Origin of the sequence: Reyranella sp., from assembly GCF_965279465.1 — a bacterium.
Taxonomy (GTDB): domain Bacteria; phylum Pseudomonadota; class Alphaproteobacteria; order Reyranellales; family Reyranellaceae; genus Reyranella.
This window is the reverse complement of sequence record NZ_OZ257242.1, coordinates 7991072-8046593: the sequence shown is the minus strand read 5'-3', so window position 1 is coordinate 8046593 and position 55522 is coordinate 7991072. Positions and strand designations below refer to the sequence as shown.

The 55522-nt window shown below is 65.4% G+C and carries 58 protein-coding genes, 1 tRNA gene and 1 other RNA gene (2 of these 60 cut by a window edge); 34 read left to right on the top strand and 26 right to left on the bottom strand.

Annotation, left to right across the window (positions count from 1 at the left end; translation table 11 throughout):
• Together ACQY8M_RS39255 and ACQY8M_RS39250 are read left to right on the top strand one after the other, a co-directional pair.
• Positions 1–802: the final stretch of an AsmA family protein gene (locus tag ACQY8M_RS39255; RefSeq protein WP_428668187.1), read on the top strand. 2441 nt of this gene lie to the left of the window's left edge; 802 of the gene's 3243 nt are visible here — the last part of the coding sequence; the start codon falls outside the window, past its left edge; it ends in the stop codon at positions 800–802.
• Positions 802–1647: a nitroreductase family protein gene (locus tag ACQY8M_RS39250; RefSeq protein WP_428668185.1), complete on the top strand. Its 846-nt coding sequence runs from the start codon at positions 802–804 to the stop codon at positions 1645–1647. The genes ACQY8M_RS39255 and ACQY8M_RS39250 overlap by 1 nt, the downstream gene beginning before the upstream one ends.
• On the opposite strand, the gene ACQY8M_RS39245 is transcribed toward ACQY8M_RS39250, so the two are convergent.
• A complete protein-coding gene (locus tag ACQY8M_RS39245) occupies positions 1634–1864 on the bottom strand; it encodes a ribbon-helix-helix domain-containing protein (protein WP_428668183.1) in 231 nt (76 codons plus the stop codon). The genes ACQY8M_RS39250 and ACQY8M_RS39245 overlap by 14 nt on opposite strands.
• A 102-nt stretch (positions 1865–1966) precedes the next feature.
• On the opposite strand from ACQY8M_RS39245, the gene typA reads away from it, so the two are divergent.
• Entirely contained in the window at positions 1967–3799 is a 1833-nt protein-coding gene (gene typA, locus ACQY8M_RS39240; protein ID WP_428668181.1) for a translational GTPase TypA, read from the top strand.
• 16 nt (positions 3800–3815) lie between these two features.
• On the top strand, positions 3816–4244 hold the full coding sequence (locus tag ACQY8M_RS39235; RefSeq protein ID WP_428668179.1) for a DUF6481 family protein: 429 nt from the start codon (positions 3816–3818) through the stop codon (positions 4242–4244).
• A 64-nt stretch (positions 4245–4308) separates the two neighbouring features.
• Here the strand turns inward: ACQY8M_RS39235 and ACQY8M_RS39230 are convergent, their stop codons facing one another.
• Positions 4309–4989 (bottom strand): VOC family protein, encoded by a 681-nt coding sequence (locus ACQY8M_RS39230; protein ID WP_428668177.1) that lies wholly within the window; start codon positions 4987–4989, stop codon positions 4309–4311.
• 122 nt (positions 4990–5111) lie between these two features.
• Entirely contained in the window at positions 5112–6077 is a 966-nt protein-coding gene (locus tag ACQY8M_RS39225; protein WP_428668175.1) for an aldo/keto reductase, read from the bottom strand.
• Positions 6078–6186: 109 nt separating this feature from the next.
• Here ACQY8M_RS39225 and ACQY8M_RS39220 point away from each other — a divergent pair, with 109 nt between their 5' ends.
• Both ACQY8M_RS39220 and ACQY8M_RS39215 read left to right on the top strand, forming a co-directional pair.
• Positions 6187–7575, top strand: a complete 1389-nt coding sequence (locus tag ACQY8M_RS39220; protein WP_428668173.1) for an aromatic ring-hydroxylating oxygenase subunit alpha — start codon at positions 6187–6189, stop codon at positions 7573–7575.
• Positions 7575–8093, top strand: coding sequence for an aromatic-ring-hydroxylating dioxygenase subunit beta (locus ACQY8M_RS39215; RefSeq protein WP_428668171.1), 519 nt, complete (start codon positions 7575–7577; stop codon positions 8091–8093). Before ACQY8M_RS39220 ends, ACQY8M_RS39215 begins: the two co-directional genes overlap by 1 nt.
• A gap of 53 nt (positions 8094–8146) precedes the next feature.
• On the opposite strand, the gene ACQY8M_RS39210 is transcribed toward ACQY8M_RS39215, so the two are convergent.
• The 3 genes from ACQY8M_RS39210 to ssrA form a co-directional block, all read right to left on the bottom strand.
• Positions 8147–9763, bottom strand: coding sequence for a fumarate hydratase (locus tag ACQY8M_RS39210; protein WP_428668169.1), 1617 nt, complete (start codon positions 9761–9763; stop codon positions 8147–8149).
• A gap of 67 nt (positions 9764–9830) precedes the next feature.
• Positions 9831–10388: an SspB family protein gene (locus tag ACQY8M_RS39205; protein WP_428668167.1), complete on the bottom strand. Its 558-nt coding sequence runs from the start codon at positions 10386–10388 to the stop codon at positions 9831–9833.
• 94 nt (positions 10389–10482) lie between these two features.
• Positions 10483–10805, bottom strand: a transfer-messenger RNA (tmRNA) gene (gene ssrA / locus ACQY8M_RS39200).
• 70 nt (positions 10806–10875) lie between these two features.
• Here ssrA and thyX point away from each other — a divergent pair.
• Together thyX and ACQY8M_RS39190 are read left to right on the top strand one after the other, a co-directional pair.
• Positions 10876–11811 carry an FAD-dependent thymidylate synthase gene (thyX, locus tag ACQY8M_RS39195; RefSeq protein WP_428668165.1) on the top strand — a complete coding sequence of 312 codons (936 nt, stop codon included), beginning with the start codon at positions 10876–10878 and terminating at the stop codon, positions 11809–11811.
• Positions 11812–11984: 173 nt separating this feature from the next.
• Positions 11985–12530 carry a GNAT family N-acetyltransferase gene (locus tag ACQY8M_RS39190; RefSeq protein ID WP_428668164.1) on the top strand — a complete coding sequence of 182 codons (546 nt, stop codon included), beginning with the start codon at positions 11985–11987 and terminating at the stop codon, positions 12528–12530.
• A 40-nt stretch (positions 12531–12570) separates the two neighbouring features.
• On the opposite strand, the gene apbC is transcribed toward ACQY8M_RS39190, so the two are convergent.
• Entirely contained in the window at positions 12571–13716 is a 1146-nt protein-coding gene (apbC, locus tag ACQY8M_RS39185) for an iron-sulfur cluster carrier protein ApbC (RefSeq protein WP_428668162.1), read from the bottom strand.
• Between the two features lie 97 nt (positions 13717–13813).
• On the opposite strand from apbC, the gene hflK reads away from it, so the two are divergent.
• The 3 genes from hflK to ACQY8M_RS39170 all read left to right on the top strand — a co-directional run bounded on the left by hflK (position 13814) and on the right by ACQY8M_RS39170 (position 17584).
• On the top strand, positions 13814–14998 hold the full coding sequence (hflK, locus tag ACQY8M_RS39180; RefSeq protein ID WP_428668160.1) for an FtsH protease activity modulator HflK: 1185 nt from the start codon (positions 13814–13816) through the stop codon (positions 14996–14998).
• Entirely contained in the window at positions 14995–15873 is an 879-nt protein-coding gene (gene hflC, locus ACQY8M_RS39175) for a protease modulator HflC (protein WP_428668158.1), read from the top strand. Before hflK ends, hflC begins: the two co-directional genes overlap by 4 nt.
• Before the next feature lie 268 nt (positions 15874–16141).
• On the top strand, positions 16142–17584 hold the full coding sequence (locus ACQY8M_RS39170; RefSeq protein ID WP_428668156.1) for a Do family serine endopeptidase: 1443 nt from the start codon (positions 16142–16144) through the stop codon (positions 17582–17584).
• 85 nt (positions 17585–17669) lie between these two features.
• On the opposite strand, the gene ACQY8M_RS39165 is transcribed toward ACQY8M_RS39170, so the two are convergent.
• Positions 17670–18674: an NADP-dependent oxidoreductase gene (locus tag ACQY8M_RS39165; protein ID WP_428668154.1), complete on the bottom strand. Its 1005-nt coding sequence runs from the start codon at positions 18672–18674 to the stop codon at positions 17670–17672.
• Positions 18671–19555: a phosphoserine phosphatase SerB gene (serB, locus tag ACQY8M_RS39160; protein WP_428668152.1), complete on the bottom strand. Its 885-nt coding sequence runs from the start codon at positions 19553–19555 to the stop codon at positions 18671–18673. The genes ACQY8M_RS39165 and serB overlap by 4 nt, the downstream gene beginning before the upstream one ends.
• A 28-nt stretch (positions 19556–19583) precedes the next feature.
• Between serB and miaA the strand changes: the two genes are divergently transcribed.
• The 4 genes from miaA (at position 19584) to ilvC (ending at position 24122) form a co-directional block, all read left to right on the top strand.
• Positions 19584–20498, top strand: coding sequence for a tRNA (adenosine(37)-N6)-dimethylallyltransferase MiaA (miaA, locus tag ACQY8M_RS39155; RefSeq protein ID WP_428668150.1), 915 nt, complete (start codon positions 19584–19586; stop codon positions 20496–20498).
• A 91-nt stretch (positions 20499–20589) separates the two neighbouring features.
• Positions 20590–22359: an acetolactate synthase 3 large subunit gene (locus tag ACQY8M_RS39150; protein ID WP_428668148.1), complete on the top strand. Its 1770-nt coding sequence runs from the start codon at positions 20590–20592 to the stop codon at positions 22357–22359.
• Positions 22356–22868, top strand: coding sequence for an acetolactate synthase small subunit (gene ilvN, locus ACQY8M_RS39145; protein ID WP_428668146.1), 513 nt, complete (start codon positions 22356–22358; stop codon positions 22866–22868). The genes ACQY8M_RS39150 and ilvN overlap by 4 nt, the downstream gene beginning before the upstream one ends.
• Positions 22869–23102: 234 nt before the next feature.
• Positions 23103–24122 (top strand): ketol-acid reductoisomerase, encoded by a 1020-nt coding sequence (gene ilvC / locus ACQY8M_RS39140; protein WP_428668144.1) that lies wholly within the window; start codon positions 23103–23105, stop codon positions 24120–24122.
• A gap of 72 nt (positions 24123–24194) precedes the next feature.
• Here ilvC and ACQY8M_RS39135 read toward each other — a convergent pair whose 3' ends face one another.
• The 5 genes from ACQY8M_RS39135 to ACQY8M_RS39115 form a co-directional block, all read right to left on the bottom strand.
• Positions 24195–24962, bottom strand: coding sequence for an SDR family oxidoreductase (locus ACQY8M_RS39135; RefSeq protein ID WP_428668142.1), 768 nt, complete (start codon positions 24960–24962; stop codon positions 24195–24197).
• Between the two features lie 582 nt (positions 24963–25544).
• Positions 25545–26300, bottom strand: a complete 756-nt coding sequence (locus tag ACQY8M_RS39130; protein WP_428668140.1) for an SDR family oxidoreductase — start codon at positions 26298–26300, stop codon at positions 25545–25547.
• Positions 26297–27088, bottom strand: a complete 792-nt coding sequence (locus ACQY8M_RS39125) for a carbohydrate ABC transporter permease (RefSeq protein ID WP_428668138.1) — start codon at positions 27086–27088, stop codon at positions 26297–26299. The genes ACQY8M_RS39130 and ACQY8M_RS39125 overlap by 4 nt, the downstream gene beginning before the upstream one ends.
• 22 nt (positions 27089–27110) lie before the next feature.
• Positions 27111–28016 carry a carbohydrate ABC transporter permease gene (locus tag ACQY8M_RS39120; protein WP_428668136.1) on the bottom strand — a complete coding sequence of 302 codons (906 nt, stop codon included), beginning with the start codon at positions 28014–28016 and terminating at the stop codon, positions 27111–27113.
• A complete protein-coding gene (locus ACQY8M_RS39115; RefSeq protein WP_428668134.1) occupies positions 28013–29362 on the bottom strand; it encodes an ABC transporter substrate-binding protein in 1350 nt (449 codons plus the stop codon). Before ACQY8M_RS39115 ends, ACQY8M_RS39120 begins: the two co-directional genes overlap by 4 nt.
• Positions 29363–29486: 124 nt before the next feature.
• Here ACQY8M_RS39115 and ACQY8M_RS39110 point away from each other — a divergent pair, with 124 nt between their 5' ends.
• From ACQY8M_RS39110 to ACQY8M_RS39100, 3 genes are all read left to right on the top strand, one after another.
• Positions 29487–30350, top strand: coding sequence for an ABC transporter substrate-binding protein (locus ACQY8M_RS39110; protein WP_428668132.1), 864 nt, complete (start codon positions 29487–29489; stop codon positions 30348–30350).
• A 10-nt stretch (positions 30351–30360) separates the two neighbouring features.
• Positions 30361–31926: an amino acid ABC transporter permease/ATP-binding protein gene (locus tag ACQY8M_RS39105; RefSeq protein WP_428668130.1), complete on the top strand. Its 1566-nt coding sequence runs from the start codon at positions 30361–30363 to the stop codon at positions 31924–31926.
• A 153-nt stretch (positions 31927–32079) separates the two neighbouring features.
• A complete protein-coding gene (locus ACQY8M_RS39100; RefSeq protein ID WP_428668128.1) occupies positions 32080–33180 on the top strand; it encodes a Zn-dependent alcohol dehydrogenase in 1101 nt (366 codons plus the stop codon).
• A 99-nt stretch (positions 33181–33279) separates the two neighbouring features.
• On the opposite strand, the gene ACQY8M_RS39095 is transcribed toward ACQY8M_RS39100, so the two are convergent.
• Together ACQY8M_RS39095 and ACQY8M_RS39090 are read right to left on the bottom strand one after the other, a co-directional pair.
• Entirely contained in the window at positions 33280–35640 is a 2361-nt protein-coding gene (locus ACQY8M_RS39095; protein ID WP_428668126.1) for a tetratricopeptide repeat protein, read from the bottom strand.
• 713 nt (positions 35641–36353) lie between these two features.
• Positions 36354–37172, bottom strand: a complete 819-nt coding sequence (locus ACQY8M_RS39090) for a hypothetical protein (protein WP_428668124.1) — start codon at positions 37170–37172, stop codon at positions 36354–36356.
• Positions 37173–37355: 183 nt separating this feature from the next.
• On the opposite strand from ACQY8M_RS39090, the gene ACQY8M_RS39085 reads away from it, so the two are divergent.
• From ACQY8M_RS39085 to ACQY8M_RS39045, 9 genes are all read left to right on the top strand, one after another.
• Entirely contained in the window at positions 37356–38504 is a 1149-nt protein-coding gene (locus ACQY8M_RS39085; RefSeq protein ID WP_428668122.1) for an acyl-CoA dehydrogenase family protein, read from the top strand.
• Between the two features lie 304 nt (positions 38505–38808).
• On the top strand, positions 38809–40116 hold the full coding sequence (locus tag ACQY8M_RS39080) for a porin (protein ID WP_428668120.1): 1308 nt from the start codon (positions 38809–38811) through the stop codon (positions 40114–40116).
• Positions 40117–40719: 603 nt separating this feature from the next.
• Positions 40720–41991, top strand: coding sequence for an MATE family efflux transporter (locus ACQY8M_RS39075; RefSeq protein WP_428668118.1), 1272 nt, complete (start codon positions 40720–40722; stop codon positions 41989–41991).
• A gap of 137 nt (positions 41992–42128) precedes the next feature.
• Positions 42129–43169: a rod shape-determining protein gene (locus ACQY8M_RS39070; RefSeq protein WP_428668115.1), complete on the top strand. Its 1041-nt coding sequence runs from the start codon at positions 42129–42131 to the stop codon at positions 43167–43169.
• A 42-nt stretch (positions 43170–43211) separates the two neighbouring features.
• Positions 43212–44108 (top strand): rod shape-determining protein MreC, encoded by an 897-nt coding sequence (gene mreC, locus ACQY8M_RS39065; protein ID WP_428668113.1) that lies wholly within the window; start codon positions 43212–43214, stop codon positions 44106–44108.
• A 1-nt stretch (position 44109) separates the two neighbouring features.
• The gene (locus ACQY8M_RS39060; RefSeq protein WP_428668111.1) at positions 44110–44682 is read left to right on the top strand and encodes a hypothetical protein; all 573 of its coding nucleotides are present in this window, start codon (positions 44110–44112) and stop codon (positions 44680–44682) included.
• On the top strand, positions 44679–46592 hold the full coding sequence (gene mrdA / locus ACQY8M_RS39055; protein ID WP_428668109.1) for a penicillin-binding protein 2: 1914 nt from the start codon (positions 44679–44681) through the stop codon (positions 46590–46592). The genes ACQY8M_RS39060 and mrdA overlap by 4 nt, the downstream gene beginning before the upstream one ends.
• A gap of 97 nt (positions 46593–46689) precedes the next feature.
• The gene (gene rodA, locus ACQY8M_RS39050) at positions 46690–47832 is read left to right on the top strand and encodes a rod shape-determining protein RodA (RefSeq protein ID WP_428668107.1); all 1143 of its coding nucleotides are present in this window, start codon (positions 46690–46692) and stop codon (positions 47830–47832) included.
• 98 nt (positions 47833–47930) lie between these two features.
• A tRNA-Lys gene (locus ACQY8M_RS39045) sits at positions 47931–48006 on the top strand.
• A gap of 82 nt (positions 48007–48088) precedes the next feature.
• Here the strand turns inward: ACQY8M_RS39045 and ACQY8M_RS39040 are convergent.
• The 10 genes from ACQY8M_RS39040 to ACQY8M_RS38995 all read right to left on the bottom strand — a co-directional run bounded on the left by ACQY8M_RS39040 (position 48089) and on the right by ACQY8M_RS38995 (position 52374).
• Positions 48089–48352, bottom strand: a complete 264-nt coding sequence (locus tag ACQY8M_RS39040) for a hypothetical protein (RefSeq protein ID WP_428668105.1) — start codon at positions 48350–48352, stop codon at positions 48089–48091.
• A gap of 50 nt (positions 48353–48402) precedes the next feature.
• The gene (locus ACQY8M_RS39035; protein WP_428668103.1) at positions 48403–48693 is read right to left on the bottom strand and encodes a hypothetical protein; all 291 of its coding nucleotides are present in this window, start codon (positions 48691–48693) and stop codon (positions 48403–48405) included.
• On the bottom strand, positions 48690–50009 hold the full coding sequence (locus ACQY8M_RS39030; protein WP_428668101.1) for a hypothetical protein: 1320 nt from the start codon (positions 50007–50009) through the stop codon (positions 48690–48692). Before ACQY8M_RS39030 ends, ACQY8M_RS39035 begins: the two co-directional genes overlap by 4 nt.
• Positions 50010–50019: 10 nt before the next feature.
• The gene (locus ACQY8M_RS39025; RefSeq protein ID WP_428668099.1) at positions 50020–50223 is read right to left on the bottom strand and encodes a DUF7706 family protein; all 204 of its coding nucleotides are present in this window, start codon (positions 50221–50223) and stop codon (positions 50020–50022) included.
• A 208-nt stretch (positions 50224–50431) separates the two neighbouring features.
• On the bottom strand, positions 50432–50767 hold the full coding sequence (locus ACQY8M_RS39020; RefSeq protein ID WP_428668097.1) for a hypothetical protein: 336 nt from the start codon (positions 50765–50767) through the stop codon (positions 50432–50434).
• 97 nt (positions 50768–50864) lie between these two features.
• Positions 50865–51068 (bottom strand): hypothetical protein, encoded by a 204-nt coding sequence (locus ACQY8M_RS39015; protein ID WP_428668095.1) that lies wholly within the window; start codon positions 51066–51068, stop codon positions 50865–50867.
• 20 nt (positions 51069–51088) lie between these two features.
• Entirely contained in the window at positions 51089–51370 is a 282-nt protein-coding gene (locus ACQY8M_RS39010; protein WP_428668093.1) for a hypothetical protein, read from the bottom strand.
• A 12-nt stretch (positions 51371–51382) separates the two neighbouring features.
• The gene (locus tag ACQY8M_RS39005) at positions 51383–51661 is read right to left on the bottom strand and encodes a hypothetical protein (RefSeq protein ID WP_428668091.1); all 279 of its coding nucleotides are present in this window, start codon (positions 51659–51661) and stop codon (positions 51383–51385) included.
• Entirely contained in the window at positions 51658–51864 is a 207-nt protein-coding gene (locus ACQY8M_RS39000; RefSeq protein ID WP_428668089.1) for a hypothetical protein, read from the bottom strand. Before ACQY8M_RS39000 ends, ACQY8M_RS39005 begins: the two co-directional genes overlap by 4 nt.
• Before the next feature lie 123 nt (positions 51865–51987).
• Positions 51988–52374 (bottom strand): helix-turn-helix domain-containing protein, encoded by a 387-nt coding sequence (locus tag ACQY8M_RS38995; RefSeq protein WP_428668087.1) that lies wholly within the window; start codon positions 52372–52374, stop codon positions 51988–51990.
• Positions 52375–52518: 144 nt separating this feature from the next.
• On the opposite strand from ACQY8M_RS38995, the gene ACQY8M_RS38990 reads away from it, so the two are divergent.
• The 7 genes in view from ACQY8M_RS38990 to ACQY8M_RS38960 are tightly spaced (at most 11 nt apart) and all read left to right on the top strand, a layout consistent with a single transcriptional unit that may run on beyond the window.
• Entirely contained in the window at positions 52519–52785 is a 267-nt protein-coding gene (locus ACQY8M_RS38990) for a hypothetical protein (RefSeq protein WP_428668085.1), read from the top strand.
• Entirely contained in the window at positions 52782–53078 is a 297-nt protein-coding gene (locus tag ACQY8M_RS38985; protein ID WP_428668083.1) for a hypothetical protein, read from the top strand. Before ACQY8M_RS38990 ends, ACQY8M_RS38985 begins: the two co-directional genes overlap by 4 nt.
• 11 nt (positions 53079–53089) lie before the next feature.
• Complete coding sequence (locus ACQY8M_RS38980) at positions 53090–53335, top strand: hypothetical protein (RefSeq protein ID WP_428668081.1); 246 nt, start codon at positions 53090–53092, stop codon at positions 53333–53335.
• A 4-nt stretch (positions 53336–53339) separates the two neighbouring features.
• On the top strand, positions 53340–53612 hold the full coding sequence (locus ACQY8M_RS38975; RefSeq protein WP_428668079.1) for a hypothetical protein: 273 nt from the start codon (positions 53340–53342) through the stop codon (positions 53610–53612).
• Complete coding sequence (locus ACQY8M_RS38970; RefSeq protein ID WP_428668077.1) at positions 53609–54763, top strand: DUF7146 domain-containing protein; 1155 nt, start codon at positions 53609–53611, stop codon at positions 54761–54763. The genes ACQY8M_RS38975 and ACQY8M_RS38970 overlap by 4 nt, the downstream gene beginning before the upstream one ends.
• Entirely contained in the window at positions 54760–55269 is a 510-nt protein-coding gene (locus ACQY8M_RS38965; RefSeq protein WP_428668075.1) for a hypothetical protein, read from the top strand. Before ACQY8M_RS38970 ends, ACQY8M_RS38965 begins: the two co-directional genes overlap by 4 nt.
• Before the next feature lie 4 nt (positions 55270–55273).
• Positions 55274–55522, top strand: the beginning of a protein-coding gene (locus tag ACQY8M_RS38960) for a hypothetical protein (RefSeq protein WP_428668073.1). Its footprint extends 381 nt past the window's final position; the window shows 249 of its 630 coding nt (coding positions 1–249); it begins with the start codon at positions 55274–55276; its stop codon lies beyond the right edge, outside the window.

The window sequence follows — 55522 nt, the reverse complement described above, 5'->3', positions numbered from 1 at the left end:
CAGCAAGCCCGCGCTCGCCTTCGACCTCAGGGGCGACGCCAGCAACATCTATCTCGGCGAGATGTTGCGCAGCCTGTCCGGCTCCAACCAGTACGGCGGCGCGGTGAGGGTCACGGTCGACGGAAAGCTGAGCGCCACCGGCATCGCCCTGCGCGGCGGTGGCACGACCGCGGAGCAGATCAAGGCTTCGGTGGCGGGCGGCGCCCAGCTCGGCGGCCACGTCTTCGTCGGTGCCGACAAGGCGCTGACGACACTCGGCACGGCGGCGGCCGGCGCCGTCGGCGGCGTGATCGACAACGCGCTGGGCAATGCGCTGGGCGTGACCGGGATGAAGGGCGGGATCGGAATCAGCAATCTGCTGACCGCAGTTTCCGTGGTGCTCAACCGCTTCGTCAATCGCGACAATCCGATTTCCGGTCACCTCGACATCGCGGGCGGCATGCTGTCCGACAAGAGCCTGATCGTATCGGGCAACCGCGCCACCGCCAATATCGTGACACGCACCAACCTCGCCGCCTCGACCACCGACACGACGGTCAACTTCATGATCGCCGAAGACGGGTCGGCGCCGTACATCATCGCCACCGCCCGCGGGCCGTTCTCGAAGCTGAGCTACAATGTCGTGCGCGGCAGCGCGAAGGACCCGCCGGGCATAGCCAACACGCCGACCACGACCGTCCCCAACGCAATTCCCAATATCATTCCAGGATTGGGCGGCGGCACGGGGGGCGGCAGCGGTGGCAGTGGCGGCGGCCAGCGGCCGCCGATCAACATCCCCATTCCCAACATTTTTGGACGCTGATGCTCGAACGATTGAAAGCCATCCTCAGGGCCCGGTTTGGAACCGCACCTGCTCTCGCAGAAACCCACCTGCCCAACGGGGCAAGGGGCGTCGAGGTGCTGGCCGACATGGCCAACCGCCGCGTGATTCGGCGCTACACCGACCGGCCGGTCGACGATGCGCTGCTCGAGACGCTCTGCGCCGTGGCGCTGTCGGCGCCGTCCAAGTCGGACCTCCAGCAGGCCGACATCGTGATCGTGTCCGACAAGGGCCAGCGCGAGAAGCTCGAGGCGCTTCTGCCGGACAATCCCTGGGTCAAGGCGGCGCCCTTCTTCCTGGTGTTCTGCGCCAACAACCGCCGGCACCGGCTGCTCTTCCAGTGGCGCGAGCGGCCGTTCGTGAACGACTATCTCGACCCCTTCTTCAACGCCTCGGTCGATGCCGGCATCGTGCTGGCGACCTTCGTGGCGGCGGCCGACCGGGTCGGGCTGGGAAGCTGCCCGATCAGCGCCATCCGCAACCATGCCCAGCAGGTGTCGGACATCCTGTCGCTGCCCGACCATGTCTTTCCTGTCGCAGCCCTGGGCGTCGGCTGGCCGTCCTTCGAGGGCGTGATGAGCCCGCGCCTTGGCCTCGACGTCACGATTCATCGCGACCGCTACGACGAGGATGGGCTGCGCGAAAAGATCGGCGCCTACGACAAGAGACGCGAGGCGGTGCAGCCGTACAAAGCCCAGCGCTACACCGATAAATTCGGCCAGAGTGCCGACTATGGCTGGTCGGAGGACAAGGCCCGGCAATATTCGGTGCCGGAGCGAGCCGATTTCGGTGCTTTCGTGCGCCGCAAAGGCTTCAAGCTCGACTGATCTTCCGCTTCAGCTGTTTCAGGACGTAGACCCGAAGCGTGCTGGAAAGGTTGGCGCCCCCGCCGGGCGGCGACGTCCGGACCTTGTCGATCTCCGTCACCAGGGCGTTGAGCGACAGCTCGCGGGCCCGGGCGAGCGCCGACAGCTCCTGCCAGAACTCGTCCTCCAGCGAGATGCTGGTCTGATGCCCATGGATCGTGATCGAGCGTTTGCGCATGCGTGAATTGTTGCAGCGGCAAGACGCGCGCTCAACCTGCCTTGCCGATGTCATGAGCCATGCGTATATACCGCCCCCATAACCCCCCTTACTGGACGATCAATGGACATCCGCAACGTCGCGATCATCGCGCACGTCGACCATGGCAAGACGACGCTGGTTGACTGCCTGCTCAAGCAGAGCGGCACCTTTCGCGACAACCAGCAGGTTGCGGAACGCGCCATGGATTCGAACGACCTCGAGCGTGAGCGGGGCATCACCATCCTCGCCAAGGCGACCTCGGTCGTCTGGAAGGGCACGCGCGTCAACATCGTCGACACGCCCGGCCACGCCGACTTCGGTGGTGAGGTAGAACGCATCCTGTCGATGGTCGACGGCGTGGTGCTGCTGGTCGATGCCGCCGAAGGGCCGCTGCCGCAGACCAAGTTCGTGCTCGGCAAGGCGCTGCGCCTCGGCCTGAAGCCGATCGTGCTGATCAACAAGGTGGACCGCTCCGACGCGCGCCCCCATGAGGTGCACGACGAAGTGTTCGACCTGTTCTCGGCGCTGGAGGCCAGCGACGAGCAGCTCGACTTCCCGACGCTGTTCGCGTCCGCCCGCCAGGGCTGGGCGGCGACATCGCTCGAAGCCGAGCACAAGGACATGGAGCCGCTGTTCGACCTGGTGCTGCGGCACGTGCCGCCGCCCAAGGTCGATCCCGATCCGGCGTTCCGCATGCTGGTGACGACGCTCGAGGCTGACAGCTTCCTGGGCCGCATCCTGACCGGCCGCATCCTGTCGGGCTCGATCAAGCCCAACACGACCATCAAGGCGCTGAGCCGCGACGGCAGGGAGCTGGAGCAGACCCGCATCACCCGCGTGCTGGCTTTCCGCGGCCTCGAGCGCGTGGCGCTCGAATCGGCCGAGGCGGGCGATATCGTCGCCGTCGCCGGCCTCAAGGTCGCCACCGTGGCCGACACCATCGGCGACCTGACGATCAGCGAGCCGATCGCCTCCCAGCCGGTCGATCCGCCGACGCTGGCCATGACCTTCATGGTCAACGACTCGCCGCTGGCCGGCCGCGAAGGCGACAAGGTCACCACGCGCATGATCCGCGCCCGCCTGATGCGCGAAGGCGAGGGCAACGTCGCGATCCGCGTCACCGACACGGAGAATGCCGACTCCTACGAGGTCGCCGGCCGCGGCGAATTGCAGCTCGGCGTGCTGATCGAGACGATGCGTCGCGAGGGCTTCGAACTCGCCGTCGGCCGCCCGCGCGTGCTGTTCCAGACCGACCCGAAGACGGGCCAGCGCCTGGAGCCGATCGAGGAGGTCGTGATCGATGTCGACGATGCCTATACCGGTCCCGTCGTCGAGCAGATCTCTCTGCGCAAGGGCGAGCTGCAGGACATGCGGCCGTCGGGCGCCGGCAAGACCCGGCTGGTGTTCTACGCCCCGTCGCGCGGCCTGATCGGCTATCACGGCGAGTTCCTGACCGATACCCGCGGCACCGGCGTGATGAACCGTCTGTTCCACGAATATGGTCCCTATCGCGGCCCGATCGCCGGACGGCGCAACGGCGCGCTGATCGCCAACGCCGAGGGCACCTCGGTCGCCTACGCGATGTGGAACCTCGAGGATCGTGGCCCGATGTTCATCGAGCCCGGCGTGCCCGTCTATCAGGGCATGGTGATCGGCGAGCACAGCCGCGGCAACGATCTCGAAGTCAACGTGCTGAAGGGCAAGCAGCTCACCAACATCCGGGCTGCCGGCAAGGACGAGGCCGTGCGCCTCACGCCGCCGCGCAAGATGAGCCTCGAACAGGCGATCGCCTATATCGAGGAAGACGAGCTGGTCGAAATCACGCCCAAGTCGATTCGGCTGCGCAAGCGTTTCCTCAATCCCGAGGACCGCAAGCGCGCCAAGAAGCAGGCCGCCGCTCAAGCGGCCGAATAGAGGACAGAGGACGACGTTGAAGAACAGAGGCGACACTTTCACTGACCGCCTGGAGACCCAGGCCAAGGCCCGGCAGACGTTGCTCGAGAAGGCACGCCAGAAGGATCCGACGAACGATCCGGAATTCGCTGCCCGCCAGCAGGCGCGCATCGAGGCTGCCAAGGTGCGCGAGGAGCGCGAGCTCGAGCGCCGCATCGCCAAGGAAGAAGAGCGCGAGCGGCAGCGCGCCGAGCGCGAGGCGGAGGCCGCGCGCAAGGCCGAGGAGGCGAGACTCGCCGCCGAGGAAGCTGCCAAGGAGGCCGAGCGCATCCGCCGTGGCGGCCGTCCGATCTCGAAGCTCGGCGACATCTCAACCAAGCCGCCAAAGCCCCAGCTCACGCCGGAAGAGCAGAAGGCCGCCCGCGACGCGCGCTACGCCGCGCGCAAGGCTCGCCTGAAGAGGTAGAAGGAGCTTACGCTCATTGGACCCCGCGCATCCTGCGCGCGGTCCAGTGATCATGATCCTTGGATCAGAGCCGGCCGCCCGTCAGGCTGGCCCGCTGGCTGATCTCGATGTGATTGCCGTCGGGATCGCATACGAACGCATAGCGCACTGTCTCGCCCAGGATGCGCACCTCGCCGCCCGACGTGCCGCCGCGGGCGAGGATGCCCTCGTACTCGGCAACGCAGTCCCAAACCTGCACCGTGGTGTAGCGGTAGCCCGGCCCGCGCCACGCCGTGCCGCGATGCTCCACCTTGCCCTGCTCGGCGATCACGACCAGCGAATCGCCGCAGCGATAGCGGCCTTCGCCGACCCTCTCGTACTGCATGGCGTGCGTCCAGAAGCGGTCATGCGCGACAGGGTCGGTCACCCGCAGCAGGATCGCGATGCCCTCGATGCCGTCCCGTCCCTTGGGCACCAGGGTCACCTTGTTGCCATCGGGATCGTCGAGCGTCTGCGGCGCCGACAACCCTTCGCGCGCGATCTGCAGGCCGATGATGCCGGAGGGCGCCATCGCTGGCAGGGGATCGCGCGAATGGTTCATCTTCAGGATCGAACCGTTCATGTGATGGCGGTGCTGCTGGATGCCGCCGCCGACCTTCCCCATGTGGTCATAGGGCAGGCCGACGGTCCCCTGCCAGAAAGCAAGCTGCTCGTCGCGCTTGGTGGAGAAGAGGCCGATATCGAGGTGCTGCTTGGCGAGATTCATGCGGGAGGATTCCACGAATGGCCGGCCCGCACCACACTTCCCCCGTCTCCCGCGTCCGGCCCGCTCCGCCAGCAAAGCGCCGGTTGAATCAGGGCGAAAACGCAATTCGTCGATGGCGGGCGCTACGGCCTGCCGATTTCGTCCAGAGCAGCCATGACGTCGGCCGAAAGGTCGAGATTGCTCGCGGAGGCGTTGGCTTCCAGCTCGGCGAGAGCCTCGGCCCCGACGATCGCGCTGGCCACAAAGGGCTGGGCCATCAGCCAGGCGAGCGCCAGGGTCGAGGGGGAATGACCGTGTCGCGCCGCGAGCCGCTCCAGTTCCTCGGCGAGCGCGATCTCGCGCGCGGTGAAGTCCGTGCCGCCCCACCGCCGCCGGCCCACGAATGACTCGCTGCGCTTTGACACGCCGGCAAGAAGGCCGCCGGCCAGCGGGCTGAAGACGGTCAGGCTAAGGCCGTAGGCCCGACAGATCGGCGCGATGTCGAGCTCCGGATCCCGGCGGGCAAGGCTGTATTGGATCTGCAGGCAGGCCGGCGCACTCGCCCTGAGCCTGTCCGCCTTCCATAGGGCCTCGACGACCTGCCACGCCGGATAGGTCGACAGCGCGTAGTAGCGGAGCTTGCCCTGTCGAATGAGATCGTCGAATGCCCGGATGGTTTCCTCGATCGGCACCGACGGATCGGGATGGTGGGCGTAGCAGACGTCGAGATGATCCGTGCCGAAGCGGCGCAGGCTCTGCTCGAGCTGCTCGACGATGTGCCGGCGGGACAGGCCGCGATCGTTTACGCCCTCGCCGACGGGCTCCATGACCTTCGAGCACAGGACGAGCGCATTGCGCCGGCCCTTGATCGCGCGACCGACGATCTCTTCGGCCGACCGCCTTTGCGTCCAGGCCGGTGCGCCGGGCCGATCGAACCGGGCCTGGTTGCCGTAGGAGTTGGCCACGTCGATCATGTTGATGCCGAGTTCCATCGCCCGGCCGATCAGCCGGTCGCACGCCGCTTCGAGCGGCGCGACGCCGAACGTGGCGGTGCCGAGCGACATTGCCGAAACCTTCACGCCGGTTCGACCGAGCTGCTTGTACCGCACGCCGCACCTCCGTTGCCGCGAGGAGGTCAGCACAGCATGCCGCCATGAGGCAACTGGCGGGCCCGCCAGGCCCGTGCCAGAGTTGCGGTGCCCCTCAGGGAGCCGGACCATGCCCGATCACGTTCAGCCCGATCCAGACGCAGATGGCGCGGCGGAGATTCGAATTCCCGACGTGTCCGACGGCCTGATCGATCGCTCGGTCTACACCGATCCCGCGCTCTATCGAGTGGAGCTTCAACGGATCTTCGCTCGTGCATGGAACTTCATGTGCCACGAGACGCAGATCCCGAACGCCGGAGACTACTTCATCAACTATATCGGCGAGGATCAGGTCATCGTCGTGCGCGGGGAGGACGGTACCGTCCACGTCCTGATGAACACCTGCCGTCATCGCGGCAATGCATTGTGCCGCGCGGAGCTCGGCAATACGAAAGCCTTCGTCTGCAGCTATCACGGCTGGACGTACGGTCTTGACGGGAAGCTGATCGGCATTCCGGGCAAGGCCGACTTCTATCGCGACCGGATCGACCAGGCCGACTGGGGGCTCGTGCCGGCCGCCAGGGTCGACCACTACAAGGGCTTCTACTTCGCCACCCTCGATCCTCAAGCACCCAGCCTGTTCGACTATCTGGGCGATGTCGGCCGCGTCGGCATGGAGAGCATGCTGGCCTACGGCGACGTTGTCGTGCTCGATGGCGTGCAGAAGAACGTCATCGACTGCAACTGGAAGATCGCTGTCGATAACCTGTTCGACTGGTATCACGTCAAGGTGAGCCACAACTCGGCCTCGCGCGTCGGCTTTCTGAACCAGGCTGCAATGATGCCCATGACGCAGATGGTCATGCTGGGCGAGCTGGGTCATGCCATCGGCGGCCCGATGGTGACGCGAGAGGAGCAGGCGAAAATCGATGCGTTGAGCGACGAGGAGCGTCTCGCCATCGACAGGTTGCCGGATGCCGAACGGCCGAAGGTGGCGCCGACCCTGCGCCGCCCCTTGCGGTCGACCGCGACGAAGGCAGCCATGGGGCCGGTCGGCGTGCGTGCGAGCGGCCATCCCAACATCTTTCCCAATCTGTGGATCTCGACGCGCGGCATGCAGATGAGCCTGCGCCTGCCGCGCGGTCCGGCGGCGACGGAGATCTGGTGGTTCACGGTGATGCCGAAGAGCTTCACGCCCGAGCAACGGCGCGCGGCGAAGAAGTTCATCATCCATTCGTTCGGACCGGCCGGGCTGCTGGAGCAGGATGACGGCGAAAACTGGAGCCAGAGCACGATGGCCGGCCGGGGTGTCGCGAGCCGCCGCTATCCGCACAACATGCAGATGGCGATGGGACAGGACGAGGTGATGGTCGATGCCACGGGACAGAAGGCGATCGAGACCCGGGTCAACGAGCATGCCCAGCGCTGGACCTATCGCTGCTGGGCGGAATGGCTGCGCGCGCGTGACTGGCCCGAGCTGATGCAAACGCGCTCGCCGTCGCCCACCGGGCGGGTGTGATGACGGGGCGCAAAGTCGGTCCGGAGCTGCAATACGAGGTGGAGCAGTTCCTGTATCGCGAAGCAGCACTGCTCGACGACCGCCGATTCGGCGAGTGGCTCGAGCTGATCGCGGACGATATCCATTACTGGATGCCGATTCGCCGGACCGTGACCGTCGAGAACCTGCGGCTCGAATACGCCGCGTCCGACGGCATGGCTTATTTCGACGACGATCGGAACGATTTGCGCATGCGCGTGGAGAAGCTGCAATCGAACTCTTCATGGTCCGAGAATCCGCCGTCGCGGACCCGGCACTTCGTGTCGAACGTGAGGATCCTGGAGGTCAAGGAGGACGAGATCGCGCTCGAAGCCGCGATCCATCTCCATCGCTCGCGCCTCAACGACAAGATCGACAGCTGGATCGGCAGGCGCCGCGATCGCCTGCGGCGCATCGGCGACGGCTTCCGGATCTTCGAGCGCCACATCTTCCTCGACCAGACCGTGGTGCTGTCGACCAACTTCAGCAGCATCTTCTAGGCTGGCTCGCCGGGAAGCACGGCCCTGAGAGCCGCGCTTCCCGGCCGAGCCCGTCAGATTCGCAGGTCGCTGAAGAAATCGTTGCCCTTGTCGTCGGTGATGATGAAGGCGGGGAAGTTCTCGACCTGGATGCGCCAGATCGCTTCCATGCCGAGCTCGGGATACTCAAGCACCTCGACCTTCTTGATGACGTCCTGGGCCAGGATCGCGGCCGGGCCGCCGATCGAGCCGAGGTAGAAGCCGCGGTGCTTCTTGCAGGCATCGACGACCTGCTTGCTGCGGTTGCCCTTGGCCAGCATGACCATCGAGCCGCCGTTGGCCTGGAACAGGTCGACATAGGAATCCATGCGGCCGGCCGTGGTCGGGCCGAACGAGCCTGAGGCCATGCCGGTCGGCGTCTTGGCAGGGCCGGCGTAGTAGACCGGGAACTGCTTGAAGTAGTCGGGCAGGCCTTCGCCGCGATCGAGCCGCTCCTTGAGCTTCGCATGTGCCGAATCGCGCGCCACGATCAGGGTGCCGGTGAGGTTCACCCGGGTCTTCACCGGATGCCTGGTCAGCACCGACAGCGTGTGCGCCATGCCCTTGTCGAGGTCGACCGAGACGACGTCGCCCGAGAGCTGTTGGGGCTCCACGTCGGGCAGGTAATGCGCCGGGTTGGTTTCGAGCGCCTCGAGGAAGATGCCGTCCTTTGTGATCTTGCCGACGGCCTGCCGGTCGGCCGAGCAGCTCACGCCGAGCCCGATCGGCACCGATGCGCCGTGGCGGGCGATGCGGATCACGCGCACGTCGTGGCAGAAATACTTGCCGCCGAACTGCGCGCCGATGCCCATCTGGCGGGTGAGCTCGAGCACCTTCTGCTCCATGCCGCGGTCGCGGATGGCGACGCCCTTGTCGTTGCCCTCGCTCGGCAAATCGTCGAGGTAGCGCGTCGAGGCAAGCTTCACCGTCTTGAGGTTGAGCTCGGCGGACGTGCCGCCGATCACGATGGCGAGATGATAGGGCGGGCAGGCCGCCGTGCCGAGGGTGCGAATCTGGGTGTCGAGGAACTTGAGCAGCGATGCTTCGTTCAGCACTGCCGGCGTCTGCTGGTAGAGATAGCTCTTGTTCGCCGATCCGCCGCCCTTGGCGACGAACAGGAACTTGTAGGCATCGCCGTCGGTCGCGAAGATGTCGATCTGCGCCGGCAGGTTGGTGCCGGTCTGCACTTCCTTGAACATCGAGATCGGCGAGACCTGGCTGTAGCGCAGGTTGGTTTCGGTGTAGGTCTTGTAGACCCCTTTGGCGATCGCAGCCTCGTCGCCGCCACCGGTCCACACCGACTGGCCCTTCTTGCCCATGACGATCGCGGTGCCGGTATCCTGGCACATCGGCAGAACGCCGCCGGCAGCGATGTTGGCGTTCTTCAGCAGCTCGAGCGCTACATACTTGTCGTTTGAGGAGGCCTCGCCGTCGTCGAGGATGTTGCGCAGCTGCTGGAGATGGCCCGGCCGCAGCAGATGGGAGATGTCCTTGAAGGCCTGGGCGGTGAGCAGGGTCAGCGCCTCCGGCTCTACGGTCAGTACCTCCTTGCCGTTGAACTTGGCTGTGCCGACGAAATCGGAGGAGAGCTTGCGGTAAGTCGTGCTGTCCTTACCGCTGGGGAACATCTCCTGGAACTGGAACTCGGGCATGGCTTCTCCTGACGGGAAGCGCCCTCAAACCGCAAAAAGCGCGGCCAGTCTACTCTTTTCGGAAGCCCTACTTCTTTCGGAAGCTGTCGAGTTTGACGACCTTGGAGGCCGGATCCTCGGGCTTCGCCTCGCCGTCAGTGGGCTTGGCGCCGGCTTCGGTCTTGGCGTCGGCGGCCGGAGGGGCGCCGAGAGACGGGCGCTTGTCCGGCGCGGGAAGCGGCGTCGGCGCCGCGGCTGTGCCGCCGGCCTTGTCGGGTGCCACGCCCGCCTTGTCCTTGCGGTCGAACTGCAGGCCGAAGCGAACCGAGGGATCGACGAAGGCCGACAGCGCGGCGTACGGCACCCTTATGCGCTCCTGCTGCTTGTTGAAGCTCACCGTCACCTCGAAGAACTCCTCGGTGAGGACGAGATCCCAATACTGGTGCTGGAGCACGATCGTCATCTCTTCCGGATATTTGGCGCGCAGATACTCGGGCAGCTGCACACCCGGATCGTTGCTCCGGAAGGAGATGTAGAAATGGTGCGACCCCGGCAGGCCCTTGTCCGCGACCTGGCGCAGCACGCGACGCACGACGCTGCGCAGCGCATCGTCGACGAGAGCGTCATAGTGAAAGCGGTCATTCATGGACAAGCAGAACCTTCACAAAAGCATCGGCCCGCGATGCAGGAGAGTCAACGCGGCAATAGCCGTGAATGCACCGAAAGGAAAGCGATGAAAGTGAGGGGGCTTCTGTTGCCCGGTGCCCCCCCGAACCGCGCTTACGTCCGCTGTTTAGGCGGCAGCAGCGAGTGTAACGGTGTTATCGTTAGCACTTGTGTGTGGCCCGTCACGGCGGAACCATACCGGGCAAAAACCGCGCCTTTACCACGCCCGTCGATCCTGGTTCGCCCCCATCGATCCCGCTCGCGAACGATTGGGTGAATGGTGGAGGCGCCGGGTACTGCCCCCGGGTCCGAAACGCTTATGTCACGCGGTGTTTATCGCCATAGTCGGTTGCCCGACACGACCTATATAGGCGCTCGCGCGGGCGATTTGAAGGCTCAGGATTTTCCCCATGGAAGGGGCAGCTTCCGGCCCATAGAGTCCGCAGCCAACCGAGGACAACGAGCGAATGCCCCTCACGACCGATCAGCAGGCTGAAATCGACCAGGCGCGGGACGGCGCGCAGATGACGTTGCGGCCGGTCGCGCCGGCGCTCGAGGAGATCCTCTATCAGGCCCTGCCGGTGCTCGATCACGGCTTTGTCCGCGTGGTCGACTACATGGGCGACGATGCCGCCGTGGTGCAGGCCGCGCGCGTGTCCTACGGCCGCGGCACCAAGAAGGTCAGTGAGGATCGCGGGCTGATCAACTATCTCATGCGGCATCGCCACACGACGCCGTTCGAGATGTGCGAGATCAAGTACCATGTGAAGCTGCCGATCTTCGTGGCGCGCCAGTGGATCCGCCATCGCACCGCGAACGTGAACGAATACTCGGCGCGCTATTCGATCCTCGACAACGAATTCTACCTGCCCAGGCCTGAGCAGCTTGCGGCCCAGAGCAAGGCCAACCGCCAGGGTCGCGACACGGTGATCACCGGCAAGGAGGCCGAGCGCGTCTTCTCGCTGCTCAAGAAGGACGCCGAGCTGGTCTACGAGCACTATATGGAGATGCTGAACGAGGGCGAGAACGGCGAGCCGCTCGATCCCGAACGTTCTGGCCTGGCACGCGAGCTCGCGCGCATGAATCTGTCGCTCGCCTTCTATACCCAGTGGTACTGGAAGACGAACCTCCACAACTTGATGCATTTCCTATCGCTGCGCGCCGATGCTCACGCACAGTATGAAATCCGCGTCTATGCCGACGTCATGATCGACACGCTGAAGCGCTGGTGTCCGATCTGCGCCGATGCGTTCCTCGAATACCGCATGGGTGGCGCGCATCTCTCCAGGACCGGCCTGGCCGCCGTGAAGCGCATGATCGCGGGCGAGAAGGTCGACCAGAGGTCGAGCGGCCTCAATCCGCGCGAATGGCGCGAGCTGTTGGCGGTGCTCGGTCCAGGGTGATTTCGACAGCATCGCCTGACCCGAGAGCCACACCCAGCGTCCGTCCGTCCAGATGAAGACGGAGAGCGCGTTGAAGCTCGCGCTGTCTTCCGGTCGTCTCCTCGATGATCATGCTCGTAGTCGGCGCCGCCGGCTGATTGAGCCCTTCGTCGCGCGCTGCCATAACTGGCGCCATGCAAAAATCCCCCGACCTGCTGCGGCTGCTGAAGGAGCGGCCGCGCGATGGTGACGCGATCGAGGAGATGACGGCCGCGGCCTTCGGTCCCGACCGCTTCCACAAGACCGTCTATCGCCTGCGCGAGGATGTGCCGCCGATCAAGGAGCTGTGCTTCGTCTGCCTCGACCAGAAGAACCGTTTGGTCGCCTCGATCCGCAACTGGCCGGTCCTGATCAACGAGAAGTGGCCGGCGGTAATGCTGGGGCCGCTGGCGATCTCACCCGAGCTCCGCGGGCTGGGCTACGGCAAGGCGCTGATGTGGCATTCGATGGCGCAGTCGCGTTTGCAGGGGCACAGCCGCATCATCCTGGTCGGCGACCCGGAGTACTACAACCAGTTCGGCTTTCGCCGCGACCTCGCGCTGCTCCTGCACCTGCCTGGCTGGGTCGAGGAGCGCCGCTTCCTGGCGCTCGAGCTGGTCGCCGGATCGATGATCGGGGTGCACGGCATGATCGGCAAACCGGTGGTGAAGAAGACGCGGCGGAAGAAGAAGCGTTCATAGCTGGGAGCGCGGCTCTGGAGAGCCGCGCTCCCAGCGAAGATCAACGCATCACGATCTTGGGCGGCGGACGGCCGCCACGCTGCGGTGCGGAAAGCTGCTTCCACACGCGGCCGGCGATGTTCTTGTAGGCTTGCGAATGGGCCGACCCGGGCTGGGCGACCACGATGGGATGGCCGCTGTCCGAGGTCGTGCGGATATCGAGATGCAGCGGGATTTCGCCGAGGAACGGCACGCCGAGCTTCCCGGCCTCCTCGCGCGCGCCGCCGTGGCCGAAGATCTCAGAGCGCTCGCCACACTTGGGGCAGAGGAAATAGCTCATGTTCTCGACGATGCCGAGCACCGGCACGGCGACCTTGCGGAACATGCTGAGGCCCTTTCGGGCATCGATCAGGGCGATGTCCTGCGGCGTCGAGACGATCACGGCGCCGGACAGTGCCACCCTTTGGGCGAGGGTGAGCTGGGCGTCGCCAGTACCCGGTGGCATGTCAACTACCAGCACGTCGAGTTCGCCCCATTGCACGTCCCGCAGCATCTGCTCGAGCGCGCTCGACACCATCGGGCCGCGCCAGATCATCGGCGTGTCCTCGGCCACGATGTAGCCGATCGACATGGTGCGCAGCCCGTAACGCTCGATCGGCTTCAGCATCTTGCCGTCGGCAGATTCGGGCTTCTCCTTCACCCCCAGCATGCGCGGCATCGAGGGACCGTAGATGTCGGCATCGAGCAAGCCGGTGCTGACGCCGTTGGCCACGAGCCCCAGCGCCAGGTTGACGGCCGTGGTCGATTTGCCGACGCCGCCCTTGCCGGATGCCACGGCGATGATGTGTTTTACCCCCGGGACGTCGATCCGCCCGCTGCCACCTGTCGTTTTGGCGGCGGGACCGTGGCTGTGGGCATGTCCATGGCTCTGAGCAGCGGGTTTGGCTGCGGCTGCGGCGCGTTCGGCCGTCATGACGGCGGTTGCCGACAGCACGCCAGCCATCGCCCGCACCGCCTGCTCGCAAGCCTGGCGCAGCGGTTCCAGGGCCGGACCGCGGGCCGGATCAACCTCTAGCGTGACTGCAACATGTCCACCGCGTGTGGCGACACCACTCACCATGCCCAGCGCAATGACATTCTTGCCGGTCAGGGGATCGATGACCGTTTCGAGAATGCTGCGAACGGCTGATTCCGTGATTTCCGCCATGTCGCTCGCTCGCCGCTTGATTGAAGGTACGCCCGTCGTCACATATATGCAGCGCGGCGCGAAAGCAAAGGTCCCGCAGGCGGCGTCGAGGTGATGAATGGCGTGGAATAATAATAGCGGCGGCCCATGGGGCGGCGGGGGAAACAACAGCGGCGGTGGCGGCGGCCCGTGGGGCGGCGGCGGCGGCAACCGCGGTGGCGGCGGCGGGCCGTTCGGCTCGCGCCGGCCGCCCGACATGGAAGATGTCATCCGCAAGGGCCAGGAACGGTTGCGCAATCTGATGCCGGGCGGTTTGGGGTCGTTCAAGGGCTTCCTGCTGATCGCGCTCGCCGCCGTCCTGATCTGGCTGGTCACCGGCTTCTTCCGGGTGCAGCCCAACCAGCAGGCGATCCAGCTGGTGTTCGGCAAGCCTTACGGCGGGCCGGTCGCGTCGGGCCTGCACTACAACCTGCCTGCCCCGGTCGGCAACGTGGTGGTCGTGAATGTGCAGGACCAGCGCCGCACGGTGCTCGGCTCGCGCGGCGCGGCCGAGCGCACCCCGTATGGCCGGGGAGCACGCCCGACCTCATCGGAGAACTTGATGCTCACCGGGGACGAGAACATCGTCGATATCGAGTTCGCGGTGCTGTGGCAGATCAAGGATGTGTTCGATTACGCTTTCAATGTGCGCAATGGCGAGGAGAACGTGCGTCAGGCTGCCGAGGCAGCGATGCGCGAGGTGATCGGCAAATCCAACCTGCAATATGCCCAGACCGAGGGTCGCACGCGCATCGAGCAGGATACCAAGGACCTGCTGCAGCGTATCCTCGACGAGTACGGGCTGGGCGTTCAGATCGCCCAGGTACAGCTGCTTCGGGTCGACCCGCCGCAGGAGGTGATCGGCGCCTTTCGCGACGTCCAGGCCGCGCGCGCCGACAAGGAGAAGAACATCAACGAGGCCAACACCTACCGCAACCAGGTGCTGCCGCGCGCCAAAGGCGAGGCGGAAAGCATCATTCAGAAGGCCGAGGGGTACAAGGCGCAGAAAGTGGCCAGTGCCAAGGGCGATATCCAGCGCTTCGATCAGGTCTACGACCAGTACGTCAAAGCCAAGGACATCACCTCGGAGCGTCTCTACATCGAGGCGATCGAAGAGGTGCTGCGCAACGTGAACAAGGTGCTGATCGACAAGAGCGGCTCGGGGGTCGTGCCTTATCTGCCGCTGCCTGAGCTGCGCTCCGGTCAGACGCCATCGCTGCCGGCCCGACCGGTGGCTCCTCCGGCTGTTGGAGCCACGCGATGAGCAATCGTTCGATCGTTCTGCTGGTTGTCGCGGCCATCGCGGTCTTCCTGCTGACCCAGACCTTCTTCACCGTCGACCCGACCAAGCAGGTGCTGGTCCGCCAGTTCGGCGCCATCGTCGGCCAGCCCAAGACCCAGCCTGGCCTCTATGCCAAGGTGCCGCTGATCCAGGATATCGTCCGTATCGACCGCCGCCTGCTCGACTACGAAGCCGAGGAGTTCGAGATCATCGCCGGCGACCAGAAGCGTCTCGTGGTCGACGCCTACGCCCGCTTCAGGATCGTCAATGCCCGTTCTTTCGTCGAGCGGGTACCTGGCGGCGAGCCGGCGTTGCGCGGGCTGCTCGATTCGCTGATCAACTCGGAGATTCGCGGCGTGTTGTCTTCGGTGCCTCTGCATGCAGTTTTGACCGAGCAGCGTGCGAGCCTGATGGACGACATCACGCGCCGGGTAAACGGCAAGACCAAGGACCTCGGTGTCGAGGTGATCGACGTCCGCATCAAGCGTGCCGACCTGCCGCAGGCCAACTCCCAGTCGGTCTACAATCGCATGAAGACCGACCGAGAGCGGGAGGCGGGTCAGCTCCGTGCCGAAGGCGACGAGGAGAACCAGCGCATCAAAGCCACGGCCGACCGCGAGGTCGCGGTGATCCGGGCCGATGCCGGGCTGAAGGCCCAGATCACCATGGGCGAGGCCGACGGCGAGGCGACGAAGATCTATGCCGACACTTTCAGCAAGGACAAGGACTTCTACGCCTTCTGGCGCCGGATGGAGGCCTACAAGCAGGCTTTCAGCCAGGGTGGGAGCATGGTCCTCAGCCCCGACAGCGACTTCTTTCGCTACTTCAACGACCCCTCCGGGGTGCTCAAGAAATAGGGTCAAGAAGCAGGCCGGGCGGATACGATCCGGCGGCTGTGGCAGCCTTGCCACGCCGCCGGGTTTTTTTTGCGAAAGTCCGGGAAACACTGAAATACACGGCAACATGACGCCCTCTTTATTTGCGCCACATTCGGTCGGCATGTAGACAGGAACGTGAACGCGGCGCCGGCCAAAACTGCTTGCCTGACCCACTTTTGGCCTTGAGCGCCGTTGGAGGTCGGCCGTGATTCTCTCCGGGTTTTCAGCGTTTTCGAGGGCTGTCGCTGTGGCGGCGGTGCTGGCGTTTGGTACGGTGCTGGCTCAGCCGGCAGTGGCGCGCGATGCGCCCGACAGCTTCGCCGATCTGGTCGACAAGCTGCTCCCCACGGTGGTCAACATTACCACCACCCAGAACGTACCCCAGCAGGGCCCGCGCCTGCGTGACATGCCGCAGCTCCCGCCGGGCTCGCCGTTCGAGGAGCTGTTCAAGGAGTTCTTCGACCGCAAGGGCGGCGAGCAGCAGCAGCGCCGTGGCACGTCGCTCGGCTCAGGCTTCATCATCGACGGCGACGGCTACATCATCACCAACAACCACGTCATCCAAGGCGCCGAAGACATCACGGTGATCCTGCGCGACGACACCCAGCTCAAGGCCAAGCTGATCGGCTCGGACAGCCGGGTCGACATCGCCGTGCTCAAGGTCGAGCCGCCCAACAAGAAGCCGCTGCCGGCCGCCAAGTTCGGCGATTCGGATAAGAGCCGGGTCGGCGACTGGGTAATCGCGATCGGCAATCCGTTCGGCCTCGGCCACTCGGTGACTGCCGGCATCATCTCGGCCCGTGGACGCGCACTGTCGGACTCGCTCGACGACTACCTGCAGACGGACGCCGCGATCAACAAGGGCAATTCGGGTGGCCCGCTGTTCAACGCCGACGGCGACGTGGTGGGCGTCAACACGGCGATCTACTCGCCGTCGGGCACCAATGCCGGCCTCGCCTTCTCGATCCCGTCCAACCTGGTCAAGCAGGTCGCCGAGCAGCTCCGCGAATTCGGCAAGGTGCGACGCGGCTGGATCGGTGTCAGCTACCAGAGCGTGACGGACGACATCGCCGATTCGTTCAGCCTCGATCGCACGCGCGGCGTGCTGGTGGCCAATGTCACCGCTGACGGCCCGGCCGCCAAGGCGGGCGTCAAGCGCAACGACATCATCCTGTCCTTTGCCGGCCAGGAAGTTCCCGACCTGCGCCGCTTTCCGCGCATCGTCGCCAATGCCCGTGTCGGCAGCACGGTCGACGTCCTAGTCTGGCGCGGCGGCAAGGAAGTACCGCTGAAGCTGCGGATCGGCGAGCAGGAAGAGCCCGAGAAGCAGAACGTCTCGGCGCAGGGATCGGGCAAGAAACCGCCCGAGCCGGACCAGGCCGTGACCTCGACCATCGAGCAGCTCGGCCTCACGCTCCAGAAGGTGAACGACCAGCTGCGCGAGAAGTTTGGGCTCAGCGACAACGTGAAGGGCGTGGTCGTCACCAAGGTGGTGCCCAACAGCCCGGCGGCCGAGAAGCAGCTCCAGGCCGGCGACGTCATCCTCGAGGTCGACCAGAAGCCGGTGACGACGCCGCAGGAGGTCACCGAAATCGTCGGCAAGCTGCAGGCGCAGAAGAAGCGCTCGGTCCTGCTGTTCGTCGAACGCCAGGGCGACCCGCGCTTCGCGGCGCTGAGGCTGACGAAGTAGGGCTGGGAGCGCGGTTCTCCAGAGCCGCTCTTCCCTTCTTCTTGTCGCGCCCCATGAGCGGCTCTGGAGAGCCGCGCTCCCAGCCCTACCCGACCTTCACCACGAGCTTGCCGAAGTTCTGGCCCTTGAGCAGGCCCATGAAGGCTTCGGGCGCCTTGCTCAGCCCGTCGACCACGGTCTCGCGGCTCTTGAGCTGGCCGGAGGGCAGGAGCGGGGCGACGTCGCTGATGAAGTCGCCCATCAGCGCGACATGGTCGGAGACGATGAAGCCCTGCAGGGTGAGCCGCTTTTGCACGATCGAGAACATCTTGGGCGGGCCGGCCATCGGGTCGGTGTCCTGGTACTCCGAGATCGCGCCGCAGAAGGCGACCCGGCCGAAGTTGTTCAGCCGCTCGAACACGGCGTGGAACAGCTTGCCGCCGACATTCTCGAAGTCGGCGTCGATGCCCTTTGGGCAGAGCTTGTCGAGCACCGCGCCGTAGTCGCGCTCCGTGCGATGGTTGAAGCAGGCATCATAGCCCGCCTCGCGCACCGCCCAGACGCACTTGTCCTCGTCGCCGGCGCAGCCCACGACCCGCGCTCCCGCAAGCTTGGCCAGCTGGCCCGCCACTTGGCCGACGGCTCCGGTAGCGGCCGACACGAACACCGTCTCGCCCGCCTTGGGCTTGCAGATGTGCTTTATGCCGTACCAGGCGGTGAAGGAGGGCATGCCCAGCACGCCGAGGTAGGCAGACAGCGGCACGCCGCCGGCATCGAGCTTGCGCAGGCCCTTGCCGTCATGGACCGTGTGTGTCGCCCAGTTCAGAAGGCCCATGATCAGGTCGCCCTTGGCGAACTTCGGGTTGCGCGAATCGACGACCTCGCCGACCGAGCCGCCGGTCAACGGCTGGTCGAGATTGAACGGGGGAACGTAGGAGCGCAGCTCGGTCATGCGCGGCCGCATGTAGGGATCGAGCGACAGGAAGAGCTGGCGCACGAGGATCTGACCGTCGGCGAGGGCCGGCAACGTCACCTTCTCCTGGCGGAAGCAATCGGCGGTAACGTCGCCCGTAGGGCGCTTGGCGAGGACGATCTGGACGGCATCGGTCATGACGGGTCGGGCCTTTCGATGAAATCGCTTTGACGGTAGCCCTGCAGATAGAGCAGGGCGGTGAGATCGCCATGGTCGATGCGCGCGGCGACTTCGGCCGCGACCACGGGCTTGGCGTGGAAGGCAACGCCCAGGCCCGCGGCCTTCAGCATCGGCAGGTCGTTGGCGCCGTCACCCACGGCGATAGTCTCGCCGGCATGCAGGTGACGCTCCTGGCAGAGCCGGCCGAGCATGGCGAGCTTGGCTTCCTTGCCCAAGATCGGCAGCTCGACCGCGCCGGCGAGGGTCGTGCCGTCGTGCTTCAGCACGTTGGCCGCCTCGAAGTCGAAACCCAGCGCCGTCTTCACCATGGCGGTGAAGTAGGTGAAGCCGCCCGAGACCAAGGCGCAGGTGGCGCCGTGCCGCTTCATCGTGGCGACCAGCGTGGCGCCGCCCGGCGTGTAGCGGATGCGTCTGGCCGCTTCGTCGAGCCTGGCGACCGGCAACCCGGCCAGCAACCCGACCCGCTCGTTCAGGGCGGCGGCGAAATCGAGTTCGCCGTTCATGGCGCGCGCCGTGATTCCGGCGATCTTCTCTCGAAGGCCGAGGAAGTCCGCCAACTCGTCCAGCATCTCGTTCTCGATCATGGTCGATTCCATGTCGGCCACCAGCAGGCGCTTGCGCCGATTGGCGCTCGCAACGACCACCGTGTCGATGCCGGGCAACGACGGTGCCGCCGCCTTGCCGTCGAACGGCAGGTCGCAGGCGACGCCGGGCGCGAGCCAGTCCGGCAGGCCGACCGACCCGCCGTTGCTCCACAGCAGTTCGGCGGCGCGCTGCACGATCTTGTCGTCGAGCAGGGGCTGCGCGCGATTGGAGATCAGGACAAGGGTGTTCTTCACCCTCAGGCTCTAGCAAACTGCCGCGCACATGGCCAAGCCGGACGTCATCGTCGTCACGGGACCGACAGCTTCCGGCAAGTCGGCGCTGGCGCTCGCCTTGGCTGAGGCACGCGGCGGCACGGTGATCAACGCCGATGCCATGCAAACCTACGATGCCTTCCCGATCCTGACCGCGCAGCCCTCGGCGGAGGAGCGGGCGCGGGCCCCGCACGCGCTCTATGGCATCCTGCCGCTGAGCGAGATCCTGTCGGCCGCGCGGTGGCGCGACCTGGCGTCGACCGAGATCGAGCGCAGCAAGGTGCCCATTCTCTGTGGCGGCTCGGGCCTCTACCTGCGGGCGCTGATGCAGGGCATTTCGGAGATTCCAGCGGTGCCCGCCGGCCTGCGCGATGTGGCAAGTGCCGAATGGGAGTCGATGGGCGCCGAGGCCTTTCGCGCACGGCTGGCCGAACGCGATCCGACGATCGTGGCGCGGCTGAAGCCGGGCGACCGCCAGCGCCATATCCGCGCCTGGGAGGTCGTCCAGGCCACCGGCTGGCCGCTCAGCCACTGGCAGGAGACCCGGGGCGAACCCGCCCCCTACCGCTTCGCGACCATCCTGCTGGCGCCGGATCGGGCCTGGCTGCGGGCTCGGATCGAAACCCGGTTCGACGCCATGCTGAACCAGGGCGTGCTGGCCGAAGCCCGAAGCGTGTTCGACCGCAAGCCCGATCCGACCGCGCCCTGCCTCAAGGCGCACGGCGCCCCGGAGCTCTTTGCCCATTTCCGCGGGCAGCTTGGACTGGATGAAGCGCGTCGAATCGCGATCGATCATACCCGCCAATATGCCAAGCGCCAGATGACGTGGTTCCGGCATCAGCTTACACCAGATCTGGTGGTTGACCCCTCTAATGAACAAAGTATGGAGGGGCCCGAGAAATATTTGGATAAAATCGGGGTCTGAAACTTTACTTTTAGTTCGACCACCCCTATGTTCCGCGCCGCCGCAAAACGCCCTGTTTTGCGGCGCATTTGTCATAGAGGAGAGCGTTGTCATGAAGCCCGAGGAGTCCGCCACGACCGGCGCCGATCTGTTGGTGAAAGCCCTGATCGACGAGGAAGTCGAGGTCGTCTTCGGCTATCCCGGCGGTGCTGTCCTTCCAATCTACGACTCCCTCTTCAAGCAGAACCGGCTGCGCCACATACTGGTGCGCCACGAGCAGGCGGCCGTTCATGCCGCGGAGGGCTACGCCCGCTCGACCGGCAAGGTCGGCGTTGTGCTGGTGACCTCCGGCCCGGGGGCAACCAATGCTGTCACCGGCCTGACCGACGCGCTGATGGATTCGATCCCGATCGTCTGCCTGACCGGCCAGGTGCCGACCCACCTGATCGGCAACGACGCCTTCCAGGAGGCCGACACCACAGGTATCACCCGACCCTGCACCAAGCACAACTACCTGGTGAAGGCTGTCGCCGACCTGCCGCGGACGGTCCATGAGGCTTTCTACGTGGCGCGCTCGGGCCGGCCCGGCCCCGTGGTGATCGACCTGCCCAAGGACGTGCTCATGAACAAGCACGACTATGTGGCGCCTACCAGGCCGGTGGAGCACAAGAGCTACAAGCCCAAGACCAAGCCCGATCGCGCGCTGCTGCATCAGGCGATCGAGTTGATGGTGAAGGCCAAGCGCCCAGTCTTCTACACCGGCGGCGGTGTGATCAATTCCGGCCCGGCCGCCAGCAGGCTGCTGGCGCAGTTCGTCCATATGACGGGCTTTCCCATCACCAATACCTTGATGGGCCTCGGCGCGTTCCCGGCATCCGATCCGCAGTTCGTTGGCATGCTGGGTATGCACGGCACCTACGAAGCCAATCTCGCCATGTACAATTGCGATGTGCTGATCAACATCGGCGCGCGTTTCGACGATCGCATCACCGGCAAGCTCGCCGAGTTCTCGCCGAACTCGAAGAAGATCCACATCGATATCGACCCGAGCTCGATCAACAAGAACGTGCGGGTCGACCTGCCGATCGTGGGTGACGCGCGCCGCGCGCTGAAGGGCCTGATCGATATCTGGCAGAAGAAGCAGCCGCGTACCGACCAGAAGGCGCTCAAGGCCTGGTGGAAGCAGATCGACGAATGGCGTGGGCGCAACTGCCTCGCGTACAAGCAGGACGCCGAGACGATCAAGCCGCAGTATGCGCTCGAGCGGCTCTATCACCACATCAAGGACCGCGATCACTACATCACCACCGAGGTGGGCCAGCACCAGATGTGGGCGGCGCAGTTCCTGAAGTTCGAGAAGCCCAACCGCTGGATGACCTCGGGCGGTCTCGGCACCATGGGCTATGGCTTGCCGGCGGCGATCGGCGTGCAGATCGCCTATCCCGACGCTCTCGTGATCGACGTGGCGGGCGAAGCCTCGATCATGATGAACATCCAGGAACTCTCGACCGCGGCGCAGTACCGGCTGCCGGTCAAGATCTTCATCCTCAACAACCAGTACATGGGCATGGTCCGCCAGTGGCAGGAGCTGCTGCATGGCGGGCGCTACTCCGAGAGCTATTCCGAGGCGCTGCCCGACTTCGTGAAGCTCGCCGACGCCTTCGGCGCCGTGGGCCTGCGCTGCACCGACCCGGCCAAGCTCGACGAGACGATCCAGCAGATGCTCGCCATCGAGGGCCCGGTCATCGTCGACGTTGCCGTCGATAAGGCGGAGAACTGCTTCCCGATGATCCCGTCGGGCGCGGCGCATTACGACATGCTGCTCGGCCCCGCCGACCGAGCCGCCCGTCCGGTGTCCGAGGAAGGTATGGTGCTGGTGTGAGCGCGACTGCCCCGGCGTCGAGCCACACCATCTCCGTTCTGGTCGACAACGAGCCCGGCATCCTCGCGCGCGTGGTCGGCCTGTTCACCGGCCGCGGCTACAACATCGAAAGCCTCACGGTCGCCGAGACCAATGCGGCCGAGAAGCTGTCGCGCATCACCATCGTAACGACCGGCACACCGATGGTGATCGAGCAGATCAAGGCGCAGCTCGACCGGCTGGTGCCGGTGCACAGGGTGCATGACCTCACGCTCGAAGGCGCACATATCGAGCGCGAGCTCGCGCTGGTGAAGGTCAGGAGCAGCGGCGAGAAGCGCGTCGAGGCATTGCGTCTCGCCGACGTCTTCCGCGCCAAGGTGATCGACGCCAAGACCGACTCGTTCGTCTTCGAGGTCACCGGCACGACCGATAAGGTCGACAGCTTCATAGGCCTGATGTCGGCGCTCGGGCTGGTCGACATCGGCCGCACCGGCATCGTCGCCATGACCCGTGGCGGCGAGTCGCTGTGATGTGTCGGGACTACACCGCTCTCACTTCATGTTCCTCTCCCCCTCAGGGGAGAGGCTAGGTGAGGGGGCGGCAACCAACCGGGGTGTGGCACCCCCTCACCCCACCTCTCCCCCAAGCGGGAGAGGAGGAAGAAAGAAATTAGTTTTCTCGGGCGGCGTCGCGCTGGCGCTTCTTGGCTTGCGCCTCGCCCTGTCCGCCCGGTAGACAGCGCGCCATTCAGAGGGAGCAGGAAAATGCGTGTCTATTACGATCGTGATGCCGATGTGAACCTGATCAAGGGCAAGAAGGTCCTGGTCGTCGGTTACGGCAGCCAGGGCCATGCCCATGCCATGAATCTGCGCGATTCGGGCGTGAAGGATGTGCGCATTGCGCTCAAGCCTGGCTCGGCCACGATCAAGAAGGCCGAAGGGGCAGGCTTCACGGTGATGAGCCCGGCCGAAGGCGCCAAGTGGGCCGACATCGTGATGATGCTGACCCCGGACGAGCTGCAGAGCGACATCTACAACGCCGACCTCGCGCCCAACATGAAGCAGGGCGCGGCGCTCGCTTTCGCCCATGGCCTCAACGTGCACTTCAACCTGTTGAGCCCGCGCACCGATCTCGACGTGTTCATGATCGCGCCGAAGGGCCCCGGCCACACGGTGCGCTCGGAGTATGTCCGCGGCGGCGGCGTGCCGTGCCTCGTGGCGGTGGCGCAGAACTCCTCGGGCAACGCGCTCGAGATCGGCCTCAGCTATTCTTCGGCGATCGGCGGCGGCCGGGCCGGCACGATCGAGACCTCTTTCAAGGAAGAGTGCGAGACCGACCTGTTCGGCGAGCAGGTCGTGCTGTGCGGCGGCCTGGTCGAGCTGATCAAGGCCGGCTACGAGACGCTGGTCGAAGCGGGCTATGCGCCCGAGATGGCGTACTTCGAGTGCCTGCACGAGGTGAAGCTGATCGTCGACCTGATCTTCGAGGGCGGCATCGCCAACATGAACTACTCGATCTCCAACACCGCGGAGTACGGCGAGTACCGTTCGGGCCCGCGCATCGTGACGGCCGAGACCAAGGCCGAGATGAAGCGCGTGCTGGACGATATCCAGTCGGGCCGCTTCGCCCGCGACTGGATGCTGGAGAACAAGGTCAACCAGGCCTCGTTCAAGTCGATGCGCAAGAAGATGGCCGAGCATCCGATCGAGGAAGTCGGCGAGAAGCTCCGCGCCATGATGCCGTGGATCAAGGAAAAGGCGCTGGTGGACAAGGCGCGGAATTAGGCGCGCAGCGCGCCTGTTCCGCACCGAGCAGAAAGGAAAGAGGCGCCGCAACCCGGCGCCTCTTTTCTGTCTTCAGCTTTTCCCGAACACGAAGCCGCCGCCGGAGGCGTCGACCCGGGCGCCGGAGATGAAGGACGCTTCGTTCGACAGCAGCCACAGGATCGCGTCGGCGATCTCCTCGGCGCGGCCGACGCGGCCCATGGCGATGGTCGATTCGATGCCGGCGCGGAAGGCATCGTCCTTCAGGCGGTCCTCGGTCATCTCGGTCAGCACCATGCCGGGCCGCAGCGCATTGACCCGGATGCCCTCGGCCGCGACGTCCTTGGCGAACCCCATGGTGAAGGAATCGACCGCGGCCTTGCTCGCCGCATAGTGCGATGCGCCCGGTCGGCCGCCGATCGTGCCGGCCATGGACGAGACATTGACGATCGCGCCGCCCTTGCCGCCGTGCCTGGTCGACATGCGGCGTGCGGCCTCTCGGCAACACAGCATCAGGCCGACGACGTTCACGGCAAACAGCTTGTGCAGCGCGGCGGCATCGAACGCCTCGACCCGCATGCCGCCGCCGCCGATGCCGGCACTGTTGACCAGGTGGGTGATGCGGCCGAACACCCGTTCAGTCTCGTTGAACAGCCGCACGATATCGGCTTCGTTGGCCATGTCGCCGGGGAACGCGACCGCCTCGCCGTTCTGGGCGGCAATGTCGGCCACCACGCCCATCGCCTGTGCGTCGCGCGAGCGGTAGTTGATCGCCACCTTGTAGCCCCGGCTGGCAGCACGCCGCGCCGTTTCCGCGCCGATGCCGCTCGCACCGCCGGTGATCAAAAGTACGCCACTCATCTCTTGATCTCTCCCCCGTCAATCTGGAGACGGGATAACGCCGCACGTCGAAGGAGAAGACAAGCACGGGCAGCATGACCATCGTGTCGCCCGGCCCAGTCGCCGACCGGCGTTACGCCGGGAGCGCGGCTCTCCAGAGCCGCTCTTGGGCTGTGGCAGACCGAAGAAGGAGCGGCTCTGGAGAGCCGCGTTCCCGGCAACAGGACATCGACCTAGCTCAGAGTTTGTGAATCTATTGGTCAGCGGGGAAATGACCGGTGTGGCAACCCTCCCGCCTCATCCTGAGGAGCGTAGCGCAGCGGAGCGTCTCGAAGGATGGCGCCTCGAAGGACGTGGCAACGGTGCTGGAAACACGGGAGTTTAGCAAGGTCGTACGCGTTGCCACCCTTCGAGACGCTCCGCTGCGCTGCGCTCCTCAGGGTGAGGTAAGTGGGTGGCGAGATCGTCATTGAGTCGCGACGTCGATTTTTTTCACAAGCTCTCAGGGTGAGGCGAGTGGGGAGCGAGATCATCTTTGAATCGCTAGTTCGATTTTTTCACAAGCTCTCAGGATGACCGAATGGGGGCTGAGGCCCAGCCTTGTCAGATGTTGTATCCGCCGCCGGCTGCGTCGAGCATCGCGCCGGTGATGAAGGCGGCTTCGTCTGACAGCAGCCACAGCGCGGCATCCGCGATCTCGCCGGCCTTGCCGACGCGGCCCATAGGGATCGATGCCTGGATGTGGTTGCGGAAGGTGGCGTCCGCGAGCCGCTTCTCCGTCATCTCGGTCAGCACCATGCCGGGGCGCACCGCGTTCACCCGGATGCCTTCCGGGGCAACCTCGCGCGCGAAGCCCTTGGTGAAGGCATCAACCGCGCCCTTGGTCGCGGCATAGGCCGACGAGCCGCTGCGGCCGCCGATCGTCGCGGCCATCGACGAGACGTTGACGATCGCACCGCCCTTGCCGCCGTGCTTCTTCGACATGAGCTTTGCGGCCTCCCGGCAGCACAGCATCAGGCCGGTGACGTTCGTGGCGAACAGGGTTGCCAGCACTACGGCATCGTAGGAGTCGACCCTCATCTGCCGGCCGATGCCGGCGCTGTTCAGCAGGTGCGTCACGGGACCGAACGCCTTCGTCGTCTCTTCGAACATGCGCACGATGTCGGCTTCGCTCGCCATGTCGGCCTTGATCGCGATCGCCTTGGCACCCTTGGTCTCAATGTCGGCAATGATCTTCTTCGCCTCCGTGTCGCGCGTGCGGTAGTTGAGGGCAATGCTGTAGCCGCGGGACGCAGCGCGCCGGGCGGTCTCGGCGCCGATGCCCGATGCCCCGCCGGTTATGAGAAGTACGCCGGTCATCCTTTGATCGCCCCTCCGGTCAGGCCACTCACGAGATAGCGCCGGACGATAAAGGAGAAGACCAGCACCGGCAGCATGATCATCGTGCCGCCGGCCGCGATACGGCCCCATTCCCAGCCTTCGTAGTTCATGAAGTTGACGACCGCGACCGGCGCGGTCATCGCCTCGGTGCGGGTCAGGATCAGGGCGAAGAAGAAGTCGTTCCAGGCGAACAGGAAGCAGAGGATCGCGGTCGCCGCGAGGCCGGGCCCGGAGAGCGGCAGGATGATGCGGGTGAAGCCCTGCCACATGGTGGCTCCGTCGATCCAGGCCGCTTCCTCCAGAGAACGCGGCAGCTGGTCGTAGAACGGCCGCATCATCCAGATCACCAGCGACAGGTTGCTGGTGAGGTAGATGATGGCGAGGCCGGTCAGCGTGTCGAGCAGCTCGAGATGGCGGTAGACCAGGAAGTAGGGGATGGTGAAGGCGATCGGCGGCGCCATGCGGCTGGCCAGGATCCAGAGCGTGATCGCCCCGCCGCCGCGCCGCGTCCAGCGCGACAGGGCGTAAGCAGCGGGCACGCCAACCAGCAGCGACAGCGCGGTCGAGCCGACGCTCACGACGAGGCTGTTGGAAAAGGAGTTGCGGAACTCCGAGGTCCAGAGCGCTGCATAGTTGGCGAGCGTCGCGTCGAAGAAGACGCGCGGCGGAAAGCGGAAGATCTCGGCGTTGGTCTTGAACGACATCACGAGCAGCCAGAGGAACGGCGCGAGTGCCAGCACCGCCAGCACCACCGCCAACGCGGTCATGATTCCGCGGTCGCGGCGCGCCCTAGTCGACACGGACGCCCCACCCGACGACGCGTACGATCAGCCAGCTCAGCACCAGGGTCGCCGCCAGCAGGACGACGGTGATGGCGCTGGAGAATCCGAGATAGGAGAAATTGAAGGCCTGCAGGAACGAATAGTAGTTCGTCACCTCGGTGAGGCTTCCGGGGCCGCCGTCGGTCAGGATGTAGATCAGCGGAAACGCCTTGATCGAATCGATCAGGCGGAAGAGTCCGGCCACCAGCAGCACACCCTGGATGAACGGCAGGGTGACGTGCCACGTGAGCTGCCAGGGCGAGGCGCCGTCGACCTTGGCGGCGTCGAGCAGCTCCTGCGGCAGCATCTGCAGGGCCGCCAGCACCATCAGCATGGTGAAGGGGAACCATTCCCAGGTGTCGGCGATGATGATCGAGGTCAACGCCCACTGCGGATCGGTGATCAACGCCGGCACGTTCCAGCCGATCGCCTTGAAGATACCGTGCATCGGGCTGATGTCGGGCGTGTAGATCACCTTCCAGATGATCGCCACGACGATCGGCGGCAGCACCATCGGGATCAGGAACACGGTGCGCAGCGCCTCCAGCAGGCGCGACTTGACGTTCAGCAGCAGGGCAAGGCCAAGACCGATCAGGAGCTGCAGCAGCACTGTCCAGAACGACAGCTTGATCTGCACCCAGACCGAGTTGTGCAGCCGCCCGTCGGCCCACAGCTGGCGATAGTTCTCGAGCGGCTGGGAGAAGTCCCAGAGCGTCTCCGGCCGCGTCAAGCTGAGCGGCGTGAAGCTGGTGACGAGCAGATAGAGCGCCGGCAGCAGCGTGATGATCGCCAGCACCGCCAGCGACGGCGCCACGCAGAAGGTGAAGAAGCGGTGCTGCTGGCGCGCGAAACCCGCGGTACGCTCAGCGATCAACCCTGGTCAACCTTTATGCCGGCCTTCTGCAGATCCTGGATCGCCTCGCCTTGCGCCTGTTTCATGGCGTCGGCCGCGCCTTGCTGCTTGGTCGCGATGCGCTCGATCGCCTTGTTGATCTTGTCGCCGACCTGCGGGAACACCGGCACGGTGCGATACTTCATGTAGCCGGTCTTGCCCCCGAGCTGCAGCACCTCGAGATAGAGCGCCGCCACATCCTGGCCGTTCAAGGTCAATACCTGCTTGAACTCGGGACTCTGGATGATCGACAGCCGGCATACGCCGGGATAGCCGTGATTCTTCACGACCATGGCGATGGTGTCCTTGGCCAGCGCCCATTTGATGAACTCCCAGGCCGCCTCCTTCTTCTTCGCCCCAGCGGGGATGCCGAGCGCGTGGCTGTTCGAACCGGGAAAATTGCCGTCGGGGCCGGCCGGCATCAGGCCGTAGCGAACCGTCTTCTGCACGGTGCTCTCGGGATCCTTGGCGAGCGGCACCTGCCACGCGGTGTCCTGCGTGCGGATGTTTGCGCGGCCCGACATCTGCGAACGCATCGCCTGGTCGTCCGAGTAGGAGAGGATGCCGTCGGGGCCGTATTTCATCAGCAGGTTGGCATACCACTCTGCCGCTTTGGCCGCCTGCGGCGTGTTGAGCGTCGGCGTCAGGTTTTCCGGCGGCGCCTTGAACACCGCGCCGCCCATGCCCATCAGATAGGGCATCCAGTTCCAGTGGTGCAGCTTGTCGGCGGTGAAGGCCGCGACCCCGTCCTTGTTGTGGATCGCGTCGCACAGCTTGATCAGATCGTCGAAGGTCTTGGGCATCCCAAGCCCCGCCCTCTCGATCAGGTCGTAGCGCGAGGCGCCCAGGATCATCGCGCCGGCCAGCCAGGCGTAGCCGAAGGTCTCGCCCTTGGGATTCTGCATCGCCGACTGCGGGCCGCCGACGAAATCCTCCGCCGCCCAGTCGGCTGGCGTGTATTTGCGATCCTTGGTGAAGGTGTCGAGGTTGGTCAGCCAACCCGCGCCGATCCAGCGCCCGGAATAGATGAAGGTGACGTTGCAGACGTCGAGCGCCGAACCCCTGGTCGAGAGCTCGAGGTCGGTGCGCTGGTTATAGACGGGGAAGGCCTGCATGGTGAAGTTCACCTTGATGCCGGTCTTCTCCTCGAACTGCGGGAAATAGTTCTTGAGGTATTCGAAGTAGGTCGTCTGGAAGCAGGAGGCGTTGATGGTCACGCCGTTGTAGGGCTTGCCGCCGCTCTGGGCATGGACCGCGGGCGCGGCCAAAGTCGCGAACGGGGCACCGAGTGCGCCACCCAAGACAGTACGACGATTGACTCCGCTCATCTCGGTCTCCTCCCCGGAAGATAGCTCTTGCCGTTCGGCTTTTCGCCGAGTTGAACGCGCTTCGTGGGGAGGGTCAAGTGCTGGCCTCCTTATTGCATCGCTGCGCTTGGAATAGGGAGAGTTCATGCGTCTGCGTCATGCAATCGGCATCGGTATGCTCACGGTCATGTTCGCGGGCGTGCAGATGGCGTCGCCGGCCCATGCAGCACCGGCGTGCGAGCCCGACAAGCTGGCGGCGAAGTACCCGAAGCTCGCCGGCAAGAAGCTGAAGATCGGGCAGGATGGCGAGAGCGCGCCGTTCAGCCATCGCGATCCGAAAAACTTCGATCATCTGATCGGCCTCGATGCCGACCTCGCACGCGCCGCTTTCGCCTGCATCGGCGTGCCGATCGAGTTCAGCACCGGCGCCTGGTCGGGTCTCATTCCGGCGACGATGTCGGGTCAGATCGACGTGATGTGGGACACGCTGCTGTACACGCCGGAGCGCGCCAAGCGCATGGACTTCGTGGCCTACATGAATTCGGCGACGGCGATCATCGTGCCCAAGGGCAATCCGAAGAAGGTCAAGTCGGTCGACGACCTGTGCGGCCTGACCGCCAGCGCCAACCTCGGCACGACGCAGGAGGCGATGCTGCGGGCGGGAAACGATAAGTGCGTGGCGGCGGGCAAGAAGCCGATCGACATCATCACCTCGACCGACATGCCGGCCGGGCTGCGGCTGCTGCAGAATTCCCGCACCGACGCGACGCTCACCAACAGGTTCGTGGGCGACATCGCGGCGGCCTCGACGCCCGCCATCGAGGTGGCAGCCGGCATCGTGACCGGCGCGCGCATCGCCGTCGGCACGGCCAAGGGCAACGACGACCTCGTGAAGGCGATCTTCGATGCGCTCGTCGTGCTCAAGGCCAATGGCGAGATGAAAAAGATCTACGAGGCCAACAAGGTCGACTACGAGCTGGTGACGGAGCCCGAGATCCTGACCAAGTAGGTCTCCGAACGTGGGCTCGGAGGCACTCGAGTCGATTCGCGAGACGCTGGAATACAGCGTTTCCGGCTTCCTGCTGAAGGGGGCGCTGACGGCGCTGGAGATCGCGGTGATCGCCATCGCCGCCGGGGTGGTGCTGGGCCTCGGCCTCGCCCTGATGCGGCTCTCTGCCTTCAAGCCGGTGAGCGGCTTTGCCTGGTTCTACATCTGGTTCATGCGCGGCACGCCGGTGCTTCTGCAACTCGTGTTCCTCTACGACGCGCTGCCACCGCTCGGGATCAAGCTCGACAGCTTCACGACGGCGGTGCTGGGCTTCTCGCTGAACGAGGCGGCGTTCTGCGCCGAGATCATCCGCGGCGGCATCATCTCGGTCGACCGCCGCCAGACGGTGGCGGCGGCGGCGCTCGGGATGGGGTGGTTCCTGACCTTGCGGCGCATCGTCCTGCCGCAGGCCATGCGCGCTATCCTGCCGGCACTCGCCAACCAGGCGATCACCGTTATCAAGGGCACGGCAGTGGCCTCGGTGATCTTCGTCAACGAGCTGACCTTCCGCAGCCAGCAGATCGTCGGCCAGAACTTCAAGTTCTTCACCGTCTTCGCCGCCGCCGGCATCATTTACCTGGTGATGACCAGCGCGGTCGCGGCGCTGCAGCGCTATCTCGAGCGCCGCTTCAATCCCGAGATCGAGCGCCGCCGGATTGCGACGGTGGTGCCCGACGAGCAGGTCGAGGCGATGGATTGGCGGACGCTGATCGATGCCACGCCGCCGGCGGCTTTGTCCGAGGCGGCCTTCGTGACCTGCCGGGGCGTGCGCAAGTCGTACGGTCCGCGCGAGATCCTGCGCGGCGTCGACCTGACGGTCGGCCGCGGCGAGGTCGTCGTGGTGATGGGGCCGAGCGGTTCGGGAAAGAGCACGCTGCTGCGCCTGATCAACCACCTCGAGCATGTCGACGGCGGCGAGATCGTCGTCGACGGCCTGCATGTCGGCTACGAGAGCCACGCCGACGGCCGGCTCCAGCCGGTGCGCGATCTTGCCGGGGCCCGTGCCGAGGCACGCATCGGAATGGTGTTCCAGAGCTTCAATCTGTTCGAGCACCTGACGGCGCTGGAGAACGTGGCGGAAGCACCCGTCCAGGTCTACGGCGAGGGGGAGGCGGCGGCGCGCGCCCGCGGCGTGCGTCTCCTCGCAGCGGTGGGCCTCGCCCGGCACGTCGACCATCTGCCGCATCGCCTGTCAGGCGGCCAGCAGCAGCGCGTGGCGATCGCGCGGGCGCTGGCCGTGTCGCCCAAGCTGATGCTGTTCGACGAGCCGACCTCCGCGCTCGACCCCGAGCTGGTGGGCGAGGTGCTGACCGCCATCCGCCACATGGCCGAGGCCGGCATGACCATGATCGTCGTCACCCACGAGGTGCGCTTCGCCCGCGAAGTGGCCGACCGCATCGTCTTCATGGACGAAGGCCTGATCGTCGAGCAGGGCACGCCGGCGGAGGTGCTCGACCGTCCGACGCAGGAGCGGACGCAGCGCTTCCTGCGCCTGATCGAGCGTCCGGTCAGGCGGGGAGTTGTCGGCCAAGGATGAAACTGGTCTTGTCATGCTCTTCCGGACCGCGAGCCTCTGGCTCGCTCATGCGCATGAGCGAGCCAGAGGCTCGCGGTCCGGAAGAGCATGAGGCGCAGCCTCGCTAGCGCTTTCCCATTTCCCCGCTAGAGTGGGGAACCACGGAGGAAAGCAATGAAGGCAGCCGTTCTGTTCAAGCCCAACGAGCCGTTGCAGGTCGTCGAGTGCGAGCTCGATCCACCCAAGGCGGGCGAAGTGCGCGTCAAGATGAAGGCGTCGGGCGTGTGCCAGAGCGACTGGCACATCATGAACGGCGACTGGCCGTCGCCGATGCCGATCGTGCCGGGACACGAGGCGGCGGGCGAAATTGCCGAGGTCGGCCCCGGCGTCACCACGGTGAAGCCCGGCGACCACGTGATCTTCTCGTTCCGTCCCCATTGCGGCCGCTGCAAATACTGCAGCCAGGGCCGCACCGTGCTGTGCATCGGTCGCGCCTCGGTGCCGCCGGGCGCGCTCTACGACGGCACCCTGCGCATCAAGCATAACGGTCAGGGCATCAACCAGATGGCGCGCATCGGCACCTTCGCCGAAGAAGTCGTGGTGCCGGAGGAGATGGTCGTGCCGATCCGCAAGGACATGCCGTGGCCCCAGGCCGCGCTGGTCGGCTGCTGCGTCGCGACCGGGGTCGGCGCGGTGACACGGCACGCCAAGATCGAAGCGGGCTCGACGGTGCTGGTGATCGGCTGCGGCGGCGTCGGGCTGAACGCCATCCAGGGCGCGATGATCTCGGGCGCGGGGACGATCATCGCCGCCGACATCCTCGACAACAAGCTCGAGATGGCGAAGACGTTCGGCGCCACCCACACGATCAACACGGCGACCGACAACGATCCGGTGAAGAAGGTGAAGGCGATCGCCGGCGGCCTCGGCGTCGATTATTCGTTCGATGCGGTCTCGAACGGCGCGACCCAGGCGCTCGCCTTCGATTCGCTCGCGCCCGGCGGCCACGCCGTCGCCGTCGGCATCTCGGCGGCCAGCGTGAAGGCGACGTACTCGCCCTTCATGATGGTGTTCGGCGAGAAGATGATGAGCGGCACCTTCTACGGCTCGGTGCGGCCCAACCTCGATTTCCCGATCCTGGTCGATCACTACATGAACCGGAAGCTCAACATCGACGGTCTGATCAGCCGGACCTACAAGCTCGCCGACATCAACGAGGGCTTCAAGCGCATGATGGGCGGCGAGGTCGCGCGCGGCGTAGTTGTGTTCGATTGACGCTCGTTTTTTCCCAGCCGAAGTAGGAAATCCTATCGAACTCGTGAGATCTCCAGCAAGCAATGCTTGAAGCAAGGGAGCGCAAATAGCGCTAAGTCGTCAACGGGAACCGAATCCACCGGTTGAATGGCTGGAGAGATACTGTCTCACTGGCCGGAGCAGTTCTTCGTCGGGTGCCGAATTTGATGCAAGGCTAACCCTTACATAATCCCCTGCGAGCCGTGCGATCAATGGTCCGAACGCAGCCGGCGAACGCCTGAATGGCGGTAGCAGGCAGGACAGACCTTCTCGAAATAGGCGAATTGCATTGCTTGATGAACCCATTGCTTCGCTAATCTTGCCCATCGCTCCCAACGATGTTGCCAGGCTAGGTGCGAATTCCTCGGGCCGTGTGGCCGTCAGGCCCCGATAAAGATCGACTGCCTCTTCAGAGGCGTCCAGCGCCTCCTCGCGCCGGTCCATGTTGCTCAGCCCGTTCGCGAGATTGTTGAGCGAAGTTGCCAGATTGGGCTTGAATACTTCGGGGCGCGCGACCGTTAGGGTCCGATAGAGGTCGACCGCCTCCCGCGCAATGAGCAACGCCTCTTCGTGCCGTTTCCTGTTGCTCAGCGTGTCCGCAAGATTTATGAGCGACATTGCCAGATCGGGGGTGAAGACCTCGGGGCGCGCCGCCGCCAGGCTCCGAAACAGTTCTACCGCCTCGCGTGCAATGACGAGTGCTTCCTCGTGCCGGTTAAGGGCACTCAATCGGTTCGCGAGATTGTTGAGCGACATTGCCAGATCGGGCGTGAAGATTGAGGGCCGCGCGGCAGTCAGGCGGCGATAAAGATCGACGGCCTCCTGTGCGGCGTCCAGCGCCTTCTCGAGCTGGTTCAGGTCGCCCAGCCGGTTCCCGAGACTATTGAGCGACTTTGCCAGATCAGGTGTGAAAACTTGGGGCCGTGCTGCAGTGAGACTCCGATAATGCTCGACCGCCTCGTGGGCGGCGTCTAGTGCCTCGTCGCGCCGGTTGAGGTCGCTTAGCCGGTCCGCGAGATTGTTGAGCGAGGCCGCCAGACCAGGTGTGAAGACTTCGGGCCGTGCGGCCGTTAGGCTTCGATAGAGATCGTTCGCCTCTTGGGCGACACTCAGGGCCTCCTCGCGGCGGTTGAGGTCACTCAGTCTGTTCGCGAGACTGTTGAGCGACATTGCCAGATCGGGTGTGAAGACCTCGGGCCGTGTGGCCGTCAGGCCCCGAAGGAGTTCGACCGCTTCGTGGGCGACGGTGAGTGCCTCCTCCCGCCGGTTCAGATCACTCAGCCGGTTCGCGAGATTGCCGAGCGAATTTGCCAGGTCCGGAGTGAAGACTTCGGGCCGTGCGGCCGTCAGGCTCCGGCGGAGGTCGACCGCCTCCTGCGCGGCGTCCAGTGCTTCGTCGGGCCGATTCAGGTTACCTAGCCTGATTGCGAGATTGTTTAGCGACATTGCCAGCGCGGGTATCGTGGCTTCAGGCCTTGCGACTCTTAGTCTCCGATAAAGATCGACCGACTCCTGCGCGGCGGCCAATGCCTCCTCGAGACGGTTGAGATCACCTAGTCTCTTCCCGAGATTATTGAGCGACATTGCCAGGCCGACCGTAAAGATCTCGGGGCGCGAAGCCGCCAGTCTCCGAAATAGTTCGACTGCCTCTCGTGTAGCAGCCAATGCCTCTTCGGGCCGGTTTAGATCGCTCAGCCCGTTCGCAAGATTATCGAGCGCCTTTGCGAGATCAGGTGTGAAGACCTCGGGGCTTGATACCGCCAGGTTCCGAAAGAGATCGAGAGCTTCCTGGGAGACGGCCAGCGCCTCCTCGCGCCGGTTCATGTCGCCCAACATATTTGCGAGATTGTTAAGCGCGATGGCTAAATTTGGTAGGAAGACATCGGGTCGTGTAGTCGTGAGGCCGCGAAGCAGATCGACCGCTTCCTGTGCGGTGGCCAGTGCCTCCTCTCGCCGATTCAGGCCGCGCAGCCTGTTCGCGAGATTATTGAGCGACATTGCCAAGTTGGGCGTGAAGACGTCGGGGCGTGTGTTCGTCAGACTCCGAAAGATTTCGACTGCCTGCTGGGCAGCAGCCAGTGCGTCCTCGCGCCGGCCAAGGTCGCTCAGCGCGCTCGCGAGATTATCGAGTGAGCCTGCTAGATCGGGAGCAAAGACGTCATCCCTTGTGTCGGCTAGTCGTCGATAAAGATCGACTGCTTCCTGAATGGCGATGAGTGCTTCAGAGTGGCGACCTTGACCCTTCAATCTTCTAGCCAAATAGCCAAGTGAACCCGCTAGCTCCGGTGTAAAGGACTTGTGCTGGTCAACGGCAAGCTTGCGATTGAAGTTGACGGCATAGTGTGCGGTTGCCAAGGAATCATCGCGTCGATTTAATCGCATAGACGTTTCGTCGTCCGCTTTTTGAAGTGAATCCTTTAGGTGGCTGGGCGTATCTTCCATAGGCCAACTTCTGCCCGACTGTATGGGAGATTCGTGCTCACTTCCGGAATAGGTATCAATGCTAAAAGCCAATTCTAAGCCGGCCGCAAGCGTCTCCAAATTTTCTGCCATTCTAGCTATGGCTGTGTCCATTGCTAAGACGGATTGCTCTAGTACCAGTCGTGCGGTCTTTGAGGAAAAAGAGAGTTTGCCGACAGAGGCTTGGCTTGGTGCAATTCGCGAACGAAGTACGGTGAACTGTTTCGTCAGGGTGCGCTTGCGCCAGTCATCAGCTTTCGCGATGCTGAAGCGATTTGTTACATGAGCTAATGCGCGGTTTGCAATTTTATTTGTGTCTGGCGCAGAGGCGTGTAGTGCTGCGTCGAGCAAACTTAGGGGAGCTCTCTGTTCAATATCGTCTCTGAGTAGACTTATTTGATTCCATAAAGAATCTGATTCACCAATAAATACGTGTTCGTCCCATTGAAACACGTCAATCCATCGGCTGCCGACGCGGACGACCTCCCAGCGTTCAAAAGGAAGCCGAGTATATGAGTCTGGTTCATATGATTGGAAGTCGACTATTTTACCAGAGTGGTCTCCGCTTGGGTAACAATCTGCAACGTATAGCTCGTTAGCGTAGCGATGACGGGCATATGCTGGCAGCGCGAACCCAAAGCTAACATGCGCGATGTACCCGACCAGCTTAAATGGCAGCTCCTGATCCTGTTCAGTCATAGCTGGCCAATTGCGATTAAGCGAGCTTTTACCAATGAATTTATCTCCCGCCGGAATTCATCGGGCGCACGGTTCGGCTCCCATTCGTAGAAATCCCATGCTATGTTCGCATCCTTAAGGGACCTTATCATCTGGTCGTTATCGCCTCGCGGATCCTCAAGAAATTGTCGCGGCAAGATGATGAAATTTACATTCCCCGTAATTGGAATATGTCTGTCAAATGACACCTCCAATGCGGATGCTCGGTAGTCTGGCTTATTGCTGCCGATAGTGGCTAGCCCGGCAATGTTCAAATACGAAAGTGCAGCTGTTTCATGAAATGGAAGTGAATTTTCCAAACCCAGCTGAAGGGTGCCATCATAGTAGTTCTCTCGGCTGCCGAACGCCCATTGGATGTGACCGGAAATAGCTTCGTAAGTAGGTCCGAGTCGATAGTCTTCAAGAAATACGTACTCGTTCGCCTTTTCATCAAACGCCCCATCTATTGCGCCACCTGTATCGAATGGATAAATTTGATGCGGAGGGGGCAAATGGTTTGATGACAACAAGAACACAAACGGAAAACGATCGAGTTGGTCCGATTGTTCGCCGCTATCCTTTCGTCGATAGGCTGGGCGTAGAGCAAAAAAGTAATTGAGCGAGCGACCGAATATATCGCAGTGACGAGTTTCAATCTTGCCGCTTCGAATAATTTCTCTCGCTCTTCCGACTGGCGTTACGTGCGCCAAAACAAAGTCTGTGCGGCCATCTGGGACGGACTTCTCTTGAAGCGGAAAAGTCGGATCGCCAGAAGTGCGTCTCTTTATTTTGCCCATATCGACTCTAGTGCATGGTAAATCAACGATGCCCTGTGCTTGGCAAAGTTGCCACATAGACGTTACAGTGGTTGCTTCACAGCTGCAATCTGCAGTTGGATGGCCGGCAACATTGACCCCAGAAGCGGGCCGTCTGTCAGTACGGTGCGGCCTCTTACTACATGAGAGTGAAGTGGTATCCGATTGAGCATCGACGATTTCGGTCTCAGCGAAGAGCAGTTGCTGGTCCGGCGCAACGTCGCCGAGCTGCTTGCCCGCGTGCTGCCGGCGGAAGAGATCCGCCGGCTCGATGCCGCGTCGGAGTTTCCGCATGCGGCGTTCGACGCCCTGGCGCGGGCCGGCTACATGGCGCTGCCCTACGATCCCGCCTATGGCGGCATGGGCGGCAGCCGCAAGGACCTGGTCATCCTGGTCGAGGCGCTGGCGCGACACTACAGCGGGGCGTCGTCGCTCTACTTGCCGACGGTCGTCTATGGCGGCATGCATCTGCAGCTCACCGCGGGCGAGCATCTGCGACGGCGCTACCTGCCCGAGATCTGCGCCGGCAGGCTGAAGTCGGCCTTCGCGCTCTCCGAGCCCGGCACGGGGTCGGATGCCTCGGGGATCAAGACCCGAGCGGTGCGCGACGGCAACGGCTATCGTCTCACCGGCCAGAAGCTCTATATCAGCGCCGCCCACGTGGCCGACTATCTCATGGTGGTCGCCAAGACCGACAGCGAGGCCAGGCACAAGGGCGTCACCCTGTTCTGGGTCGATGCGCGCGCGACCGGCCTCAGCATGAAGCCGCTCGAGACGCTCGGCCGCCGCACGACCCATGCCAACGAGATCTTCTTCGACGGAGTCTTCGTGCCGGCCGATCATGTGATCGGCGAGGAGAATCGCGGCTGGTCGGGCCTGATGAAGGGCCTCAACCTCGAGCGGCTCTGCCTTGCCGCACAGGCCTGTGGCAACATGCATTTCGCCATCGAGTACGCCAAGGCCTTCGCCGTCGAGCGGGTGCAGTTCGGCCAGCCGATCTCGAAGTTCCAGGCGATCCAGCACAAGTTCGCCGACATGCGCATCCTCTTGAAGACGACGCAGGCGCTGACCTACCGCCTGGCCGACATGCTCGATGCCGGCCTCGATCCGGTCGAGGAGACGGCGATCGCCAAGATCCAGGGCACCGACGGCGAGTTCAAATGCGCCCACCTCGCGATGGAGATCATGGGTGGTGCGGGCTACACCATGGCGCACGACATCCAGCGCCTCTTCCGTGACGTCCGCGTCGGATCGATCGGCGGCGGCACCAACGACATCCAGCGCAACACCATCGCCAAGATGATGGGGCTTTAGGCCTGGCGAGCGAGAGGGCCGCAACGTGGGATGAAAGTTCGGTGACTTCACCGTGACGCGAGTGTTGCGGGCAACACGACCTTGTACGCCAGCCGGACCGTTGCGGTTTGCGGTTGGTTGGGCGAACTTTTCGAGACAGCTTGACCTGGTCGCCGTGGCGTAACAGTCCGTCGATAATCGTTCCTCGCACGCGCAGGACGTGACCGCGTTCTGAAGACGCAATCGCGCGAGAGGTTTAATGTACCTTGCTAGAAGCATTGCCCTGTGTTCGACAGCCGTCGGTGCGGTGTTGGCAACTCCAGCCATGGCGGCCGACCCCATCAAGATCGGTGTCGGCGGCTATTACGTCTTCTATGTCGTAGCCGGCAACATCAGCAGCCAGTACGGTTACGTCAACGGGACGTCGACTCAGTACAAGGGGCTGATGTTTCAGCAGGAAGGTGAAATACACTTCACCGGCCAGAGCAAGCTGGACAACGGCACCACGGTCGGGATCTCAGTCGAACTCGAAGGCTGGAACCAGTCCGTCGCGTCGGGCGGTTCAGCCCGGCAGATCGACGAAGCCTATATGTTCGCGTTCGGCAATTGGGGCCGAATCGAGTTCGGCGCCCGCGACATGGTGTCGTTCCGCATGTACTATGGGACGCCGTCGGCTCTTCCGAGCTGGGGCTTCATCAATGCCAACAGCTCGTTCAATTGGGCGAGCGGCACCATGATCAACAACCCTGCTTTCCAAAGCACCCAGAACCAGGGCGTTGGGCACCAGTTCCAGGACGCCAACCGCATAAACTACTTCACGCCCCGTTACATGGGCCTGCAGGTTGGCGTCGGTTACGCACCCAAGATGAACTTGGCGCCGGGCCCAAGCGTGCTGTCACCGGGCATCGGCTCAGGGCCAGGCAGCAACACAGCAGGCGTTTGCGGCTACAGTGACGCCACGACTGCCAGCAACTGCCCGACCAACGACAATTCCTGGCAGAATGTGTTCGACATCAGCGCCAACTACCTGAACAAGTTCGGCGAGGTCGTCGTCGCGCTTTATGGCGGCTTCCTGTACGGCACGTTCATCCCGGGCTTCAACAACGGGACCTCCATCAACTCCGCTACCGGTGCCAACCTGACCTCGTGGAAGCAATGGGTCGTCGGCGCGCAGTTCGGCTACGGCGGCTTCACGCTGGGCGGCTCGATGGGTTACGACAATAATGGCCTTGGCGGCAACTGGTATACCGGCGCGGACAATGACAGCCGCAAGTTCTCGGCCGGCATCATGTACGAGACCGGCCCGTGGCAGATGTCGTTCGGCTGGGGCGGTGCGCGCAATGCCGCCGGCAATGGCCTGCCGCAGCTCACGGCCATCGCGCAGGGCACCAACCAGGCGTTGACGATGCCGGTCGCGGGCAGCAACGCCCTCGCCTTCAGCAACCAGTATGTGAACGGCTCCCTGACGTTCGGCTCGACCTCGGTCGACAAGTTCGAGGTGGGTGTGAACTACTCGCTTGGAACGGGCATCAAGGTGGCGCTCGGCGGCATCTACTGGAATGCCGTGGGTCCCACCAATGCGGTTGTCGGCCAATCCTGGGCCATCCTGATGGGCATGGATCTGCGCTTCTAGCTCTCGCGGTAGTGGTGGCGGCTCGGAGAGAAGGGCTGCCCACTGCAGGTATCCTGAAGTTAAACCCTCGATATGAGCCCAGCAATGTACCCGTTATTGATGCGTTCAGCGTTGGCCGTCGCAATCGCCCTGAGCGTCGAATTCGTGCCTGACGCTCCGGCATCGGCACAGCCCGACCTCAGGGCACGGTGCAGCCAGCTTCTCTCCTATTACTCCCGCTATGGGACGAGCCGCGGCGAAGACACCGACGGCAACCGCAATTTCATTCGGATAGGCGCCGAGATCGATTGCCGGAATGGCCGATACGAGAAGGGTGTCGCCACGCTCGAATCCCTCATGAGGGGAAAGAATTGGACCGTGCCGCCACCGCCGCGGTCGTGATGGGCTGAGCGCCTTTGCCGGATCGCGGGCTTGCCTGCGCCCACGAAGCCCGGCAGATTGAGAGCATGAGCCAGCGATAACCACGATCTTTATTTCGCCGCCGTCTGATGAGGGCTGGCGTCGTCGTGGTTGTCTCGTCTGGAGCGTGTCCTGTCCCATCCTCTTCTCACGGCGCCCATCGGGCGGAGCCTGCTGCGGCTCGCGGGTCCGACCACCGCGGTCATGGCCGTGCAGGTCTTCGTCGCGATCTCGGAAGCCTGGTTCGTCGCGCGCCTGGGAATCGAGGCGCTGGCAGGCATCGCGCTGGTCATCCCCTTCGTCACGCTGATGATGAACATGGCCAATGGCGGCATGGGCGGCGGTGTCGCCTCCGCGCTTGCCCGCGCGCTCGGCGGCGGGCGGCACGATGATGCGCGGGCGTTGGTGTTGCATGCGCTGCTGCTCGGCCTCGGGTGCGCGGCGGTCTTCACGAGCTTTGCCTGGACCGCCCTGCCGACGGTGTTCCGCTGGCTGGGCGGGAGCGGCCCCGTCCTGCAGCAGGCGCTGACCTTTAGCACGGTCTGGTTCAGCGGCGCCGCCGTGCTGTGGCTGAGCGCGTTCCTCTCCGCCCTGCTGCGCGGCAGCGGTGATTCGAGCACACCCGGCCGCATCGGCTTCGTGTTGGCGGTGCTCTACATCCCGTTGCTGGGCGTGCTGACGCTCGGCATCGGCGACTGGCCCGGCCTCGGCCTCGTCGGCTGCGCCATTGCGCCTCTGATCACGGGCATCGCCAGCGTGCTCCTGCTCGCGCAGGCGGTGGGGCGCGGCCGCCAGGACTTCTGGCGCACCCTTGCACGTGCGCCCCTGCAGCTGCGGCTGTTCGGGGAGATCCTTCGCGTCGGCGCGATGGGCTCGGTGACGACGGTCACCTCGACCGTCACCGCCATGCTCGTGACCGCTCTGGTCGGCCGCTTCGGCACCGCGGCGCTGGCCGGCTACAGCATCGGCATGCGGCTGGAATTCATGCTGGCGCCGCTCGCCTTCGGCATCGGCACGGGCGCGACGACGTTGGTCGGCATCGCGGCGGGCGCCGGCGCATGGTCGCGCGCGGTGAAGGTTGCCTGGACCGGCGGCCTGACCGCCTTCTTCGCCATGGGAGCGATTGGCTGGGTGATCGCGCTCCTGCCCGAGACATGGTCGCGCGCCTTCGCGTCCGACCCGGCGGTGATTGCAGCGAGCGTCGCCTGCATCGTGCACATCGCGCCGTTCTATTGCCTGTTCGGCCTGGGCCTCACCTTGAACTTCGCGAGCCAGGGGGCGGGGCGCATGACCGTGCCCGTCATTGCGAGCGTCGCGCGCCTGATCGCCGCGGCCGGCGGCGGCTGGCTTGCCGTCGAGGCGATGGGGCTCGGCCTTGATGGCGTATTCGTCGCCATCGCCGTCAGCCTTGCGGTTTACGGTTTGACGATCGGGGGCACGCTGCTCCTGTTCCCGTGGAAATCGCGGCGAGGCTAATTGCCACTGCCGTGCACCGGAATCGCCTTGCGACACCCGGCATGCCGGTCTAAACCGGCCCGCACCCTCGGCGTTACGCCTTTGGCAAGGCGTCGTGCTTTTCACAAATTGCCAATAAATACAGAGACTTAGCGCAAATGCTGTCGCGTGTGATCGGGCTCTTCTCGGCCGACATGGGGATCGACCTCGGAACGGCCAATACGCTGGTCTATGTGAAGGGCCGAGGCATCGTGCTGAACGAGCCGTCGGTCGTTGCGTTGACTACGCAAAGCGGCAAGCGCCAGGTCCTCGCCGTCGGCGAAGAGGCCAAGATGATGCTCGGCCGCACGCCCGGCAACATCCAGGCGATCCGGCCGCTGCGCGACGGCGTCATCGCCGACTTCGAAGTCGCCGAGGCGATGATCAAGCACTTCATCTCGAAGGTTCACAACCGCCGCTCCTTCGCCCATCCGCAGATCGTGGTCTGCGTGCCGTCGGGCTCGACCGCGGTGGAGCGCCGCGCCATCCAGGAATCGGCCGAGAGCGCCGGTGCCCGCAAGGTCTGGCTGATCGAGGAGCCGATGGCCGCAGCGATCGGCGCCGGCCTGCCGGTCACCGAGCCGACCGGCTCGATGGTGGTCGATATCGGCGGCGGCACGACCGAAGTCGCCATCCTGTCGCTCGGCGGCATCGTCTATCCGCGCTCCGTGCGCGTCGGTGGCGACAAGATGGACGAAGCCATCATCGGCTACATCCGGCGCAACCATAACCTGCTGGTCGGCGAGAGCTCGGCGGAACGAATCAAGAAAACCATTGCGTCGGCCTGTGCGCCCGATGACGGCGAGGGCCGTACCATGGAGATCAAGGGTCGCGATCTGATGAACGGCGTGCCCAAGGAGCTGGTCATCACCGAGCGCCAGATCGCGGAGAGCCTGCAGGAGCCGGTGAGCGCCATCGTCGAGGCCGTGAAGGTCTGCTTGGAGAACACGGCGCCGGAACTGGCCGCCGACATCGTCGACAAGGGCATCGTGCTGACCGGCGGCGGCGCCATGCTGAGCAACATGGACACCGTCCTGCGCCAGGCGACCGGCCTGCCGGTGTCGGTCGCCGAGGATCCGCTGCTCTGCGTTGCCCTGGGAACCGGGCATGCCGTGGAGAATATCGTCCGGCTGCGCGGCGTTCTGTCCACGATGTACTAATCCTCCACGCGGCGCCGCCCGCTTGGGGTAGAATGGCCGGACATGGCGATCCGCGATGATTTCGAGGTAGCTGCCAGCCAGGTTCGCCAGGCCGTGCAGCGATTCGCCCTCGCGCTTCTGGTGGTCTCTGCCTTTGCCGCCATGCTGATCGGCAAGGCCGACACGGTGCTGGTCGAGAATGCCCGCGTGCTGGCGCTCGATCTGGCCAGCCCGGCGCTCGAGGCGATCGCCCAGCCGGTCGCCGTCGCCAATCGCACGATCGCCGATTTGAGGGAATTCGCCACCTTGCGCGAGGAGAACGCCCGACTGCGTGAGGAGAATGCGCGGCTGTTGTCCTGGCAGACGGCGGCGCGGCGGCTGGAGAACGAGAACGATCGCCTGCGCGAGCTGTCGCAATTCCACGAAGGGCCGGAAGCCTCCTTCATCACCTCACGTATCGTCGGCGACAGCGTGAGCGCCTACGTGCGCGGCGCGCTGCTCAATGTCGGACGCAAGGCCGGGGTCGCCTCGGGGCAGGCGGTGGTGACCGCCGAGGGATTGGCCGGCCGCATCGCCGAAGTGGGCGACAACAGCGCGCGCGTGCTGTTCGTGACCGACGTCAATTCGCGCCTGCCGGTGCAGATCGAGCGCACGCGCGAGCGGGCGATCCTGGCCGGCGACAATTCCAACCTTATGCGGCTCACCCTGGCGCAGACCGTGCAGGGCGTGCAGCGTGGCGATCGGATCGTGACCTCGGGCCACGGCGGCAGCTTCCCGCTCGGCATTCCGGTCGGCGAGGTCGTGCAGGCGGGCGACGGGACCAGCGTGAAGGTGCGGCCCTTCGCCGACTTCTCGCGCCTGGAGTTCGTGAGGGTCGTCGACTACGGCGTGACCGGCCTCGTCGGGAGCGGGCCCCCTTCGGCCACCCCGTTGCCGCCCGCCGGCCCGCGGGGGCGCTGAGATGAGGGCCGACGGCGTCCTCGCCAGGCTCGACCATTGGGGCCGGCTGCTGCTGCCGGGCGTGGTGCTGATGTTCTTCGTGCTGTTGACCTTGGCGCCGCTGCGCGTGCCCTATGTCTCCGACATCCTGCCGCTCCTCCCTGCGCTCGCGGTCTTCCAGTTCAGCCTGGTGACGCCCGAGCGGATGCCGGGGCCGCTTCTGCTGGCGATGGGCGTGCTGCTCGACCTGCTGCTCGGCGGACCGGGGGCTCCAGTTGGGGTGAGCGCGCTGGGCTTCGTGCTGATCCGCGCCGCCGTGGTCAATAACCGACGCTATCTCGTGGGCGTGCCCTTCCTCTTCCAGTGGATCGGCTTCTGCCTGCTGACCCTGGGTTACGTCGTCATCGTCTGGGTCTTCACCGCGCTCTTCACCTGGACCAACCTCGACGCTGGTCCCGCGCTTGCCCAGTATCTCGTCATGGTCGTGGCCTATCCGCTCGTGGCGCCCCTGCTCGCAAGGGTGCGGCCGCGCGATCCGCTTAACGTCCCCGAGTCTTCGCGCGGCACCGCGCAGCCCGGCGAGACCACGACATGATCCGCCATCGCAAGGGGGATGGCGAACGTGCGGGCCTGTTCACCCGGCGCGCCCTGGTGCTGGGCAGCGCGCAGGCAGTGCTGATGTCGGCGCTGGTCGGCCGCCTCTATCAGCTCCAGGTCCTCGAGACCGGCCGATTCTCGACACTGGCGGAAGAAAACCGCATCAATCTCCGCCTGTTGCCGCCCTCGCGTGGCCTGATCTTCGATCGCACCGGCCGGCCGGTCGCCATCAATCGCAACAATTTTCGGGCAATGGCGAGTTCGGACCGCGGCCGCGGCGCGGAAGTGCTGGTCGAGCGGCTCGACCAGATCCTGGCCCTCGGCGAAACCGAGCGTGCGCGCTTGCTGCGCGAGCTGCGCCGCAGCCGCAACGCGCAGCCTGTCGTGGTGCGCGAGAACCTCGGCTGGGAGGAGGTGGCGCGGGTCGAGTTCAATGCGCCCGACCTTCCCGGCGTATTCATCGATCTCGGCCAGTCGCGCGACTATCCCGAAGGCGAGCTGATGAGCCACATCGTCGGCTATACCGGCCGCGTCTCGGAGGAGGATCTCAACGGTCGAGACGACCCGGTGCTGTCCCTCGCGACCATGCGCTTCGGCAAGAAGGGCGTGGAGCGTTCGTTGGAAGACGATCTGCGTGGCCGAGCAGGCGTGGTGCAGGTCGAGGTCAATGCCGTCGGCCGTGTCGTTCGCGAGCTCGACCGCAGCGAGGGCCAGCCCGGGTCCAACGCTCTGCTCACCGTCGATCTCGACCTGCAGCGCTTCGCCGCCGAGAAGCTCGCCGAGCATCAGTCCGGCTCGGTGGTGGTGATGGACGTGATCACCGGCGACATCCTCGCGATGGTGTCGACGCCGGGCTTCGATCCCAACACCTTCGCGCGTGGCATTACGCAGAGCGAATGGCGCGAGCTGCTCGACGATCCCGCGCGCCCGCTCAACAACAAGTCGATCGCCGGCGTCTATCCGCCAGGCTCGACGTACAAGATGGTGACCGCTCTCGCGGCGCTGGAATCCAGGGCAATCGAGCCGTGGACCGTGCTGCCCTGCAACGGTTTCATCGAGCTCGGCGACATCAAGTTCCATTGCTGGCTGAGGGGCGGCCATGGCGGGTTGAGCGTACAGGGTGCGCTTGCGGCGTCGTGCGATTGCTTCTTCTACGAAGCGGCGCGGCGCGCCGGCGTCGATCGCATCAGCGAGGTCGCGGCCAAGCTCGGATTCGGCAAACTGAGCGAGCTTGGGCTGCCCGGTGAATCGGCCGGCAATCAGCCGACGCGCGGGTGGAAGCAGGAAAAGTACGGCAAGGCGTGGCAGCACGGCGACACCTTCAACCTCGGCATTGGGCAGGGATACATGACGGCGACGCCGATGCAGCTCGCTGTGATGACCGCGCGTATCGCCAACGGCGGCTACGAAGTGCAACCCAATCTGCTGCTCGCCAAGGCGACGCCGCGCGAGGAGCTGGTGCCGCCACCCCCGCGCGACAAGCCGGAGGCTCCGTCGCTGCGCTTGACCCCGCGCTTCATCAATCTCGTCCGCCAGGGCATGAGCGACGTGGTGAACAGCGCCAACGGCACCGCCAACGCCCTGCGCAACGATTCCAAGGGTAAGCTGCTGGAGCCCGCCCTGCGCTTTGCCGGCAAGACCGGCACGGCCCAGGTCAAGCGCATCACCGAACGTGAGCGCGCGATGGGGATCACCCAGGCCTCTCTGCCCTGGCACCTGCGCCACCATGCGCTGTTCGTCTGCTACGGTCCGCTCGACAGTCCGCGCTATGCCTGTGCCGTCATCGTCGAGCATGGTCAGGCCGGCGGCGCCACGGCGGGCCCGATCGGCCGCGACGTGCTGGTCGAGACCATGAAGCGCGATCCGTCGCGCCGGATCGACCGCTTCAAGAAGATGGCGTCGCGATGAGCCTGTTCACCCCGAGAGAGCGTGAGCTTCCTGTTTTCAGAGGGCGTTCCGCTGGGAGCGACGTCTCCGCAGTAGGCGTCCTCGGCCTGGGATCGCCGTGAGCCTGGTGTCCCTCGGACTTGGTGCTCCCGTACCGGTCGGCTTCGGCGAGAAGATCTGGCGCATCAACTGGGGTTTGGTACTGGTGCTGTCGGCGATCGCCGGCGTCGGTGTCGTGGCGCTCTATTCCGCCGCCGGCGGCCGCTTCGAGCCATGGGCCGCGCGCCATGCGATGCGCTTTGGCGTGTCGCTGGGCCTGGCTCTGGTCGTGGCCCTGATCCATCCCAAGGTCTGGCTGGCGCTCGCCTGGCCGATCTACGCCGTCTCCATGCTGATGCTGGTCGCCGTCGATATCGCAGGCAAGATCGGGATGGGCGCGCAGCGCTGGCTGGTGCTCGGGCCGATCCAGATCCAGCCCTCGGAGATCGCCAAGGTGGCGGTGATCCTGGTGCTGGCGCGCTACTATCACGGGCTGAGCCGCGAGCAGGCGGGGCGCATCGTCTACACGTTGCCGCCGCTGTTCATCATCATGGCCCCGGTCGGGCTGGTGATGATCCAGCCCGACCTCGGCACGGCGATGATGGTGCTGATGGGCGGCGCGGCGCTCCTCTTCGTGGCCGGCGTGCGCATCTGGATGTTTCTCGGCGCCATCGTCGCGGCCGTCGGTTTCCTGCCGTTCGCCTGGTCGTTCATGCACGAGTACCAGCGCAAGCGGGTGATGACATTCCTCGATCCCGACCGCGATCCGCTGGGCGCGGGCTACCACATCACCCAGTCCAAGATCGCGATCGGCTCGGGCGGCCTGTTCGGCAAGGGCTTCGGCAAGGGCACCCAGTCGGCGCTGAACTTCCTGCCGGAGAAGCAGACCGACTTCATCTTCACGACCTTTGTCGAGGAATGGGGCATGATCGGCGCCTGCGTCCTGCTCGGGCTGTTCCTGCTCGTGCTGATGTGGGGCTTCTCGATCGCGTTGCGCAGCCAGCACCATTTCGGCCGGCTGGTCGCGCTCGGCGTCACATCGCTGATGTTCCTCTACGTCTTCATCAACACCTCGATGGTGATGGGCCTGCTGCCCGTGGTCGGCGTGCCGCTGCCGCTGGTGAGCAACGGCGGCACCGCGATGGTTTCCGTGATGTTCGCCTGCGGCCTGCTGATCGGCGTGAACGTCTACCGCGACGCCCAGTTGCCGCTGGCGCGCTGAATCGGGGCGGCAAAATTCCGCGATGTTGGCCTATCGACAAGCCGGGATCGCCTTGCTAAACCCGCGCCTCTTCCGGGCAATGCCCCCGGCCAGTCGGGGGGCGCATAGCTCAGTTGGTAGAGCAGCTGACTCTTAATCAGCGGGTCGTAGGTTCGAGCCCTACTGCGCCCACCATTGCTTTCAAGGGGTTAGACGATCTATCCCCAAGAACACCGGAAGAACAGAGTTGGACGCGGGGATTTGGCGTCCAACTCGTTCACGGAATCAGGGGGCAATCGCTGTTCGCGGCGACGATGATGTCGCGGGCATCGGCGGTGAAGTTGTAGCGGCAGATCAGGGTGCCCATGCGCCGGTTCCACGTCATCACCCGGCCGCCGGCCGCGCGGCTTTCGAGGTCGGGCGCGCCGCGTGCGGCCATGAGCTGGCTGGCCGGCTGACCAATCCATGTCCTGGCCTGGTCGTTGGGTGTTTCGCAGGCTGAGAGCAGCAGGATGAACGATAGCGCGAGCGCTTTGCGCATGGTGCCTCCCCCTAGTTGTGGGCGAAGGCTGCCGGAGCAGCGCAGACCGATCAAGAGATCAGGTCTTCGAGCTCGTTCCGTTCCTGACGATTAAAGGTGCCGTCCGGAATCTCGACGGCACTCAGGATGGCTACAACCTTGGTTACCCGTCGGAAGCTCTCGCCGGGCTGCATCGCACTGCGAGCCCTCTGGCTATATCGCAACGCTGCCGCCCACAGCCAGCGCGCGGGATGAACGTCGGTGATCTCCATGGCCTCGCCATGGAAGCCGGGTTCGTCTTTGCCCTGCTGGCCGATCCGGTCGTAGCTCCAGTGCCGATACGAGATTATCCAATCCGTCATGCTCCCTCCCGGTCCAGCCGCTTCTGGATGGCGTTGCCCGCCGTTTCCTCATCCCTCAGCCCGTACTTCTCGATGATGCCCGAGACGCTGCCGATGGTGTGGCCGGTGATGGCGGCAACCTCGGGGATGGTGGCGCCGGCCCTGTAGAGCATCGTCACCACCGTGTGGCGCAGGCGCATGAAGGTGAGGCCGGCCAGGTGGCGATCGACCCACGCCTCTGTGCGGCCTTCCCAGCCGGGCTGGCGGGTGCGTATGGCCCACAGGGCCTCCTCGACGGCGCACGCCCGGATCACCTGGAACGCCTTGCGGAAGCGATGCTCGTCCCACAGCAGGCCGTTGCGCTCGTCGATCAGCAGCTTGATGCCGGCCAAGCCTCGCGCCTTCTGGTCGGCGCGCAGCTCGGCGATCGCCTCGGCGATCTCGGGCACCATGCCGACCGGCAGGCGGACCTCGCCGGCGGTCTTGCCCTGGGTGACCTGCAGCAGCGCGGCCGGGTCGAGGTTCTGCGGCAGGGCGAGGATGTCAGCCTCGCGCTGGCCGATCCACCATTCGATGCGGATCGCCGTGGCGATCGAGATCCAGTCGAGCTTGCGGGCGGCGTCGATCACCAGGTCGCGGGCTTCCTTCGTCCACAGCACCGGCACCTGGCGCCGCTCCCGGGCACGCAGGCCGGCCCACGGGTTGCTCGCCTTGGGCACGTAGCAGGGGTGGCTGGGCGGCACCAGCGTGCGGCTGGCGTGCCACAGCATGCGGCCGACCCGGCCGATCAGGTTGGCCGTGGCGATCTTGCGCCGGCCCTTGTTGGGGCCTTTCTCGTGCACCTGGGCGGCGATCGCCTTGAGCCGCTCGAGCACGATCGACTCGTCGACCTTGCGCACCGGCAGCGGGCCGAGCCAGGCGGCGATGTAGTCGAGGCAGGAATCGTAGCTCGTCTTGGTCTTGGCCTTGAGGGTGGCGTAGTCGTAGCCGTAGACGATGCCGTCGCGCCGGCGCTCGCGATCGGCCTCGGGATCGGCCAGCACGCCGGCCGGCGGGCGGCGGTAGAGATTGACCAGCTCGCGCACCGAGCCGCGGACCACCGCGCCGTCGGGCTCGACGTCGCCGGCCGACGTGCGGAGCCTCGGCCGGCCCTGCTGGTACCAGTCCCGCAGCTTTGCGTTCTCCCTTTGTGCCTGCTCGGCGGCGAGCCGAGGATCGGGCGGCAGCGCCACGGTCGGCCAGCCCGCCTTGGCGAGCTTCGCCGACGGCTGCCAGTAGTAGCGCTTGGTGCCGTCGCGGTTCGTCTTCTCGACCAGGTAGGGAATGGTCACGCGCATGGGGGCAAGCCTAGCGGGGCCGGAAGCCGTTGTCCGCCAGGGCGCGCCCGAGGGCGATGACGGCGTCGATCATCACGTCGTGCTCGGCCTCCGCGCCGTAGCGCGTGAACTCGCTCGACAGCGCCTTGGCGTGATGCAGGCCGAAGCGCTTGGCGAGCTGGGCCAGCGCCTGGGCCTGGTGCTCCTCGAGCGTGACGGCGAACGTGATCGACATCGGCATCTCCGGGGAAAGAGGGTGCCCGGCCGGCCAATCGTGGGGGCAGCAGCCGGCCGGGCTGTCAGGCGCGTGGCATCACGGAAGCGCGCCTGACGGGGTGTTCAGAACAGGTCGCGGGCGAGGAGGACCGCGCCGCCGATCAGGGCCCACAGGGCGAGCGAGCCCCACAGCCAGGTGAAGGCCAGGAGCTGGTGGCCCAGGCGGGTCATGACCACCTCCGGCGGCGGAGCTCGTAGTCGCCGGTGCGGCGCGCCTTGTGGCGGCAGCCGTTCTTGACGGCAGACAGGGCGACGGTCGGCGGCATGATGGTGACCACCATGCCGCGCCGGTTGCGCGCCACCGTGCCCGGCTTGTAGACCACCCACAGCACATGGTCGGCGAAGATGATCATGTGGAACTGGGTGCCGTCCGGCTTGCCGCCGGTGCGGCCCTCGCCGTCGGCGCAGCGGTTGGCGATGGCGTTGACGTCGTCCCAGGTGAGGTCGAGGCCGTAGCGCTCCTTGGCGCGGACCGCGCAGTGCGGCACGTAGCCGGCGGTCATGTCGGCGCCCTCATCAGGAAGGCGGCCAGCGCCTCGGTGGCCAGCCACGTCAGGGCGGCGCCGACGGTCAGCCAGGTGAGGAAGGGGATGACCGTCCTCATCGCGGCAGCTCGGGCGGGCGCGGCCAGCGCTTGAGGCGGGCGACGTCGCCGTCGGCGGCGCCGGCCGCGGCGTGCTCGACGATGCTCGACGAGCCGGCCGAGAACAGCACCCGCGCCTCGATCGCGTCGCAGCCGAGGTTGGCGCAGAGCAGCGCCAGGTGGACCCGCAGCCGCTCGCGCAGGGTCTCGCTGTGGACCACCTTCCGGCGGGGCGCGCGCATCAGTGCAGCGCCGCCGGCTGGGCCGGCTCGGCGCCTTCGGCCAACTCGGAGTCTTCGGCCAACTCGGAGTCTTCGGCCAGTGCCCAGATCGCCGCCTCGCGGATCGGCAGGTCGTGGCTGTTGGTGCAGATCGAGACCTCGCGCTCCTCTCGCAGGCCGCCGGCCGCGCTCACGGCGATGACGAACAGCGCCGTGCCGGGCGGCAGGCACTTGTTGAGCTGCGCGATCAGCCGCTGTGTCCGTCTGTTTTCCATGGCCTTCGCGATCGGTCCGTCAACCATCAACAGCCTCCCTCAGGAAAGGTCAGGATCGGCGCCGGCGTCGAGCGCGGCGCCGCGGCGCCGCGCGATCGCGGCCCAATCGGTTTCTATCCCGGCGGGCTCGTCGGCCGGCCGCGAGGCGCGCTGCTTCCACGCCACGACGGCCTCGCCGTCCCAGCGCAGCATGCCGTCGTCGAACAGCGGTCGCGGAAATCCCCGGGTGCGCGTCCACTCGCCATGGTGGCGCCGCACCGTGTCGGCCGAGACGCCGAGCAGCGTGCCGATCGCGCCGGCGGAGAGCCCGGCGCTCATCGCGGCAGCTCGGCCAGCTTCTTCGCGAGCGCCGGCCGCCCCTCGGCATGGATCAGCTTCATCACCGGCACGGCGAAGTACATCCCCCACACGGCGTAGCGGCCGATCTTGCGGCGGTACTTCACCTGGACCTTGCCGTCGCGGGCCCAGCGGATCAGCTCGACCGGGACGAAAGTGTCAGGGCGGATTTCAGCGGTGGTCATGGCGCATATTCACGCCACAAGTGCAAACCGCCGTCAAGCGATATTCACGCCATACGTGAACGTACAGTCAAACGGCGAACACTTTTCACGCTGTACGTTAATCGAGTTTCGTAGGGTGTTTGTTCAGCGGCGTCTTGTGGCGCGCTGCGGTGCGGGAGGTTCAGCGGCGAACGGAGCCGGTGGATCAGCGAAAGCATGCGCCAGGCGCAACAAACGTTGCCGTTCGGTTCCCGGCAAACGGTCGAAGACTTCGGCCAATTCTCGCAGCTGCGGGTCGATCCGCTGGCTGTGGTTGAATAGCTCTTCCGGCTTAATCTTCAACTTTCTGGCATAGAGCTCCATCTGCACCATTGTCATCTGGTTCTCGCCGATCTCGTGGCGCTGAACGCTCTGATGCTTTTGGTTGGTCAACTCGGCGAGCTGCTTGAGGGACAGCCCGCGCGCCTCTCGCCATTCTCGCAGGCGATTGGGAAAATTTTTGATGGGCTCGGCTGGGGTGCGTCCACGCATGGGACGGACCATCACGCCGTGCGTGAACGTGGGCGAGAGCCCATCCAGTGAAAGGTACGCGGACAAACTGGAGCCATATTCACGCTTGACGTGAATAAGTGCAATCCGCTACAGATTGTGCCCCTTCACCAACAAGACCGGCAGATGTTGACGCTGGCCCAATATCTCGAGACCAACGCGCTCCCGCCGAGCGAATTCGCGGCACGCCTGTCGAAGCGTCTCAATCGACCGGTGAGTCAGCAGAACGTGTATCGCTGGACGCGGCCCATGGATCACGACGAATTCTCGATCCCGAGCCCGTTCGCCGTCGTCGCGATCGAGCAGGAGACCGGCGGCGCCGTCGCGCCCGCGAGCTGGTACCAGCATGCTGCGCGTCAGTTGCGCCTCGCACGGCGGCGGAGAGTGGCATGACCGCGCCCGCCTCCGAGCCGTGGCGGCTGTGGATGCTGTTGAGCGTGCCGCGCGGCACGCTGGGGCGCGAGATCGTGTACGGCTGGTCGAGCATCGCCAACCTGCAGGAACATGCCGACACCCGGCTGCCGGCGTTCAACCTGCAGGCCGAGAACCGCGAGACCGGCGAGCGCTGGCAGAGGGTGCAGGGCCGGTGGCGCAAGCTCGCGGCGCCGGCGCCGGCCGTCGCGGAGATCGACCTCGAGGCCGAGCCGCCGCAGCCGCCGCGCTACTACTGGCAGGACCGCGACTGATGGCCCGCGACATGAAGCTGTGGACGCCGCGCGAGGAAGCCTTGCTGCTGCTCAACGCCACGATGCAGCGCGCCGGCGTGTGCCGCCGCTTCGCCCAGGCGACCAACCGCAGCGTGCGCAGCGTGCGCATCAAGCTGTGCCGGCTCGAGAAGGATCCTGTGAACCGGGCGCCCGTCCTGGCGCCCCAACCCGACGCGGCGGCCCCGCGGGTGCAACCGGCTCGCGGGCCGGACAGCACGCCAGACAGCGAAGCCTAGCCCGGTGTCCCTTCTTCGGAAGGGCGCCGGGTCTTTTCGGGAAAGCGCGATGATCGTCTTCGACCTCACCGACTACAACGGCCAGCGCGAACGGGTCACCGTCGACCAGCGCCGCGGCGTCGTCGAGCGGGCGCCGGTTCCGGCCGTCGAGCCTGCGCCGACGGGCTGCGTGCGGTGCGCGCGGCTGCGCCGCGCCGGCCGGGTGCCGGCCTGGCTGTGGCTGTTGCCGCTCACCCTGATCCTGCTGCTCGCGATGGCCGTAGCGGTTCGCCCGTGAGCGACGCCCGCCCTCTCTCGCGCGACGCCGTCGAGCGGCTGGCCGGGCGGCTGCGCGACGAGGCGCTGCGGCTGGCGCGCGCGCTGCTGCCGGGCGGCACGTCGCGCGGCGATCTCTATCGCGCGGCGAAGCGCAGCCAGGGCGGGCCGGGCGACAGCCTGACGGTGTTCGTGTCGGGGTCGAAGAAGGGCAAGTGGGTGCATTACGGCGGCGATCTCGACGGGCTGACGCACGGCGACATGCTCGACCTGATCATCGCCACGCAGCGGCTCGACAAGCACGAGGCGCAGCAGTGGGCGCTGCGCTGGCTCGGCCTGGCGCCGGGCGCCGTCGAGTTCCGGCGCACGCCGGAGGAGGAGGCGGCGGCGCGCAAGGCCGCGGCCGAGAGCTACCGGGCCAAGCTCGAGGCGACGGCGCGGGCGCGCAAGAATGCCAAGGCGCTGTGGCTGGCGTGCAAGCCGCTGTCGCTCGACAACCCGGCCGGCCAGTATCTCGCCGGCCGCATCCCGGGCTTCGCGACCCTGCTCGATCTCGGCTGGGGGCTGTCCGCGCTGCGCTACCATCCCGCGCTGAAGCATCCCTACGACGCGCGCGAGCGCGGCTGGCCGGCGATGCTGGCGCTGTGCCAGTTCGGCGACGGCAAGATCGCGACGGTGCATCGCTACTATCTGGTGAAGGCGGGCGCGCGCTGGGACGTGCTGCGCGAGGGCCGCGACGGGCTCGACGGCAAGCTCGCCTGGTGCGCGATCGAGGGCGGCTTCTGCGCGGTGTGGCGCGGCAGCCGCACCGACGAGGGCACCGGCGAGGTGCGCGAGGGCTGGCCGTGGCGCGACCCGCGCGCCGGCACGGTGCGCCACGGCGAGGTCATCGTCTGCGAGGGCGTCGAGGATGCGCTGAGCCTCGCGCTGGTGCAGCCCGACCGGCGCTATGCGGCGGCGCTGTCGGTGCCGAACTTCATGCAGATCAAGCTGCCCGAGTGGGCGCGCAAGGTGGTGTGGTTCGCCGACGACGACGGCGACAACAAGCAGACGCCGCCGCTGATCGAGCGCGCGCTGACGCGGCTCGAGGAGCAGGACCGCGAGGTCTCGATCGCGCGCCCGCCGAAGGGTTTCAAGGATGCCAACGCGGCATTGAGGGGAGTGGCGGCATGAGCTGGCAGGAAGTGACACCGATGCTGGGCGGCGATGCCGTCAATGCCAAGCGCCTGGTGCGCTACAGCGTGACCAAGCGACAGGGCTTCAAGGTGATGGTGCCGGCGAGCGTCGTCGAGGAGTGCGGCTGGAAGCTCGGCGACAAGCTCAAGCTGTACATCGGGGGGGGCGACCACACCGGGAAGCTGCGCCTCGTCAGCGACAACGCGGGGCTGCTGCAGCTGCGCAAGTTCAACAAGGGCGACGAGGTCTACTACGTCAACCTCGGGCATCGCGTGCCGCAGTTGCCGGCGCGCGAGGTCGAGCGGGTGGTGGTGCCGCACGTGGCCTCGGCCGGCGCGCTGGAGATCACGCTGCCGGTTCACGCCCAGGCGATCGCGCCGGCGCCGCGGCTCGACCCGACGATCGCGCCGCCGCCCGTCATCAAGGTCAACGTCGTCGAGCGCATCGTCGGTGCCGATCCGAAGCCGCCGAGATACGCGGCGCAGTCGGGCACGCGGAAGTAGCGGCATGACCCTCCCGGTCGACGAACCCTACAACATCGGCCGCAGCCTGCGCGGCATGCCGCAACCGACGCGCGGGCGGAAGAACGTGCGCAAGCTGGTCGGCGGCCTCGATCGCGAGAAGGACGACTTCTATCCGACTCCGGCGTCGCTCACGCGCGCACTGGTGAAACTCGAACAGTTCGACGGGCCGGTGTGGGAGTGTGCCTGCGGTGATGGCGCTATGTCGCGCATCCTGGCGGAAGGCAACATAACA

Excerpts from the sequence above, each read along its gene's own strand:
- ACQY8M_RS39250 (WP_428668185.1), top strand. The coding sequence starts at position 802 with ATGCTCGAACGATTGAAAGCCATCCTCAGGGCCCGGTTTGGAACCGCA.
- ACQY8M_RS39245 (WP_428668183.1), bottom strand. The coding sequence starts at position 1,864 with ATGCGCAAACGCTCGATCACGATCCATGGGCATCAGACCAGCATCTCG.
- typA (WP_428668181.1), top strand. The coding sequence starts at position 1,967 with ATGGACATCCGCAACGTCGCGATCATCGCGCACGTCGACCATGGCAAG.
- ACQY8M_RS39230 (WP_428668177.1), bottom strand. The coding sequence starts at position 4,989 with ATGAATCTCGCCAAGCAGCACCTCGATATCGGCCTCTTCTCCACCAAG.
- ACQY8M_RS39220 (WP_428668173.1), top strand. The coding sequence starts at position 6,187 with ATGCCCGATCACGTTCAGCCCGATCCAGACGCAGATGGCGCGGCGGAG.
- ACQY8M_RS39215 (WP_428668171.1), top strand. The coding sequence starts at position 7,575 with ATGACGGGGCGCAAAGTCGGTCCGGAGCTGCAATACGAGGTGGAGCAG.
- ACQY8M_RS39210 (WP_428668169.1), bottom strand. The coding sequence starts at position 9,763 with ATGCCCGAGTTCCAGTTCCAGGAGATGTTCCCCAGCGGTAAGGACAGC.
- ACQY8M_RS39205 (WP_428668167.1), bottom strand. The coding sequence starts at position 10,388 with ATGAATGACCGCTTTCACTATGACGCTCTCGTCGACGATGCGCTGCGC.
- thyX (WP_428668165.1), top strand. The coding sequence starts at position 10,876 with ATGCCCCTCACGACCGATCAGCAGGCTGAAATCGACCAGGCGCGGGAC.
- ACQY8M_RS39190 (WP_428668164.1), top strand. The coding sequence starts at position 11,985 with ATGCAAAAATCCCCCGACCTGCTGCGGCTGCTGAAGGAGCGGCCGCGC.
- apbC (WP_428668162.1), bottom strand. The coding sequence starts at position 13,716 with ATGGCGGAAATCACGGAATCAGCCGTTCGCAGCATTCTCGAAACGGTC.
- hflK (WP_428668160.1), top strand. The coding sequence starts at position 13,814 with ATGGCGTGGAATAATAATAGCGGCGGCCCATGGGGCGGCGGGGGAAAC.
- hflC (WP_428668158.1), top strand. The coding sequence starts at position 14,995 with ATGAGCAATCGTTCGATCGTTCTGCTGGTTGTCGCGGCCATCGCGGTC.
- ACQY8M_RS39165 (WP_428668154.1), bottom strand. The coding sequence starts at position 18,674 with ATGACCGATGCCGTCCAGATCGTCCTCGCCAAGCGCCCTACGGGCGAC.
- miaA (WP_428668150.1), top strand. The coding sequence starts at position 19,584 with ATGGCCAAGCCGGACGTCATCGTCGTCACGGGACCGACAGCTTCCGGC.
- ACQY8M_RS39150 (WP_428668148.1), top strand. The coding sequence starts at position 20,590 with ATGAAGCCCGAGGAGTCCGCCACGACCGGCGCCGATCTGTTGGTGAAA.
- ilvC (WP_428668144.1), top strand. The coding sequence starts at position 23,103 with ATGCGTGTCTATTACGATCGTGATGCCGATGTGAACCTGATCAAGGGC.
- ACQY8M_RS39135 (WP_428668142.1), bottom strand. The coding sequence starts at position 24,962 with ATGAGTGGCGTACTTTTGATCACCGGCGGTGCGAGCGGCATCGGCGCG.
- ACQY8M_RS39130 (WP_428668140.1), bottom strand. The coding sequence starts at position 26,300 with ATGACCGGCGTACTTCTCATAACCGGCGGGGCATCGGGCATCGGCGCC.
- ACQY8M_RS39125 (WP_428668138.1), bottom strand. The coding sequence starts at position 27,088 with ATGACCGCGTTGGCGGTGGTGCTGGCGGTGCTGGCACTCGCGCCGTTC.
- ACQY8M_RS39115 (WP_428668134.1), bottom strand. The coding sequence starts at position 29,362 with ATGAGCGGAGTCAATCGTCGTACTGTCTTGGGTGGCGCACTCGGTGCC.
- ACQY8M_RS39110 (WP_428668132.1), top strand. The coding sequence starts at position 29,487 with ATGCGTCTGCGTCATGCAATCGGCATCGGTATGCTCACGGTCATGTTC.
- ACQY8M_RS39100 (WP_428668128.1), top strand. The coding sequence starts at position 32,080 with ATGAAGGCAGCCGTTCTGTTCAAGCCCAACGAGCCGTTGCAGGTCGTC.
- ACQY8M_RS39095 (WP_428668126.1), bottom strand. The coding sequence starts at position 35,640 with ATGGAAGATACGCCCAGCCACCTAAAGGATTCACTTCAAAAAGCGGAC.
- ACQY8M_RS39090 (WP_428668124.1), bottom strand. The coding sequence starts at position 37,172 with ATGGGCAAAATAAAGAGACGCACTTCTGGCGATCCGACTTTTCCGCTT.
- ACQY8M_RS39080 (WP_428668120.1), top strand. The coding sequence starts at position 38,809 with ATGGCGGCCGACCCCATCAAGATCGGTGTCGGCGGCTATTACGTCTTC.
- ACQY8M_RS39075 (WP_428668118.1), top strand. The coding sequence starts at position 40,720 with ATGGCCGTGCAGGTCTTCGTCGCGATCTCGGAAGCCTGGTTCGTCGCG.
- ACQY8M_RS39070 (WP_428668115.1), top strand. The coding sequence starts at position 42,129 with ATGCTGTCGCGTGTGATCGGGCTCTTCTCGGCCGACATGGGGATCGAC.
- mreC (WP_428668113.1), top strand. The coding sequence starts at position 43,212 with ATGGCGATCCGCGATGATTTCGAGGTAGCTGCCAGCCAGGTTCGCCAG.
- ACQY8M_RS39060 (WP_428668111.1), top strand. The coding sequence starts at position 44,110 with ATGAGGGCCGACGGCGTCCTCGCCAGGCTCGACCATTGGGGCCGGCTG.
- mrdA (WP_428668109.1), top strand. The coding sequence starts at position 44,679 with ATGATCCGCCATCGCAAGGGGGATGGCGAACGTGCGGGCCTGTTCACC.
- ACQY8M_RS39040 (WP_428668105.1), bottom strand. The coding sequence starts at position 48,352 with ATGCGCAAAGCGCTCGCGCTATCGTTCATCCTGCTGCTCTCAGCCTGC.
- ACQY8M_RS39035 (WP_428668103.1), bottom strand. The coding sequence starts at position 48,693 with ATGACGGATTGGATAATCTCGTATCGGCACTGGAGCTACGACCGGATC.
- ACQY8M_RS39030 (WP_428668101.1), bottom strand. The coding sequence starts at position 50,009 with ATGCGCGTGACCATTCCCTACCTGGTCGAGAAGACGAACCGCGACGGC.
- ACQY8M_RS39025 (WP_428668099.1), bottom strand. The coding sequence starts at position 50,223 with ATGTCGATCACGTTCGCCGTCACGCTCGAGGAGCACCAGGCCCAGGCG.
- ACQY8M_RS39020 (WP_428668097.1), bottom strand. The coding sequence starts at position 50,767 with ATGACCGCCGGCTACGTGCCGCACTGCGCGGTCCGCGCCAAGGAGCGC.
- ACQY8M_RS39010 (WP_428668093.1), bottom strand. The coding sequence starts at position 51,370 with ATGGTTGACGGACCGATCGCGAAGGCCATGGAAAACAGACGGACACAG.
- ACQY8M_RS39005 (WP_428668091.1), bottom strand. The coding sequence starts at position 51,661 with ATGAGCGCCGGGCTCTCCGCCGGCGCGATCGGCACGCTGCTCGGCGTC.
- ACQY8M_RS39000 (WP_428668089.1), bottom strand. The coding sequence starts at position 51,864 with ATGACCACCGCTGAAATCCGCCCTGACACTTTCGTCCCGGTCGAGCTG.
- ACQY8M_RS38995 (WP_428668087.1), bottom strand. The coding sequence starts at position 52,374 with ATGCGTGGACGCACCCCAGCCGAGCCCATCAAAAATTTTCCCAATCGC.
- ACQY8M_RS38990 (WP_428668085.1), top strand. The coding sequence starts at position 52,519 with ATGTTGACGCTGGCCCAATATCTCGAGACCAACGCGCTCCCGCCGAGC.
- ACQY8M_RS38985 (WP_428668083.1), top strand. The coding sequence starts at position 52,782 with ATGACCGCGCCCGCCTCCGAGCCGTGGCGGCTGTGGATGCTGTTGAGC.
- ACQY8M_RS38980 (WP_428668081.1), top strand. The coding sequence starts at position 53,090 with ATGAAGCTGTGGACGCCGCGCGAGGAAGCCTTGCTGCTGCTCAACGCC.
- ACQY8M_RS38965 (WP_428668075.1), top strand. The coding sequence starts at position 54,760 with ATGAGCTGGCAGGAAGTGACACCGATGCTGGGCGGCGATGCCGTCAAT.